Genomic DNA, 48,615 nt, shown 5'->3' with positions numbered 1-48,615 from the left:
GTCGAGCGGTCGTAGATCCAGGTGTCGGGTCCCGGCTGCGGCAGCCCGGCGGCCTGGACCGCCGCGGCCGAGGGCCGGAAACTCGGGCTGCGCGGGATGTCGTCGACCACGTAGACCAGATCCGGTCGCTGATCGAGCTCGAGCGCCCGCATCGCCTCGGTGACGTCACCCGGTTCGATCCGGTGCCCGGTGCGCACGCTCAGCGCGGCCGCGGCCAGGGTGCCCGCCGCGGTGGGCAGCGCGAAGGCCACCTCCATGTCGACGGCGGTGATGTCGTTGAGCACGTCGACGATCGGCTGGGTGAACACCGGACCGCGCCCGGTGCGGATGACGGTGTCGCGGCGGTCCAGCAGCCAGTAGTCGCCGTCGCTGTCGCGGCGGAACAGGTTCTCCGTCGGCCACCAGGCGTCACCGGCCTTGAACACCCCGCGCAGCCCACCGTCGGAGATGTCGCCACCGTCGACGGCCTTGCCCAGCAGCAGGCCGGGCTCGTTGTCGGCGCAGCGCCGCGCGAAACCGCTGTCGCCCACCAGGATCTGCTCGCTGAGCGGGTCGTAGGCCACCAGCTCCACGCGCGCGGTGCCCGGCACCGGCCTGCCCTTGGACCCGATCTTGGCGCCGTCGACATTGGCCAGCACCACGTCGCCGTCGATGGAGGCGTAGAACTCGAGCACCCGGGCCGGGTCGAACTGCTCGACCGTGCGCCGCCACAGCCCGGCGGGCATGCCGGAGCCGATGAACAGCCGGATCGGGTGGTTGTGCCCGGCCGGGAACACCTGCGCGTCGAGCAGATCGCGCAGCATCGTCCAGGTGTAGGTGACCACGGTGACGCCGTAGCGGTGCACCTCGGCGGCGAAGCGCCCCGGGTCCATGTCCATCGGCCGGGCCAGCGCGATCCGGCTGCCACCGGCGATGGCACCGCCGAGGCTCACCAGCAGTCCCGAGGAGTGGTGCAGCGGGGCCAGGCAGTAGACGGTGTCGCGGCGGTCGAGGTCGGCTGCGGTGGCGGTGCCGAAGGCCGACAGGGCCCAGCGGTGGTTGGTGATGTACTTGGCCTCGAGCCGGTCACCGGAACCGAGCACCAGCACGAACGCGAGTTCGCGGGCCAGGCCCGGGTTGGGGCGGTACCAGGCGGGCACGCGCACGCGTGCCGGGTCGATCTGCTCGAGGTCGATCACCCGCTCGCCGGTCGGCACCGGCAGCTGCCGGGTCGCGCCGCCGCCGAGCACCAGCACCCTGGCGCCGGTCGCCGCGGCCGCGCGCAGGTTCTCCGGATCGGTGATCAGCGTCTGCACGCCGGTGAGCTCGATGGCCCGGTCCAGTTCGGCGCCGGGGGCCAGCAGCACCGCGACAGCGCCGAGGCGCGAGAGCGCGGCCACCGAGGCCAGCGCGCTGGGCCGGGTCTCCATCATGATGCCGACGCGGGTCGCGGGCCGGATGCCCACCGAGATCAGCCCGCGCACGATGTTGTCGACGCGTTCCTCCACCGCCGCGTTGGTGTGCACACGGTCGTCGAAGAGCACCAGGTCCTTGTGCGGGGCGCGGCGCGCGTGCTCGGTGAGCAGCTTGCCAAGCGAGATGCGGGTGTGCGGCTGGATCATGCCCAGGCGGGTCAGCCGGGGCAGCGCGCGGGCGGCCTCCCCCGCGATCTCGAACGACCCGCGCAGGGTGCTGCTGGCGATACCCTCCAGCGCCTTGCCGACACCCGCGCCCGCCTCGGCCAGCGAGGCGGCGGTGTGCACCATCCGGGTGGCCGCGGTGCGCGGGGCATTGCTCGGCACGTGTTCGCGCATGGGGACGATCGCCTCGGGCAGGGTGCCGTTGCCGTCCATCCAGCCGATCCAGTCCCGCACCAGCGGCCAGGTGTGGTTGGTCGCCATCGAACCGGCCACCAGCCCGAAGTGCCCTGCCACCAGGCTGGCCTCGTAGACCTCGGCGTTCGGCGCGGCGCGCACGATGCCGCGCACCGCCGCGGGCTGACCGATGTCGTCGACCTCGCCGACGAAGGCCAGGATCGGGCACTTGAGCTCGGCCAGCGACACCGGGTGATCACGGATCACGAAGCCGCCCAGCATCATCCGGTTGTGCGCCACGAACTGCTTGAGCAGATCGGCCACCGCCGGACCCGAATACCCCACCCAGCCGTCGCTGTTGAGGAACCGGCGCTGACGTTCCTTGGGCAGCAGCGCTTCCCGGTCGTGCAGTTGCAGCAGGAAGTCGATGCGCGACTTCGCGGTCTTCACCGGGTCGAGCATCTGGAATCCGACGCGCACCATCGATTCGGTGATCGGCAGCCGGTGCATCACGTGGTCGGCCAGGAAGTCGGCCACCTCCGAGACCAGCCCGTAGGGCAGCCCGAACGGCATGCCCGCGACGATGTCGACCGGGCTGCCGAAGGTGACGATGGAGGCCACGCCCTTGCCGTAGCGGTAGGCCGTGGTCTGGTAGGCGAACATGCCGCCCTGCGAGTACCCCATCAGGTGCACCTGTGCGCCGGTGGCCTCGCACACGGTGTCGATCGCGGAGTTCACCGCGAGCACGTGATCGGCCAGATCACGTTCCCAGCCGCCCTCCTCGGTGGCCGGCGAGCCGAAATCGATGACCCAGCAGTCGATTCCGCTCGCGTGCAGGATCCCGACCGCACCGCCCGCCGCGTTGACGTCCCAGATGTCGGCATTGACCATCAGCGGCGGCACCAGCAGCGCCACCGGACGGCCCGACGTCGTGTCGTCCGGGAAGTAGTGCCGCAGCCGGTACATCCGCCTGCGCTCGACCACCTCGAACGGCGAGGACTCCACATCGTGCGCCAACCCGCCGAAACGGATGACCTCCAGCCCGTTCTGCGCGGTAGCCAGCAACCGCTGCACCGAACCGACTACACCCTTTGGACTGATATCCACTGTTCCCACCTGGCCTACCCTGCTGAAAGTGACACACCTCACACACCCCGATGTGCTCATATGAGCTAACCACACCGGACCTCCATTATGTGTCGGCTGTGACAGGCCGCATGTTCCGGCGATTCGCATCACAACCGCTGCACAGCGCACCGGGGCTCCCCGCTCCCCAGCGTCTTCGGTGACGGCCGGGACGAGCGTGTGGACCGATGGCGACACATCCGATAGATGCGCATATCTACATCTTCCGATGCTTCACAGTTCCTTGGCCAAATCACAGGATCGCCACAGTCGGCGACCAGGCCACCCACCCATCCTGGACAGGGAAAGTTTTCCGCAGAGGTGAGTGAGGTAGAGCGATGGTCGAGGTCGAGGTTCACGACGACACGGTGACGGTCCATGTACTCGGCGGGCACCGCCTCCTCGCCCTGCGCCAGCAGGTCGTGATCGACCGGGCCGCGATCACCGAGATCACCACCGCGGAGGTGGACCTGCGCCCGCCGTGGGTGCGCGCACCGGGCACCTTCATCCCCGGGGTGATCGCCGCGGGCGTCTACCGCGGCAAGGGCCGGAAAGAGTTCTGGGACACCACGTTCGGCGGCAGTGCGGTGCGTATCGATCTCGACGGGCCCGACTTCACCCGGCTCGTCGTCGACGTCGACGATCTCGACGCGGTCCTGGACGCGCTGACCGCCGAATCCGTCGGCGCCTGACCCGCGCGCGGCAGGCTCACCGGACGGCCGGTCCCCCACCGGTGGTGGCATGCTCGGCTCATGGGATTTTCGACAGCGCAGTCGGTGGATCGACGTTTCGTCCGTGTGGTGGCCATTTTCGATCGGTTGTTCCGCACCCCGGCGCACGGCGGGGGCGCCCTGTGCGTGTACCTGCACGGTGAGCCGGTGGTCGACGTCTGGGCGGGCTACGCCGCGCCCGGGGTGCCGTGGACGGCGGACTCGGTCGCGTTGGGGTTCTCCACCGGAAAAGGCGTGGCCTCCACGGTGATCCATCAGCTCGCCGAACGCGGGCAGATCGACTACGACACCGCGGTGGCCGAGTACTGGCCGGAGTTCGCCGCAGCAGGCAAGTCTCACATCACCGTGCGCGATGTGCTCACCCACCGGGCAGGCCTGCACCGGCTGCGCGGCCTGCTGCCCGGCCCGGTGGAGTCCTTCTTCGACGACAGCGCCGTCACCGCCGCGCTCGCCGCCGCCACGCCCGATCCCCGGCACCGCGTCACCAGCGGCTACCACGGCATCAGCTACGGCCATCTGGCCGCCGAGCTGGTGCGGCGGGTGACCGGGCGCGAGTTCACCGAGGTGGTGCGCACCGAGCTGGCCGAACCGCTGGGTGCCGAGGAACTGTGGTTCCGGGTGCCCGCCGACCAGCGCCACCGCATCGCCACCACCTTCCCGCGCCTGCGCGCCGCGGGCATGGACTGGGACCGGGGCTCGGATCTGCTCACCCGTACCAGGTTCGCGGCCGCCGCCGAGACCACGCCGCGGGGTTTCGCCGAGCTCATCGTCGATCCGCGGGTGCACGATTCGGTGATGCCCGGTGTCAACGGTGTCTTCTCCGCGCGCGCTCTGGCCCGCCTCTACGCCGCGCTGGCCAACGGCGGCGAACTCGACGGCACCCGCGTCCTCGACCCGGACTCGATCCGCCGGTTCAGCGCGCGGCAGGTCTTCACCCCGGACTACGTGCTGGCCTTCCGGATTCCGTGGGCGCTGGGCTACCACGGTGTCCCGATGAAACCCTCCAAGGCCGACCCGATCTCGGCGTTCGGCCATTTCGGGCTGGGCGGCTCGGGCGCCTTCGCCGATCCGGAAACGGGGCTGTCGCTGGCCTTCGTCACCAACCGGCTCGGCGGCAAGCTCACCCCACTCGGCGACGCGCGCCTCACCCGCCTGGGCACGGTCGCCCACAACATCGCGAAAGCCACCGCCGCGGCCCGGTGAAACGACACGGGCACGCGCCGTCGCGTTCGGCCGTGCCCGTCCTGGCACGATGTGGCGCATGGAGACGGTCGGGCTCGAGCGGATCGAAGCTGCGGCGGTGCTGCTGGCGCCGGTCATCCGGCGGACACCCACCGTGGCGTCCCGGGTGCTGTCGGACCGGGTGGGTTCGCCGGTGCTGCTCAAGTGCGAGAACCTGCAGCGCACCGGCTCGTTCAAGCCGCGCGGCGCCTACAACCGGATCGCGCACCTGCCCGACGCCGAGCGGGCGCGCGGGGTGGTGGCCGCCTCGGCGGGCAATCACGCGCAGGGAGTGGCGTGGGCGGCGGCGGAACTGGGCATCACCTCGACGGTGTTCATGCCGGTCGGGGCCTCCCTGCCGAAGCTGATGGCCACGCGCGCCTACGGGGCCGAGGTGCATCAGATCGGCGACACCATCGACGAGTCCCTGCTCGCCGCCCAGGAATTCGCCGAGCGCACCGGGGCGACGCTGATCCATCCGTTCGACCATCCCGACATCGTCGCCGGGCAGGCCACCGTCGCACTCGAGATGCTCGAGCAGGTGCCCGAGGTCGGCACGGTGGTCGTGCCGACCGGCGGCGGCGGGCTGCTGGCCGGGGTGGCGGTGGCCCTGCACGCGCTGGCGCCCCGGGTGCGGGTCGTCGGGGTGCAGGCGGCCGAGGCGGCGGCGTGGCCGGATTCGCTGGCCGCGGGCACCCCGGTGCGGGCGGCGCGGATGGCGACGATGGCCGACGGCATCGCCGTCGGCCTGCCGGGTGCGGTGCCGTTCGCCCATGTCGCCGAGCTGGTGACCGAGATCGTCACCGTCGACGACGACGCGTTGTCCAAGGCACTGCTGCTGTGTCTGGAGCGCGCCAAGCTCATCGTCGAGCCCGCGGGCGCGGCGGGTGTGGCCGCCCTGCTCTCCCCCGCCCTGCGCGCGCTGCCGGGCCCGGTGGTGGCGATCCTGTCCGGTGGCAATATCGATCCGCTGCTGCTCACCCGCGTGATCGGTCACGGGCTCAGCGCGGCGGGCCGCTACCTGGCGATGCGGGTGACCATCGCCGACCGGCCCGGGGCGCTGTCGGCGCTGCTCGGTGTCGTCGGGCGCGCGGGCGCGAGCGTGGTCGACATCGTCCACTCCCGCACCGGCATGTGGCTGGCGGTCGACGAGGTCGAGGTCTCGCTGACGGCCGAGACCCGCGGTCCCGCCCACCGCGACGAGGTCCTGGACGCCCTGCGCGATGCCGGGTTCCGGGTGCGGGCGGAGCTGTGAACGCCCATATCCACGCGCTGAGGTCGGCAGTCCACCCCTCACCGACGACGCTGGGATCACCGTGACGACCGGACAGCACCACCCCACCATCCGCCCCGCGACCGGGCCGGATCTCGATGCTCTCCAGGCGCTCGCGCGCCGCACGATCGACACCTGCTACCGCGGGTTCCTCGGCGACGAGGCCGTGGACTGGTTCGTCGGCAGCGGCGCCTCCGACGAGCACGTGCGCGGCCACCTCGAGCAGGGTCACGTGCACTGCCTCGATCTGGAGACCTTCCCGGACAATGTCACGGCCAGGTCGTTCTACGACTCGTGCGGCTGGGTCCTCGGGGATCGGCTGGAGGGCGAGGGGCCCGCCAAGCTCGAATACACCAAGAGCGCCGGCGACTGAAAGCTAGTGGGCGCCGCCGAGTTCCAGGGCCAGGACGCCGAGGATCACCAGGCCGATACCGCCGACCTGCACCAGCGTGAGCCGCTCCCCCAGGAACAGCACGCCGATTCCGGCGATGGCGGCCACCCCGACCGCCGACCAGATGCCGTAGGCGACGCCGATCGCCATGCCCCGCTTCAATGCCTGGGACAGGAAGAAGAAGGCGGTGGCGTAGCCGATCACCACCACGATCGAGGGCACCAGTTTGGTGAATCCCTCCGAGAGTTTCAGCGAGACGGTCGCGGTCACCTCGGTGGCGATGGCCAGTGCCAGGAAGAGCAGGGTCATGGCAGGGGTGTCAGCGCAGCCAGGCGCGGGCGTCGGCGGCCGACGCGGCGACCTCGGCCAGCTGCTCGGCCACCCGCACCCCGGCGGTGCCGCCACGGGCATTGCGGGAGGCGATGGAGCCCTCGACGGTGAGGACCTCGCGCACGCCCCCGGTCAGCGCCGGGTCGACGGCGGCGAACTCCTCGTCGGTGAGCTCGTCCAGGCCGACACCACGGGCCTCGGCGGCACGCACGCAGGCACCGGCGGCCTCGTGCGCCACCCGGAACGGAACGCCCTGGCGCACCATCCATTCGGCGATGTCGGTGGCGAGGGTGAACCCGGCCGGGGCCAGCTCGGCCATCCGGTCGGTGTGGAAGGTGAGGGTGCCGACCAGACCCGCGATGGCGGGCAGCAGCAGTTCCAGCTGGGCGACCGAGTCGAACAGGGGTTCCTTGTCCTCCTGCAGATCCCGGTTGTAGGCCAGCGGCTGAGCCTTGAGGGTGGCCAGCAGCCCGGTCAGGTTGCCGATCAGGCGGCCCGCCTTGCCGCGGGTCAGTTCGGAGACGTCCGGGTTCTTCTTCTGCGGCATGATCGAGGAGCCGGTGGACCAGGCGTCGGCGAGGGTGATGTAGCCGAATTCCGGTGTGCTCCAGAGGATGATCTCCTCGGCCATCCGGCTCAGATCGACACCGATCATGGCCAGCACGAACGCGGCCTCGGCGGCGAAGTCGCGCGAGGAGGTGGCGTCGATGGAGTTGGCCGCCGAGGCGGTGAAGTCCAGTTCGGCGGCGATCTGCTCGGGGTCGAGGCCCAGCGAGGAACCGGCCAGCGCGCCCGAACCGTAGGGCGAGACGGCGGCGCGCTTGTCGAAGTCGCGCAGGCGTTCCAGATCGCGCAGCAGCGGGTGCGCGTGGGCCAGCAGGTGGTGGGCGAGCAGGACCGGCTGGGCGGCCTGCAGATGGGTCTTGCCCGGCATCACGGCGTCGGGGTGCGCGGCGGCCTGGGCCACGAGCGCGTCGACCACGTCCAGGACTCCGGCCGCGACCCGGCGCACACCGTCGCGCAACCACATGCGGAACAGGGTGGCCACCTGGTCGTTGCGCGAGCGGCCCGCCCGCAACCGGCCACCGAGCTCGGTGCCGACCCGGTCGATCAGGCCGCGCTCGAGCGCGCCGTGCACGTCCTCGTCGGACTCGGCGGGCCCGAAGGCACCCGAGGCCACGTCGGCGGCGAGCGCGTCCAGCCCGGCGAGCATGCCGGACAGGTCGGACTCGGAGAGCAGGCCGGCCTTGTGCAGCACGCGGGCGTGCGCCTTGGAGGCGCGGATGTCGTAGGGCGCCAGCGCCCAGTCGAAGTGGGTCGACTTGCTCAGCGCCGCCATCGCCTCGGCCGGACCGGACGCGAATCGCCCACCCCAGAGGGCACCTTCGTTGGTTCCGCTGTGGGTCATCGGGTTCTCCTCCGGTCGGGTTGGCGGGCAGGGCTGGGCACGGCACCGGCCGGTCCGTGACGGGACCGGCCGGTGTCGAGACTACGACGTGCTGGTTGTTACTTCTGGTTCAGGTCGCGGCGCGCGGCGACCTTGGACGACAGGCCGTGGATCTGCACGAAGCCCTTGGCCAGGGACTGGTCGAAGGTGTCGCCCTCGTCGTAGGTGGCCAGGTTGAAGTCGTAGAGCGACTGCTCGGAGCGGCGGCCGTTGACCACGGCGGAACCACCGTGCAGCACCATCCGGATGTCGCCGGTGACGTGCTGCTGGGTGTCCTGCACGAACGCGTCGAGGGCGCGCTTGAGCGGGGAGAACCACAGGCCGTCGTAGGCCAGCTCGCCCCAGCGCTGCTCGACCTGGCGCTTGTAGCGGCCCAGCTCGCGCTCGATGGTGACGTTCTCCAGGGCCTGGTGCGCGGTGATCAGCGCGATGGCGCCCGGCGCCTCGTAGATCTCGCGGCTCTTGATGCCGACGAGGCGGTCCTCGACCATGTCGAGGCGGCCGACGCCCTGGCGACCGGCGCGGGTGTTCATCTCCTCGATGGCCTGCAGCACGGTGACCTGGCGGCCGTCGATGGCGACCGGCACACCCTTGTCGAAGGTGATGATGACCTCGTCGGGCGCCTCGAAGTTCACCGTCGGGTCGGCGGTGTAGTCGTAGACGTCCTTGGTCGGGGCGTTCCACAGGTCCTCGAGGAACCCGGTCTCGACCGCGCGGCCCCACACGTTCTGGTCGATGGAGAACGGCGACTTCTTGGTGACGTTGATCGGCAGCTTGTTCTGCTCGGCGAAGGCGATGGCCTTCTCGCGGGTCCAGGCGTAGTCGCGGACCGGGGCGATCACGTTCAGGTCGGGCGCCAGGGCGCCGATGCCGACCTCGAAGCGGACCTGGTCGTTGCCCTTGCCGGTGCAGCCGTGCGAGACGGTGGTGGCGTTGTGGAACTTGGCGGCCTCGACGAGGTGCTTGACGATCAGCGGGCGGCTGATGGCCGATACGAGGGGGTACTGGCCCATGTACATGGCGTTGGCCTGGATGGTGGGCAGGCAGTACTCGTCGGCGAACTCGTCGCGCGCGTCGACCACGGTGGCCTCCACGGCGCCGCAGTCCAGCGCGCGCTGGCGCACCACGTTCATGTCCTCGCCGCCCTGGCCGAGGTCGATGGCCACGGCCACCACCTCCGAACCTGTCTCCTTCGCGATCCAGCTGATGGCGACGGAGGTGTCCAGCCCACCGGAGTAGGCGAGTACGACGCGATCGGACATGTCTGTTGTGCTCCTCGAGGTCTGGGACGTACATCTGCACGGGCTGCCGTGAGCAGTATGGATGCTCCGGCCGCCGGTCGGCTCGCGCCGCTGCTGCAAATGATTATGCACGATGATGCAATCTCATACATACCCGGGGGTAGCCACCCTGCCGTGATCCTTGGCGGCACCCCTTCGATGTGAGACGCTGGTCACATCAGCTACCAATCGGTCGGGGTCGAGGGAGTGGTCACCATGCATGAACTGCAGCAGTTCGCCCAGGACAACTACGAGCTGATCAGCACGGTCGTCGTCGGGCTCGGCAATCTCAGCCTGACCGTCGCCAAGGTCGTCATCGAGATGGGCGCACCGATCCTGCGCGACCTCCTCTACTGACCTTCCGAGACCGAGAGGCAGCACCATGAACGAAGACAAGATCCTGGGCGTCCTGTCCGACAACTACGAGGCGCTGGCCACCACCGGCCTGGCCCTGGGCCGGATGGGCTTCGACATCGCCGCGCCGCTGCTGCTGGCCATCCTGAACTTCCTCGGCACCGCCTGACCCGTCACCGGGCGCCCGCGCGCCGCTGCACCAGTCGTGCCCGCACGCGCGGCCAGTCCTCGGCGACGATCGAGAACAGCACACTGTCGCGCACGGTGCCGTCCCCGCGCCGGAAATGCCTGCGCAGCGTGCCCTCGTAGACCGCGCCGAGCCGGGCGATCGCGCGCTGCGAGCGGTGATTGCGGACATCGGTCTTCAACTGCACGCGGCCCACCCGCAACGTCTCGAACGCGTACTCGAGCACCAGCAGTTTCGCGTCGGGGTTGACCGCGCTCCCCCACACCGACGGCGCGTAGGCGGTGAAGCCGATCTCCAGCGACGCGTCACGCGGCCGGGCGTCGAGATAGCAGGTGAGGCCGAGCACGGAGCCGGCCGGACCTTCGCCGATGCCGTTGCGGGAGCGCACGATCCACACGTGCCAGTCCGAGGTGGCGGCGAGATCACGCAGTAGCTGCCCCAATTCGGCGGCGTCGGTGGGACGCCAGGGCAGGTGTTGCCACACGGCGTCGGAGTCGAGTGCCGCGAAGAGTTCGGCGGTGTCGGCCGGGTCGAACGTCGTCAGCGTCACGACTTCGCCGGTCAGCCGGGTTCCGGCCGGGACGGGCCAGGTCATCTCGGGCCAGGCCGTGTCGGCGGGACGGGGATCGGGGATCGGCTCGAACGTGGTGTCGTGTCGCACCAGGACGAATGTACGGACCGTGTCGGTGGTCTATGGCACCCTGGGAGTGCACTATTCGGCTCCACGAACGTGAGGACGAACGAGATGCTCCACTACATCGCGCAGGAATTCTCCACTCTCGGCAACGGCGTGCTCGATGTCGGCCGGGCGGTGGTCCAGCTCGTCCAGGACATCATCGATGTCGCGACACCGGATCAGCGCGGCGGCGGAGGCGGCGGCGGGCAGTATCCGTTCAACTGACCCGGCGTGGGAGGTGCCCGGCGGCGGCACGCGCCGATAGTCTCCGGACATGGCAGCCCAGGATGATGTGCGCCTCCACGCCGGCGACGCGGCACTGATCATCGCTCCCGGTGACGGTGGCGCCCTGCACAGCCTGACCGTCGCGGGCGCCGAACTGCTGCGACAGGACCCAGGCACCGGGTGTTTCGTCATGGCCCCGTGGGCGGGCAGGCTGGGCTACGGTCGGTTCACCGTGGGTGCGCACACCTACACGATGCCGATCGACAATCCGCCGCACGCGATCCACGGCACCGCCCGGCACGGCGCCTGGGAGGTGGTCGACGCCACCGCGAGCACGGTGACCCTGCGGCACCGGCTGACCGACCCGTGGCCGTTCGCGGGCACCGTCACCCAGACGTTCGCCCTCACCGCGACCGGCCTGACCCTGACGATGCGCATCGCCACCGACCACGACCCGTTCCCCGCCCAGGGCGGCTGGCATCCGTGGTTCCTGCGCGAGCTCGCCCCGGCGCACGGACCGCTGGAACTCGACTTCCAGCCCGCGTGGCAGTACGAACGCGGCGAGAACTACCTGCCCACCGGCAGGCACATGCCGCCCACCCCGCCGCCGTGGGACGACTGCTTCGGCATGCCCGACGGCGTGCACGCGCGGCTGAGCTGGCCCGGCTTCCTCGAATTCACCATCACCAGCCCGGTCCACGACGTCGTCGTCTGGACCCTGCCGACCGAATCGCTCTCGGTCGAAGCCCAATCCGGCCCACCCGACGGGCTCAACACCGAACCCCGGATGGTCACCGTCGACCACCCGCTCGAGGTGCGGGTCGACTGGACGTGGCGGCGCCTTCCGCCCGGCTGACACGCGATTCGCCACTGCGGCACCACTTCTCACACCCGACACGACGGCCCGCCCGGTTCCGCGGGCATCTTCCCGAATCGATGACAGTCACCGCCGTGCTTGCTACTGTCTCAGACAGTTCGCTACACGCGTGTAGATTCACCGAGCACGCGCCGCGGCACGACAGCCACTTCCGACCGCCGGCCACCGGCGACCGGACCGCATCCCGGGGTGATCACCATCGTCGCGACCATCGAGAAACCGTCCACACCAGGCGATCGTGAGCTCGTCGTCGAGTTCGCGAAACGCTGGTGGCGCGCACACCCGCAGCGGTCCGTCGAGACCGCGGGCAGGCAGGTCACCATGGCGGGGCGGGCGATCACCGAGCTCGTCCTCGCGCTGGTCCGCCGTCGGTTCCCGCTCACCGAGTTCCTCCGGCAGTGCTCGTTCATGGCAGGTGTCTCAGCCACTCCAACCCTGCTGGTCGCCATCCCGGTCGCCGTGGTGGTCTCGATCCAGATCGGTTCACTGGTCGGGCAGGTCGGCGCGACCACCTTCATCGGCGCGGTCAACGGCCTGGGGATCATCCGGCAGGGGGCGCCGCTGGTCACCTCGCTGATGATCGCCGGGGCGGTCGGGTCCTCGATCTGCGCCGATCTGGGCTCACGGACCATTCGCGAGGAGATCGATGCCATGCGGGTGATGGGCGTGGACCCGGTCCGCAGGCTGGTCGCGCCACGACTGCTGGCGGCGGTCTCGGTGAGCATGCTGCTGTGCGGGTTCGTGGTGTTCATCGGCTTCGCCACCGGTTACGCGTTCAACGTGTTCGTCCAGGACGGCACCCCCGGGTCCTACATCAGCACATTCGCCTCGTTCGCCGTCGCCGCCGATCTGGTGGTCGCGATCGTGAAGGCGGCGGTCTTCGGCGCGCTCACCGCGATCATCGCCTGCGACGCGGGCCTGCACACCCAGGGCGGTCCCGGCGGGGTCGCGAACGCGGTGAACTCGGCGGTGGTGAGTTCGGCGATCGTGCTGTTCGCGGCCAATATCGCGCTGACCCAGATCTACAACACCGTCTTCCCGTCGAAGGTGCTCTGAGATGGCGAGCTATCTGCCGCCCGCCCTGCGTCCGTGGCGGGCACTGAGCGCGGCGACACGGCCGCTGGCCGACGCGAATATCCGTCTGGGACACCAGGGCGTGGTGTTCGTGGAGTCGCTGCTGGCGATTCCGTTCGTGCTGCGGCACTACCGCAAGGAACTGGTCCGGCTGATCGTCGACGTCACCTGGGGCAACGGTGCCCTGGTGGTCGGCGGCGGCACCGTGGGCGTGGTGCTGATCCTGTGCGGTTTCGGCGGTGTCACCGTCGGTATGGAATCGCACACCGCCCTGGACCTGCTGACGATGAGCCCGCTGACCGGCGCGATCTCCGGCTTCGCGACCACCCGCGAGCTGGCCCCGCTGCTGGCGACCATCGCCTTCGCCGCGCAGGCGGGCTGCCGCTTCACCGCCCAGATCGGGTCGATGCGGATCGCCGAGGAGATCGACGCGCTCGAGGCCATGGCGATCCGGCCGCTGCCCTACCTGATCACCACCCGCATGCTGGCCGCCGCGGTCGCGATCCTGCCGCTCTACGCCATCGCCATGGCCACCGCCTACCTCAGTACGAAGGTGACGGTGTTCTTCCTGGGCGGCACCGGCATCGGCACCTACGACCACTACTTCCACCAGTTCCTCGATCCCGGCGACATCGGCTGGTCGGTCGTCAAAGCCGTGGCGTTCGTGCTGGTGGCCACCTTCATCCAGTGCCACTACGGCTATGTCGCCGCGGGCGGGCCGGAGGGGGTCGGGGTGGCGGCGGGCCGCGCGATCAAGATGACGATCATCGTGGTGGTCTTCCTGAATCTGCTGCTCACGCTGGCGATCTGGGGCGTCGACCCCGGCATCCGGATCTCGGGTTAGGGGTCGGCATGTCGGTGGATTCCAGTGGCCGCGGCTGGTCGCGGCGGCGGCTCGGCCTGGCCGGGGTGGCGATGACGGCGGTGCTGTCGGGGGTGGTCGCGCTGCTCGGGTTGCGCTCGGCGGGCCGGTTCGAGGACACGGTGACGGTGACGGCGGTGCTGACCGGTACCGGTGACGGCCTGCCCGCTCGCGCCGATGTCCGTTTCCGCGGGCTGCTGGTCGGCACGGTGTCGGCGGTGGAGATCGCCGGGAAAGGGGTGCGCCAGCGCGTCGAGCTGCGGCTGGAACCCGCTGCCGCCGCGGCGATTCCGTCGACGGTCACCGCGCGGGTGGTCCCCGCCAACATCTTCGGTGTCACCGCGATCGAACTGGTCGACAACGGCGCGGCACCGGCCGGTCTGCGCGCGGGCGCCGAGATCGCCCAGGACACCGGCGGTGCCACGGTCGCGCTCCAGACGACACTGACCACTCTGCGCGACGTACTCGACCGCATCCAGCCCGAGAAGCTGGCCCGCGTGCTGGCCACCCTCGCCGATGCTCTCGACGGTGACGCGCGGCTGCCCGGTTCCACGGTGGAGCGGCTCGACCGGTGGATCACCGAGGTCCGCGCGATTCCCGGGATCGGTGATCTGCTCGGCGATCTCGGCGCGGCGACGGCGGCGGTGAACCGGTCGGCGCCGGAACTGGTCGACGCGCTCGGCCGCTCGGTGCGGACCGCACGCACCATCACCGACCGCCGCGCGCAGCTCATCGACCTGCTGACGAACGCGAGCGCCGCCACCGACGCGACACAGGCCCTGTTCGCCCGCAATCCCGACGCGGGCAAGGAGCTCGTCGTCGGCCTGGACCAGACCTTCGGCGCGCTGGCGGCCGATCCGGCCGCGCTCACCGACACCGTGCGCGAGCTCAACACCTCCCTGGCCCGGCTCGGCTCGGTGTTCAACTGGGGTCCGAGCAGGCAGATGCGCTGGGAGATCACCGTCTCGCTCACCCCGTTCCAGCAGTACACGGCGGCCGACTGCCCGCGCTACGGCAGCCTGGCCGGTCCGCGGTGCGGGGGCGCCACCGTGCCGGAGGTCCCTGCGCCGCAGGAATATCCGGCCCGGCTGATCCCCGGCTGGCTCGAGTCGGCGGGGCCCGCCCCTGGCCCCGCGCTCCCCGCGCTGCCCGAACTGTCACTACCGGCGGTCCCCGGTCTGTCGCTGCCGACGATCCCAGGGCTGGTGATCCCGGGCATCACCGCTCCCGCGCCGACTGTCCCGATCGCCCTGACCGGCCCGGACGCCGTCACCGCCCTCACCGGCGGCCGCCCGGATCTCACCCAGCTCATGCTGCTGGGCGCGATCCTGTCCGGCACCACGCTCACCGCCGTCCCGACGGGAGAACACTGACATGCGTTCGCGCACCACCTATGCCGGCCTGGCCGTCTTCGTCGTGCTCTCGGTGCTGGCGACGGCCACCATCTGGTCGACCCTGCAACGGTCGGTGCCCGGCGAGACCCACCGCTACCGCGCCACGTTCGCCGATGTCCTCGGGCTGCGCGAGGGTGACGACGTGCGGATCGCGGGCGTGCGGGTCGGCCGGGTCGATGCCATCGAGCTGGTGGACCGCCGCCACGCCCGGGTCACCCTGTCCGTGCAGGCGCGTCAGCACCTCACCACCACCACGACCGCGCTGATCCGCTACCAGAATCTGATCGGCCAGCGCTATGTCGCCCTGGCCGCGGGCGAGTCCCCCGGTCTGCCGCTGGCTCCGGACGACGCGATTCCGCTGGAGCGCACCGAATCCTCCTTCGACGTGTCCACCATGCTCTCCGGTTTCGAGCCGCTGTTCAGCCTGTTGCGGCCGGAGGAGGTGAATTCGCTGTCGGAGACGCTGGTACAGGCCCTACAGGGTGACGGTGTCTCGTTGTCGGCGCTGATCACGCAGGCCGCGGCGCTGGCGGCGACCTTCGGGGAGCGCGATCAGATCCTCGGCGCGGTGATCGGCAATCTCAGCGATGTGATCGCGAGCCTGGCCCATCGCAGCGGCGAACTGGAGACCCTGATCACGCAGTCGCGCGCACTGGTCACCGGACTCTACGACCAGGGCTCGGTGCTCAGCGGCGCGGTCACCGGGATCGCGACGTCGACCACGAAGCTCACCGAGCTGATCGGGCAGGTCGCGCCAGGGATGGCGCTGGCCCAGCAGCAGGCGAGCGCGGGCGTGGATCTGTTGCTGGCCAACGGTGAACGCCTGGACCGCTCGGCGATCGAGCTCCCGCTGGTGCTGGCCGGGCTGGCCCGGATCAGCGGCAACGGCACCTACATCAATGCTCACATCTGCAGCCTGGATGTCTCGCTGTGGGGTGTGTTGTTCCCGCGCGGGCTGCTGCCGCAGGTGGGTGGCACCGCGCACACGGAGGTCTGTCGATGATCACGTCCCTGTCCACCCGGGCGGTGGCCGCGCTGCGCGGCTCGTTCGGCAATCGGCCGCTGTGGCTCGGGCTGGCCGCCGGGGCGGTGGTGGTCGCGCTGGTCCTCGGTTCCGGGGTGCTCTCCCGCGCGGAGCTGGGCAAGGCGACCCTGTCCGCGGAGTTCGCCCAGGCCGCCGGACTGCGCGTGGGCGACAGTGTCGACATCGCGGGCATCGAGGTCGGCACCGTGAAATCCGTGCGGCTCGAACGCGACCGGGTGGTGGTGGCGATGAGCCTGCGCTCGCAGGTCGTCCTGGGTGCCGGCGCGAAGGCCGCGATCGAGATGTCGACGATTCTCGGCAAGATGCACGTCGAACTCGATCCCGGCGAGCGCACCGATCTCGGCGCGGCGCGGATTCCGCTGTCGGCCACCACGGTTCCCTACAACCTGGCCAAGGTGGTGAACGACCCCACCTACCGCAACTCCTTCGAGCATCTCGAACGCCTCGACCCGGAGGCGTTGCGGGCGAGCCTCGACGCGGTGAGCAGGCAGATGGGCGACTCACCGCAGCTGACCGCGCAGGCCCTCGACAGCGTCGGTGCGCTGGCGAAGGTGGTGGCGACCCGCCGCGACGAAGTGCATCAACTACTCGACAGCATGGACCAGGTCTCGGGTCTGATCGCCGACAACCAGAACAGTGTGCTGCTGTTGCTGACCAGGGGCCAGGCCATCGGTGACGCGGTATCGCGCCGCCGTGATCTGGTGCGTGAACTGCTCGGCAATGTGGCCGCCGCCTCGAAGATCCTGCAGGACATGGGTGTCGAGAACGGCGGCAGGCTGGGCCCGCTCATCCAGAGCCTGAACACCATGTCCGAGGGGTTGGAGAAGAACCGCGACAATCTCGACGCGCTGTATCAGGTGATGCCGGTGACGGTGCGCCAGTTCACCAACGGGCTCGGGCAGGGCCCGTACGGCGAGGTCTACATGCCGTGGCTGTTCCCGGACAACTGGCTGTGTCTGGCCCAGGCCGTGCCGGGGTGCCGGTGATGCGCGCGGTGGTTCAGGCGCTGGCGCTGCTGGCCGTGGCGGTGTTCGGGGTGGGCTGTTCGTCGATTCCGGTGTCGCTGCGCCCGGACGCGCTGCGGATCAGCGCCGATTTCGAGAGCGCGGCCGGGCTTTTCGTCGGCAACGAGGTCGCGGTGCTCGGCGTCCCGGTCGGCCGGGTCGACGCCATCGAGCAGCGCGCCACCTTCGTCGAGGTCAGGATGACCATCGACGGCGGCACCGAACTGCCCGCCGACGCCATGGCCGCCCTGGTCTCCCCGCAGCTCATCACCAACCGGCACGTGGAACTCACCCCCGCCTACTCCGGCGCGGGCGCCCGGCTGACCGACGGCACCCATATCCCGTTGGCGCGCACGAGAACTCCGGTGGAACTCGACCGCATCCTGCGCAACTTCCAGCAGCTCGGCGCCGCCCTGCGCGGCGACGACACCGAGGGCCCGATGGCCAGTCGCGTGCTGTTCCCACTGCTCGACGGCAACGGCGACCGCATCCGCGCCACCCTGGACGCTCTCGCGGGTGCCCTCGAGGTGACCCTCGCCGACCGCGACCAGATCTCGAACACCATCATCGCCCTCAACGACCTCACCGCGGTCGTGGCGGGCAACGACCGGACCGTGCGCGATTTCAGCGCCCGCCTCACCGAACTGATCACCCTGCTGGCCGAGCAGGCGCCCGGCCTGGCGGCGGTGCTCGCCCAGATCGACGACTTCGTCGCCAACACCTCGGCCGTGCTCGCCGAGAACAAGGCGCCGCTGACCGATGCGGTGCGCCGTCTGGTCGGCATCACCGGTCAGATGCGCGAGCACGCGCGCGGGCTCACCGAGATCGTCGATGTCACCCCGATGCTGTTCGAGAATCTCGCGCGCTCGGTGAGCACCGAGCACCGGGCGCTGCGCCTGCACCTGCTCACCGACAAGACCCTGCTCGACAACGAGATCCTCGCGACGCTGTGCGAGCGGCTCGCCCTGCGCGCCGACGGCTGCCGCACCGGCAAGCTCCAGGATTTCGGCCCGGATTTCGGCCTGACCGCCGCGCTGTTGGGACTCACCGCATGAACCGTCACCTCCTGCGCCTGGCCGTCGCGCTGCTGACCACGGCCGGGCTCACCGCCTGCACCGTCGAGACGATGCCGCTGCCGCGCCCCGGCGTCGACGGGCCGTCCTACCGGCTGCACGCGGTGTTCGACAACGCGCTCAACCTGCCCGAACGGGCGAGGGTGAAGATCGGCGGCACCGATATCGGGGTGGTGACCGGGATCGACACCACCGACTTCCGCGCCGAGGTCGAGCTCGCGGTGCGCCGCGATATCGCGCTGCCCCTGGGCACCCGGGCCGAACTGCGCCAGGCGACACCGCTGGGCGACATCCATATCGCGGTCACGTTGCCCGAACCCCGGCCCGGCACCCCGCTGCTCGGCGACGGCGACACCATCGACCGCGAACACACCTCGGCCGGTGCCTCGGTGGAGGAGCTGATGACGGCGATGTCGCTGCTGCTCGACGGCGGCGCGATGAACCAGGTCGCCCGGATCACCTCGGAGCTCGACGCCATCGTCGGCGGACGCGGGCCTCAACTCGCCCATCTGATCACCGAGCTCACCGCCGTGCTCGGCGCGCTGAATCAGCGCACCGGGCAGATCGACTCGGTCCTGTACGGGCTGAACGAGCTCACCGGTACGCTGCGCGCCCGCAAGTCCGAACTCGGGCAGACCGCCGAGACCTTCCCCGATCTGATCGCGGTGATCGCCGAGAACAACCGCGCCATCACCGATCTCACGGCGAAGGTCGCGACGGTCACCGCCGCGCTCGGCGACTTCACCACCACCACCGGCCCCGCCTTCCTCGGCCTGTTCGACAGCGTGCAGGCGCTGATGTCGGGATTCACCCGGATGGAGGACGACCTGGCGGGCGCCCTCGACCAGTTCACCGCGCTGGCACCGGCGGTCCGGGCGAGCACTCAGGGCACGACGCTCGCGGTGGCGGCGACGGTGTCGTTCCTCGACATCGGCGCGCTGACCGATCCGGCGGGCAGCAGACTGCCCGACGGCACCGATGTGACCGCCTTCATCGGCAGCCTCACCCAGGTGCTGGCCCGGGTGCTGGGCCGCGTGCAGGGAGGACACCGATGATCGACCGTGCCGCCGGATGGGTGGTCGCCGCCGCGCGCCGGGCGCACCGGCACCGGATCGTCTTCGCCGTGCTCGGGATGGCCGGGCTGCTGGTGGTGGGTTCGGGATATCTGGCGATCGATGTCGTCGGGGTGCGGCCGCTGCGGTCCACCTACACCGTGCAGGTACAGCTCGATCGCAGCGGCGGACTGCTCCCCCGCAGCGACGTCACCGTGCGCGGGGTGCCGGTCGGGTCGGTACGGACCGTGCGCATCGACGGCGACGGCATCCGTGCCGAGCTCGAGATCGACAGTGCGGCAAGGATTCCGGCGGATTCGGTGGCGGCGGTGGGCCGGTTGTCGGCGGCGGGCGAGCAGTACCTGGATTTCCGGCCGGAGACCGACACCGGGCCGTTCCTCACCGAGGGCGCCGTCGTTCCCGCCGGACGGGTGAGCACGCCGGTGACCATCGACGCCTTCCTGGCCGACACCGGTGCGCTGATCGGCGGCATGAATCCGCAGCGGCTCACGGTGATCGTCGACGAGCTGGATCGCGCGCTCGGCGGCGGGCCCGACACCTTGCGGGCGGTCATCAGCGGGCTCAGCCAGGCCATGACCGGGCTCACCGGGCTGCTGCCGCAGACCACCGAACTCATCCGCAATCTCCAGGTCGTCGCGGCCACCACCGCACTGGCCCAACCCGATCTGGGCACCCTGGTGCGCGGGTCGGGGGAACTGTTCGATCAGCTCAACGCGGCCGATCAGGAGGTCCGCGACCTGCTCGAACACACGCCGGGACGGTTGGCGGCACTGGGCGGAATCCTCACCGAGACCACCGATCCGCTGACGGATCTGGTCACCAATGTCGTGGCCATCACCCGCGCGGCCCGGCTGCGCACACCCGCCATGGCGGCCCTGTTCCCCGCCCTGCGCGACGGTGTGGCCGCGATCGGCGTCCCCGCGCACGACGGCGCCTTCTACACGCTGGCCGAGGCATGGCCGCGCCCCACCTGCGAATACGAGACGGTGCCGGTCTCGCCCGCGCTGGTCTCCGACGGGCGCAGCCGCCTCTACAACTACTGCGTCACCACCGATCCCGCGCTCCAGATCCGCGGCGCCGCCAACGCGCCCCGGCCACCCGGGCCCGACAACGGGTCGGGTCCGCCACCGGGTGTCACCGGTGACGAGCTCTCCGTCCCCCTGCCCACGAAATGATCCCGAGGACTCCGATGACCAGCGACGACACCGCTCCCCTCGACGAAGAACGTGGCGAAGAGTCACCAATCCCGCTGTACCGCAGGCTGGTTCCCCGATCAGGCGTTCCGGCCCGACGCAGTGTGATGGCACTCCTGACCGTCGCGGCCGTGGCCGCCTCGGGAGCGGCGGCCTGGTTCGCCGTCGACAACCACCACCTGCGGTCCCTGGAGGACGCCCGCACCGCCGCGCACCAGGCCGCCTGCGCGTACGCGCCGACCCTGGCCCGCTACGACGCCAAGGATCTCGACACCTACTTCGCGACCGTACTGGCGGGCGCGACCGGCGAGTGGAGGACCGAATTCGACGCCACCAGCAAGGATCTGCGCGATGTGCTCGTGCAGGGACAGGTGGTCTCCACCGTCGGCACCGTCGAGAGCGCGCTCACCGCGGCCGACGAGTCCAGCGCCGAAGCCGTCGCCGTCATCCACCAGACCATCACCAGCCTCGGCACCCAGGGCACCCCCACCCCCGGCCAGCTCGCGGTGACGATGTCGCTGCGCAAGGACGCCGACCGCTGGCTGATCAGCAAGGTCAGCTCCCCACTGCTCACCCACTGACAGGACACCTGATGACCACCCGCCCCGATCTCGACACCCTCCTGCGCACGCCCGCGGCCCGCCGGGCCCGCCGCCACGCCACCCGCCTGGCCGCCACCCTGGCCGGCCACGCCCGGCTCGCACTCCTGGCGACCCTGGCCCTCGCCGTCGCCGCGATCACCGGCCTGACCGCGGCCGTATTCGCCCTGGCCGCCCTGGTCCGCGGCTTGGAGCAACTGCTCCCCCGCTGGGCCGCCTACGCCACCACCGCCGCCCTGCTCCTGCTCTGCGCGGGCACGGCCGCGATCGTGTGCGCCTGGGCGCTGCTGCGCACCCGCCGCCCGGCCCGCTGACCGCCACTTCCGAGGCCGGGGTGGTCGGCCTACGGTGAGCCGGTGCCGATCACGCTCGCCCACCCGATCGCGGTGCTGCCCTTCACCCGATACCTCCCGGTGCCCGCGCTCGTCGCCGGCGCGATCGCCCCGGATGTCGTCTACTACCTGCCGTTGCCGCTCGACGGCAGCGCGACGCATTCCCCGCTCGGACTGCTGAGCTGGAATCTGCTGCTCGGCCTCGCGCTGCTGGCGGCCTTCCGGCTGTCGGCCCCGCCCGCGCTCGCGCTGTCGCCCTACCGCGTGTCGCGGTCCACACCGGCACCGCCCCGGCCCGGCGGGCAGCCGATGGCGACGATCCTCGCGCTCGCGGTCGGGGCGATGACGCATCTACTGTGGGATTCCGCCACGCAGACAGCCGGTTTCGCGGTCCGGCACTGGGAGCTGTTGCGTGCCCCGGTGCTCGAACCGCACCGGGTCTACAACGTGATCGGCTACCTCTCCTCGCTGGTCGGCACCGCACTGGTCGCCGTCCTGCTGGTCCGCAACGCGCACCGGCACACACCGGGCATGGCGAGACCGTGGCGGCGGGTGATCCTGACGGTGCTCGTCGCCGCGCCGGTGCTGGGTGCCGTGCTCGCCGTGGACGATCCGGTTACGCGCACCAGTGGGTACGACCTGGTGCGGCACGTGATCGTCGGCGCGGCCCAGGGTCTGGGCTGCGCCTGGACGGTCTATGCGCTCGGCTGGTGGATCACGGACCGCTGGTCACCCGGTCGCGCGGCCGCCACGGAAGGTGAGGGCGACCGCGACGGTGAGCGCCGCGATGACAGCGGCCGCGGCGAAGGCGGCGGTCATGCCGCCGACCAGGGCGTGGGTGGGTGAGCCGCCTGCCGCGCGGGCGGCGGTGCCGAAGACCGTCACCAGAACGGCCAGGCCGAGCGCGCCACCGGTCTGCTGGAGGGTCTGCAACGCGCCGCCCGCCGCGCCCGCCTCCTCCGCGGAGACCGTGGACATGATGATCACGTTCAGCGGCGAGAAGGCCAGGCCCAGACCGCAACCCATGGCGACCATGGCCACGAACAGCAGCGGGAAGTAGCCGGTGTCGGCCGACAGGCGGGTGAGCAGGACCAGGCCGGTGACCATGGCGACGGTGCCGGTCAGGGTCACCGGTTTCGGGCCGAAGCGGGCCAGCAGCCGGGGGATGAAGCGGATCATGGTGAACATCAGCACCGCCGTCGGCAGGAACGCGAAACCCGTTGCCAGCGAACTCATTCCCAGCACATCCTGCAGATACTGGGTCAGGAAGAAGAACATCGACATGCCCGCCATCGGCCCGAGGAACATGTTCAGATAGGCGGCGGCGCGATTGCGGTCGGCGAACAGCCCCAGCGGCAGCAAGGGCTGCGGCGCCCGCGATTCGACCGCGAGGAACGCCGCCAGCAGCACCACGCCGAGCGCGAGGAAGATATCGGTCCCGGCCGCGCCCCACCCGTCGGAGGCGGCGCTGATGAATCCGTAGACCAGCGCGGCGACACCCGCCGTCGCCGTCACCGCGCCCGGCAGGTCCAGCCGCGCGGGCCGCCGCGGCGCCTCGGGCAGATACCGCCCTGCGAGCACCGCGATGACCAATCCGAACGGCACATTGATGAACAGCACCGAGCGCCAGCCGAACCACTCGGTGAGCAGCCCGCCCACGATCAGCCCGATCGCGAAACCGGCACTGGACATCCCGGAGAACAACGCGAGCACCCGGATGCGGGCCTTCGGCTCGGCGAACGTGGTCGTGAGCAGCGCGAGGGTATTGGGCGCGGCCATGGCACCGCCGATGCCCTGCAGCACCCGCGCCGCGAGCAGCCAGCCCGCCGAGGGCGCCAGACCACCGGCCAGCGAGGCGAGGGTGAACAGTGCGGTGCCCCAGAGGAACAGCCTGCGGCGGCCGAACAGATCACCGGCGCGGCCGCCGAGCAGCAGCAGCCCACCGAAGACGAGGGTGTAGGAGTTCATCACCCAGGACAGCCCGGTGGGACTGAAGTCCAGATCCGTCCGGATGTGCGGCAGCGCCACATTCATCACGGTGACATCGAGAATGATCATGAGCTGACAGGTCAGCAGGGTGAACAGGACGAGGCCCGGCCGGGTGCGATCGACCCGGGATTTCTGCACAAGTGTGGTGGTCACCGACGCTCCATCGAGAGTGGAAGCAAACGGAGAGAGTCTCCGTTTAAGACAGAGCTAGCATAGGGAGAAAGCCTCCGGTTCCGCAAGACTAAACGGAGACTTCATCCGTTTCCAGTGGAGGATTCTCGTGGACGCACCGTCGCGGCCGATGCGCGCCGACGCACGCCGCAACTACGAGCGCATCATCGCCTGCGCGCGTGACGCTTTCGCCGAACACGGCACCGACGCTCCACTCGACGACATCGCCCGCCGCGCGGGCGTGGGCGCGGGCACCCTGTACCGGCACTTCCCGCATCGCACCGCGCTGATGGAGGCGGTCTACCGCGCCAATATCGAAGCGCTCGCCGCCCGCGCGGAGGAACTGCGCCGATCCGAGCCGCCGCTGGCCGCGTTCGAGACGTGGTTCGGCGAACTCGTCACCTACATCCTCGAACGCCACGGCCTGGCGAACACCCTCAAGGCCGCGATCGACCGCACCTCCGAGACCTTCTCGGCCTGCTCGACGCTGCTGGGCGAGGCCGCGGGCAGCGTGCTGGTACCGGTGCAGGAGGCGGGCATCATCCGCCCCGAGGTCGGCCCGCGCGACATCCTGCGCCTGGGCCACGGCATCGGCGCGGGCTGTCAGGCCGCGGCCGAGTCGGCGCCGCTGCTCACCGAGATCACCCTCGCGGGCCTGCGCGTTCCGCCGCCCGCGTCCTGAGACCGGTCAGGCCAGGCGTTCGATCTCGGCGGCCAGTTCGGCGCCGGTGAGGGGTTCGCGGGCGATCACGGCGATCGTGTCGTCACCGGCGATGGTGCCGACGATGAAGGGCAGCGCGGCCCGGTCCAGCGCACTGGCCAGGAAATGCGCAGCGCCGGGCGGGGTGCGCAGCACGGCGAGATTGCCGCTGGCGTCGGTGGAGACCAGCAGGTCACCGAGCAGTTTGGACAACCGGCCGGTGCCACCGGTGACCCCGCGCACGGGGCTGCCGTCCTCGGGCACCACGTAGACGCCCGCGCCGCCGTCGGCCGCGCGCAGCTTCACCGCGCCGAGTTCGTCGAGATCCCGCGAGAGGGTGGCCTGGGTGATCTCGATGCCCTCGGCGGCCAGCAGCGCGGCCAGCTCGGTCTGGCTGCGCACCGAATGCGCGCTGAGCAGCTCCACGATCCGCGACTGGCGGCCGGCGCGGGTGCGCGCGATGGCGGGCGACCCCTTCTCGGGCGCGCTCATCGTCTGCTCCCCACGCCGGCCCCGGTTCGCGGTCTCACGCGGCGGCTTTCGCCAGCAGCCAGACCAGCAGCGCCTTCTGGGCGTGCAGGCGGTTCTCGGCCTCGTCCCAGACCACACTGTGCGCGCCGTCGAGCACCTCGTCGGTGATCTCCTCGCCGCGATGCGCCGGAAGGCAGTGCAGCACAATGGCTTCCGGGGCGGCGTGGCCGAGCAGTTCGGTGTTGAGCTGGAACGGACGGAACGGGCCGACGCGGTCGAGGCCGTCGTTCTCCTGGCCCATCGAGGTCCAGGTGTCGGTGACGAGCACATCGGCGCCGCGCGCGCCCGCCACCGGATCACCGGTGACCGACACCGTCGCGCCGGTCTCGGCGGCGCGCTTGGCGGCGGCCTCGAGAATCCACGGCAGCGGCTCGAATCCGGCCGGGGCCGCCACGGTGACGTTCATGCCCGCGGTGACCCCACCCAGCAGCAGCGAGTGCGCCATATTGTTGGCGCCGTCGCCGAAGTAGGTGAGGTTCAGCCCCGCCAGGGTGCCCTTGCGCTCGGCGATGGTCTGCAGATCGGCGAGCACCTGGCACGGATGGAACTCGTTGGACAGCGCGTTCACCACGGGAACCGTCGCGGTGACGGCCATCTCGTCCAGGCGCGCCTGTTCGAAGGTGCGCCACACGATGGCGTCGACGTAGCGCGAGAGCACGCTGCCGGTGTCGCCGAGAGTCTCCTCGCGGCCGAGCTGGGTGTCGCGGCCGTCGACCACCACCGCGTGCCCGCCGAGCTGGGCGATGCCCAGTTCGAAGGAGAAGCGGGTGCGGGTGGAGTTCTTCTCGAAGATCACCCCGACCCCGCGCGGGCCGTCCAGCGGCCGGTGCGCGAACGGGTTCTGCTTCAATTCCGCGGCGATGGCGAGGATTTCGGCCTGTTCGGCCTGGGTCACGTCGTCGTCGCGCAGAAAGTGGCGCAGGGTCACTGGGGCGCTCCCTTCGCATCGGCAGCGGCCTGGTCGAGAATTCCCGGCAGGTCGGCGATGAAGTTGTCGGCCTGGGTTTCGGTGAGCACCAGTGGCGGCGCCAGCCGGATCACGTTCGGCTTGGCGGGGTTGATCAGGTAGCCCGCCTCCCGCGCCCGCTCGTCCACGTGCGCGGAGATGTTGTCGCGCAACACGATACCGATGAGCAGGCCCGCGCCACGCACGTGATCGATCTCGGGATGCTTGAGCAGGGCGATGCCGTCGCTGAGCTTCTTGCCGACCCATTCCACATGGGAGAGCAGGTCTTCGGCGTCGATCGTGCGCAGCACCGCCAGCGCGGCGGCGGCGCAGACGGGGTTGCCGCCGAAGGTGGTGCCGTGCAGGCCGGGCGTGAGCAACTCGGCGGCGCGGCCCTGGGCCAGCACGGCGCCGATCGGCAGGCCACCGCCCAGGCCCTTGGCCAGCGTGATGGCGTCGGGCACGATGCCCGCGGCCTGGTGCGCGAAGAATGTTCCGGTGCGGCCGATTCCGGTCTGCACCTCGTCGAGGATGAGCAGCGCGCCGGCCCGGGAGGTGATCTCGCGGGCCTTGGCCAGGTAGTCGAACGGCGGGACGACCACGCCGCTCTCCCCCATCATCGGCTCCAGGAACACCGCGGCGGTGTCGGTGTCGACGACGGCCTCCAGCGCGGCGGCGTCACCGTAGGGCACGTGCACGACACCGGGCGGCATCGGCTCGAACGGCTCGCGCTTGGACGGCTGACCGGTGAGCGCGAGCGCGCCCATGGTGCGGCCGTGGAAGGCCTCCTCGGCGGCGACGATCTTGGCCCGGCCGGTGAGCCGGGCGATCTTGAACGCGGCCTCGTTGGCCTCGGTGCCGGAGTTGCAGAAGAACGCCCGGCCCTCGCCGTCACCGAAGTGCGCCAGCAGCTTCTCGGCCAGCTCGATCACCGGCTCGTTGGCGTAGATGTTCGACACGTGGCCGAGGGTGCCCAGCTGCTGGGTGACCGCTTCCAGGATGGCCGGATGCGCGTGGCCGAGGCTGTTGACCGCGATGCCGCCGAGGAAGTCGACGTAGCGCTTGCCGTCGGCGTCGTAGACCACCGCGCCCGCGCCGCGCACCAGCGCGACCTTCGGGGTGCCGTAGTTGTTCATCATCGCGGCCGACCACCGCTGCTGGATCTTCGCTACTTCGCTCATGAGGTCACCATCGTTCCGATTCCTTCTCCGGTGAACAGCTCCAGCAGGACCGAATGCGGCACGCGGCCGTCGATCACGTGGGCGCTGGGCACCCCGCCCTGCACAGCGCGCAGGCAGGCTTCCATCTTGGGCACCATGCCCGCATCCAGGCGCGGCAGCAACTCCGCCAGGGCCGCGGCGTCGATCTCGCTGGTCAGCGAGGACCGGTCGGGCCAGTCGGTGTAGAGGCCCTCGACATCGGTGAGGACGACGAGTTTCTCCGCGCCGATGCCCTCGGCCAGGGCGGCCGCGGCGGTGTCGGCGTTGATGTTGTGCACCACGCCGTCGGCGTCGGGGGCGATGGTGGAGACCACCGGGATGCGCCCCGCGTCGATCAGGTCGAGCACCGCACCGGGATTGACCTCGGTGACATCGCCGACCAGGCCGATATCGGTGGCCGCGCCGTCGACGGTGACGGTGCGGCGGGTCGCGGTGAACAGGTGCGCGTCCTCGCCGGAGATGCCGACCGCGTAGGGGCCGTGCGCGTTGATCAGGCCGACGAGCTCGCGCCCGACCTGCCCGAACAGCACCATCCGCACCACGTCCATCACCTCGGGCGTGGTGACCCGGAAACCGCCGCGGAACTCGCCTTCCATGCCGAGCCGCTTCAGCATGGCGTTGATCTGCGGGCCACCGCCGTGCACCACCACCGGGTGCACCCCGACGGTGCGCAGGAACGCCATGTCGGCGGCGAAGGCCGCCTTGAGCTCGGCGTCGATCATGGCGTTGCCGCCGTACTTGACCACGACGATCTTGTCGCGGAACTTCTGCAGCCACGGCAGCGCGTCGGCGAGCACGTGGGCCTTGTCCAGGGCCGAAAGGCTGTGCACCACACTGCTCATGAGCTGTAGGCCGAGTTCTCTTCGACGTAGGCGTGCGAGAGGTCGGTGGTGCGCACCATGGCGGTGCCCTCGCCGACATGGAGCTCGATCAGCACCTCGATGTCCTCGCCCGACAGGTCGACCTCGCGCGCGCCCGGGGCGCCGACGCTGTCGACACAGACCGGATTGCCGTTGAACGACACCGCGATCCGGTTCGGGTCCAGCGTCACCGGGGCGATGCCGACCGCGGCCAGCACCCGGCCCCAGTTGGGGTCGGAGCCGAACAGGGCGGTCTTGACCAGGCTGTCGCGGGCCACGGCACGGGCGACGGTGAGTGCCTCGTCCTCGGTGGCGGCGCCGGTGACGGTGACCCGCACCCGCTTGGTGACGCCCTCGGCGTCGGCCATGAGCTGGGCGGCGAGGTCGTCGCAGACGGTGAACACGGCCGCGTCGAGGTCGTCCTGGGACGGGGTGACACCGCTGGCGCCGTTGGCCAGCAGCAGCACGGTGTCGTTGGTGGAGCAGGAGCCGTCGACGTCGAGCCGGTCGAAGGTGTACTTGGTGGCCTTGCGCAGCGCCGCGTCGAGCTGTTCAGGGGTGGCCACCGCGTCGGTGGTGAGCACGACGAGCATGGTGGCCAGCGAGGGGGCGAGCATGCCCGCGCCCTTGGCCATGCCGCCGACATTCCACTTGTCCTCGTGGTGGAAGGCCGATTCCTTGGGCACGGTGTCGGTGGTCATGATGGCGTGGGCGGCCTCGGTGCCGCCCGACATGCCGCCACCCATCTCGTGCACGATCTCGGTGACCGCGGGGATGAGTTTGTCCATCGGCAGCCGGTCGCCGATCAGCCCGGTGGAGCAGACCGCGATCTCGCCCGCGCCGGTCTCGGTGCCCCAATTGCTCAGTGCCGCGGCGAGTTCCTCGGCGGTGCGGTGGGTGTCCTGGAAACCACCGGGGCCGGTGCAGGCGTTGGCGCCGCCGGAGTTGAGGATCACCGCGCGCAGCCGCCCGGTCTTGAGCACCTGCTGCGACCACAGCACCGGCGCCGCCTTGACCTGGTTGCTGGTGAACACCCCGGCCGCCGCGTACTCGGGCCCCTCGTTGAGCACCAGCGCGAGGTCGGGCTTGCCGCTGGCCTTGATCCCGGCCGCGATACCCGCCGCCCGGAAACCGAGCGGGGCGGTGACGCCCTGGGTGTGGATCAGTTTGCTGGTCACGGTGCCACTCCTACGGTGGAAAGTCCTGCGGTCTCGTCGAAGCCGACGGCCAGATTCATCGATTGCACGGCGGCGCCCGCGGTGCCCTTGGCCAGGTTGTCGACCGCGCCGATCACCACCAGCAGGCCCGCGTCGGCGTCGACGGTGACCTGCAGGGTGATGGCGTTGGAGCCGATCACCGAACCGGTCTGCGGGAGCAGACCTTCGGGCAGCACGTGCACGAACGGCTCGTCGGCGTAGGCCTTCTCGTAGACCGCGCGCGCCTGGGCCGCGTCGACCTTCACCGGGGCGGTGCAGGTGGCCAGGATGCCGCGCGGCATGGGCGCGAGCACCGGGGTGAACGACACCGAGACGTCCACACCGCCCGCGGCTTTCAGGTTCTGCGCGATCTCGGGGGTGTGCCGGTGCGCGCCGGCGATGCTGTAGGCGCGCACGCTGCCCATCACCTCCGAGCCCAGCAGGCCGACGTCGAGCTTGCGGCCCGCGCCCGAGGTGCCGCTCACGGCGACGACGTTGACGGTGGGTTCGATGATCCCGGCGGCGATGGCCGGGGCCAGCGCGACGCTGGCGACGGTCGGGTAGCAGCCGGGCACCGCGATGCGCTTGGCGCCGATCAGCCGTTCGCGCCCGCCGGGTAGTTCGGGCAGGCCGTAGGGCCAGCTGCCCGCGTGGGCGCTGCCGTAGTACTTCTCCCAGGCCGCGGCGTCGGTGAGCCGGAAATCGGCGCCGCAGTCGATGATGACGGTGGACTCGGGCAGGGCCTGCGCGATGGCGGCCGACTGGCCGTGCGGGAGGCCGAGGAAGACCACGTCGTGGCCCGCCAGGGTGTCGGGGGTGGTCGCTTCCAGGATCCGGCCCGCCAGCGGCAGCAGGTGCGGCTGGAGTTCACCCAGCGGGGTGCCCGCGTTGGATCCACCGGTCAGCGCCCCGATCTCGAGGCGCCCGGCTCGGTACTCCGGGTGGTTCAGCAGCAGACGCAACACTTCGCCACCGGCGTATCCACTCGCACCGGCAACCGCCACCCGCAACACGGGTCCTCCCGACGAATCAACCATGTGATGATTATGCACGACTGTGCAAGCTCATTCATGAGCAGGTGTGACCGACGTGGGTGCGCTGCGCCCGATCAGGCGCGCGACCAGCGGAAACAACAATACCGTCGTGGCGCCCGCGGCGATCAGGACCGAGGCGGTCTCGGCGGTCATCATGTCCGTCGACACCGCCACCTGGGTGACCGCGACGATGATCGGCAGGCCCGTCGCGGCGAACAGGGCGAGCTGGACGCGCTCGCGCGGGGTCTCGAGGTTGCGCCCGTGCGGGACGAACCGTTCGCTGAACCAGACCGGCAACCCGCGCGCCACCGCGATGGCGAGCACGAATCCGGCCCACAGCAGGGGTTCGTCCGCCACCGCGGCCATGTCGATACCCATGCCCGAGACCACGAAGAACACCGGGATCAGCAGGCCGTAGCCGATGGTCTCGAGCTGCTCGTCCACGCGCGGATGCCCCGCCGCGATGAGGCGGCGCAGCACCATCCCGGCGGCGAAGGCGCCCAGCACCACGTCCAGGTCGAAACGCTCGGCGACCACCATCAGCACGAGCAGCAGCAGGATCGCGCCGCGCACCGGCAGCTGGGAGGTGCCGCCGTCCATCCGGGCCAGCGCCGCCCCGAGATCGGGGATACGGGTGAACAGGCGCAGCGGGACGATGCCCGCCAGCAGCGTGGCCACCACGAACAGGCCCAGCACCACCAGCGCCGCGCCCACGCTGTGGCTGCTCAGCAACACCGACATGGCCACGATCGGGCCCAGCTCCCCGACCGCGCCGTGCGCGAGCACCGCCCGGCCGAGCGGGGTGTCCAGCAGCCCCGCCTGCTTGACGATCGGCAGCAGCGTGCCCAGCGCGGTGGAGGTCATGGCGATGGCCACGGCGATGTGGTTCGTCGTGGGCTCCCCGCTCGCCAGCACCGTCACCAGCCCGAACCCGAACACCAGCCCCGCCAGCCACACCAGCCAGGCCACCCGCCCCGACCGCCCGCGCAGCAACCGCGGATCCAGCTCGTACCCGGCCAGCAGGAACAGCATCCCGAGCCCGAGCTCCTCTATCAGATCCACACCCCCGTCCCCGGACGCCCACCCGAGCGCGAACGGCCCGAGCACCGTCCCCGCCACCAGCAGGATCACCACATCCGGCACATACCCCCGCAACACCCGCGACAGCAACGGCGCCCCCACCGCCACCACCGCCACCCAGAACAGCGACACGATCGCCGACGGCCCCCCGACCTCCCCGGAAGCAAGCAGCTCCATGCCGTCATCGTGACACAACCCCCACCCCACCCCACGTCACCTCGCGGGCGCCCAGAAAAGAATCGACATGACCGCGACGACGGCGATACGGTCACGCCCGTGCCATCGAACCTTGCCGCGGACGATCCAATTTTCGTGAACTTCCGCGGCTATCCGTTCAATCACGCCTACCGGTGGGTCCACATTTCGCGTTTCGGACTCGTTACCGATGCCGCCGACACCGCGGTGATCTCGGCGGTCATCGACGCGGAGTCGTACCGCGACGGGTATATAGGCGCCGGAGCCGACCCGAAGGGCACGATCCACGGCCCGTTCCGGATCGAGTGCATCGGAACAGCCGACTACAGCCGGGTGCCCGCAGAAGCGGCCGCCGCACGATTCGATCGCTGGGCGGCGGCCTACGGCGCCGTACCGGCCGAACTCGCGGCGGTCCTCGACGAGCAGGTCCACCGGCGGTTCGCGGCCGCCGACACCATCCATGTCCTGCGGGATCTCGGTGACGACGCCGTCTGCGAGTACGGCCGGATCCACACCGAATTCAACGAATTCCTCACCATCGATCGCCGTCGGGGTGAGGTGGCGCTGATCGTCGCCGCCGACGATTGAGAATCGCCGGGACACGGTCAGTCCTTGCGGATCACTCGTTCGCCTGCGCCGGGCTTCCAGACGGTGATGTCGAGGTGGTCGTCGGCTACCTCGACGGTGGAGGCGCCGGTGAGGTCGGCGACGAAGAAGTGGTCGAATTTCTCTTCGCGGATGTCGAAGCCGGAGTCGTCGAAGAGTTTCTGGGCGAAGCGGCGGTGGACGGATTCGTCGGTGATGTCGGTGACGGTGCCGAAGAGTTTGGCGTCGCCGTCGGTGACCTTGGTGTCGACGGTGGCGGTGTGCAGGCAGAAGCGAGGGTCGCGGGCGAGGTCGTCGAATTTCCGGGTGTCGGGCATGCCTGCGAGGACGAGCATGCCGTCGAAGATCATCGGTTCGATGGGGCTGATGCGGGGTGATCCGTCGGCGCGAACGGTGCCGAGCATGCACAGGTTCCCGGTGGCCTTGTGCCTGCGCAGGAACAGCGCGGCGATGCTCGGTGCTTCCTGGGTGAACTGGCTCCACGTGGTCATATCTCGTACGGTACGACGCAAACCGGACATCTCCTGTCAGGTTTACCGGCTAGTCTCGGCGATATGCGCGCGAGCAGATTGGTGCGGCTGCTGCTGTCGCTCCAGGCCTCCGGCGGGTCGACCGCGGGCGCGCTGGCACGCGAGCTGGAGGTGTCGACCCGGACGGTCTATCGCGATGTGGAGGCACTGTCGGAGGCCGGGGTGCCGGTGTACTGCGAGCCAGGGCGCGGCGGTGGGGTGCGCCTGATCGACGGCTACCGCACCCGCCTGACCGGGCTCACCTCCGACGAGGCCGACGCGGTGCTGCTGGCGGGTTTGCCGGGCGCGGCCGCCGACCTCGGGCTCGGCACCGTGCTCGCGACCGCCCAGCTGAAGATGCTCGCCGCCCTGCCCCCGGAACTGCGCGGCCGGGCGACGCGCATCGCCGACCGCGTCCACATCGATATGCCCGGCTGGTTCCACCGCCCCGACGACACCCCCGCACTCGCCACGGTCGCCGACGCGCTCTGGCACGACCGCAGGCTGGCGCTGAGCTACCGGCGCCCCGACCGCGTGGTGGACCGGACCGTCGACCCGCTCGGCCTGGTGCTGAAGGCGGGCACCTGGTATCTGGTGGCACGCGAGTCCGCCGATATCCGGTCCTACCGGGCGAGCCGGATCGTCACCGCCGAGCCGACCGGCGAAACCTTCATCCGCCCAGCCGATTTCGACCTGTCCGCGCACTGGCGGGCAGCCGCCGACGACTTCGCCCGCTCCATCCTGCGCGTACGCGCCCACTGCCGCATCGTCACCGCCCACCTCGGCCTGCTGCGCCTGATGAACGACCCGGCCGCCGTCACCGAGGCCCTCGCCTCCCTGGGCCCACCCGATGCCGACGGCTGGGCCGAGATCACGATCCCCGGCGAATCCGTCGACATCCTCACCCACGCACTACTCCCCCTCGGCCAGCACCTCGAGGTCCTCGCCCCCGAACAACTCCGCACCGGCCTGGCCGCCATCGCCGACGCCATGGCCGCCCGCTATCGCCCGCCCGGCTGATCGCGTCCGCAGGGTCGGCTCGCATTCCGACTGCTCAGCAGGTCCAGTCGAGGATCGGGGCCATGGAACGGAGTTGGGCCGAGGACGGGGTCAGGCGCAGGGCGGTGTCGCGGAGGGCCACCAGTGGGGCGGCGGAGAGCTGGCCGAGGGTGCCGAGCTGGGCGGAGCGGCGGGTGATCATCCGGGTGCGGGGGCGGCGTTCGTGGTCGTAGCGGGTCAGGCCGTCGGGGTCGGCGGCGTGGCGGGCCAGGACGACGGCGTCTTCGAGGGCCTGGCAGCCGCCCTGGCCGAGGTTGGGGGTCATGGCGTGGGCGGCGTCGCCGAGCAGGGCGATGCGGCCGGCGGTGAAGGTGGGCAGGGCGGGCAGGTCGTAGATGTCGTTGTGCAGCACCGTGTCCGGGTCGGCGGCGGCGAGCAGGGCCGGGATCGGGTCGTGCCAGTCACCGAAGCGGGCGCGGACCGCGTCGAGCCCGCCGGGTGCGTGTTCGGCGGCATTGTCGACGGCGAACCAGTAGAGCCGTCCGTCCTTCAGCGGCGCGATGCCGAAACGCGCGCCGCGGCCCCAGGTTTCGCCGAAATCGGCGGGTGGGTCGGCGAGCTCGACGACGGCGCGCCAGGCGGTGTACCCGGCGTAGCGGGGCTCGACGTCACCGCAGACCGCGCGGCGCACCACACTGCGCAACCCGTCCGCACCGACGACCAGATCGGCGGTCGAGGTCCCCGCCGAGTGCACGACGGTGCCGTCGGTCCGCGCCTCGCGCACCGAGATCCCGGTGCGCAGCACACCGGCGGGCAGGGCGGCGCGCAGGATGTCGAGCAGGTCCGCGCGGTGCAGGATCACCGGTGTGCCGAAGCGCTCGCGCAGCGCGGCGATATCGGTGCGCGAGAGCCATCGCCCCCGGGTGTCGCGGATGCCCGCCGAGGTCCCGTCGATCGACTGCCCCCGCACCGCGGCACCCACACCCAGCGCGTCGAGGGCACGTAAAGCGTTGCTCCACAGCGAGATTCCCGCGCCGACGGCGGTGATCTCCGGCGCCCGCTCGAGCACCTCCACCGACCACCCCCGGCCGTGCAGGGCCAGCGCCGCGGCCATTCCCCCGATACCGCCGCCGACGACGATCGCTGTAGCCATCCGGTCTCTCCTCGCTTCAGGTCTGCCGCCACGCTACTACTGCTGTAGTGCCGCACACTACGACTGTAGTGATCGTCACTACGGGCGTAGTATCGCCGCGTGGTGTCGAAACGGGAGCAGGTCCTCGACGCGGCCATCGAGGTGCTGGGCACCCGGGGTTCGCGCGCGCTGACCCATCGCGCGGTGGACGAGGCGGCGGGCCTGCCCACGGGCTCGGCGTCGAACTACTTCCGCACCAGGGCGGCCTTGCTGTCGGGGCTCGCCGAACGGCTCGAGCAGCACGATCACGCCGACTGGGCCGCCCTGGATCAGGTACTGACCCTGTCCACCCTCGACGATCTGGTGGAGGGCCTGGCCCGGTTCGCCGTGCACGCCACCACCGAGGGCCGCGTCCGCACCCAGGCGCGCCTGGCCCTGTTCGGGGAGGCACAGACGATGCCCGCGCTGCACGAATCCGTGCGGCGCGGGCATCGGCGCCTGCGGGCCATGGCGATCGAGCTGACGGCCCTGGCCGGGGTCGGCGCGGCCGAGGCGGGCATCCTGGTCGACTATCTCGACGGGGTCATCATGCACCGCCTCACCGGCGCCGACTCCGATCCGCGCCCGGCGCTGGCCCGGCTGGTCCGCGCGCTGACCTGAGCTCAGACGATCGCGAACAGCAGCGCCGCGACCGCGAAACTCACCACCGACAGGATGGTCTCGAGCACCGTCCAGGTCTGCAGGGTCTGTTTGACGGTCATGTTGAAGTACTTCGCGATGATCCAGAACCCGCCGTCGTTGACGTGGCTGAGGATGATCGACCCGGCCGCGATGGCCATGGCGATCAGCGCGATCGACATCTGCGAGTACCCCTGCCCGGTCACCAGCGGCGCGACGATGCCGCCGGTGGTGACGATGGCGACCGTCGCCGAGCCCTGCGCGATCCGCAGCCCACAGCTGATCAGGTAGGCCAGCACGATCACCGGCAGCCCGGCCGCGGACATGGTGTCGGCCAGCGCGGTACCGATCCCGGTGGCCGAGATGACCTTGCCGAAGAAGGCGCCCGCGCCGACGACCAGCAGCACCATGCCGACCGGCTTGAGCGATTCGGCGGTGATGGTGCTCAGTTCCTGCACGGTGGACCCGCGCCGGATACCGAGCACATAGAAGGCCACCAGCACCGTGATGAGCAGCGCGACCGCGGGCGTGCCGAAGAAGGTGAGCACCTGCAGCAGCGCCGAATCCTGTTCCAGCAGTTGGTATCCGAAGGTGGCTCCCAGGATCAGCACCAGCGGGATCGCGATGATCGCGCCGATCAGGGCCACCGAGGGCGGCGACTTGGTGAGCACGGCGGTGCCACCGGCCCCCTCGGCACCGTCGGGGTCGGCCTCGGGTTCGAGCGGCACGAATTCGGTCGGCACGGCCACCTGCACGCGCTTGCCGATCCAGGTTCCCCAGACGATGCCCGCGGCGACGAAACCCGGGATGCCGCAGACGAATCCCATGATGATCAGCCAGCCCAGACTCACCCCGAGCAGACCGCCCAGGGCGACCGGGCCGGGGTGTGGCGGCAGGAAGGCGTGGGTCATCGAGAGCCCGGCCAGCATGGGCATGGCGTAGAGGACCAGGGACCGGCCGCCGCGTTTGGCCGCGACGTAGACCAGCGGCGCGAGCACGAAGATGCCGATGTCGAAGAACACCGGGATGCCGAAGATGAGACCGAGCAGCCCCATCGCGACCGGCGCGCCCTTCTCGCCGAACATCCTCAGCAGCCGGTCGGTGAGCACGTCGGCGCCGCCGGAGCGTTCCAGGATGGCGCCGAGCACGGTGCCCAGACCGATGATCACCGCGATGTGCCCGAGGATGGCGCCGAAGCCCGTCTCCAGTAGGGACTCACCGGCTTTGAGCGGTGTGCCGACGATCTGCTCGACCGGTAGCCCGGCCGCGAGTGCCAGCAGCAGGCCGGTCAGCAGCAGCGCGACGAACGGCTCCAGTTTGATCTTGATGATGGCGAACAGCAGTACGGCGATGGCCAGACCGCACAGAACCAGCAACCCGGGGGTGGTGGTGCGCAACCAGTCGACAGTGGCGCCCATGGGATACCTCTCAATCAAGCGAATGGACGAAGCGTGCGGCCCGGGAGCCGATCCGGGACCAGTGCGCGTTCGCGACGTCCGCGGGGGCCACCACTTCGGTGCCCGCGGTGACGGCGATCGCGCCCGCCTGGAGGAAATCCCGTGCGTTGTGGGAGTTCACGCCACCGGACGGGATGAGGAAGATGTCGGGGAAAGGCCCGAGCAGGTCCTTCAGGTAGGCCGGGCCGAGGGCGCGGGCCGGGAAGATCTTCACCGCCGCGGCCCCCAGCTCGACCGCGGCCAGCACCTCGGTCGGGGTGAAGGCGCCCATGATCACCGGAATGCCGTGTTCCACCGCCACTTCGGCGACTTTCGGGCGCAGCGCGGGGGTGACCAGGAAGCGCGCGCCCACCTCGATGGCGGCCTCGGCCTGGGCCGGGGTGGTCACAGTGCCTACGCCGATCACCGCGTCGGTGACCGCCGCGGCCTTGCCGACGGCGTCGAGCACGCCGAGCGTGGTGAAGGTGAGTTCGACCGCGCGCAGCCCGGCGCCTGCCAGGGCCGTGGCCAGTGCCGCCGGGTCCGGGATCTCGGGGGCGCGGACCACGGTGAGGGCCCGGTCGGCCCGGATCACGGCCAGGGCGGGCGAGGACGAGCTGAGCAGCGGGTTCATCGGGTTTCCTTTCGCCGGGCGTCCGCGCGCAGGGCCCGCCCGGCGCGCACGCCGGTCGGGATGCCGTCACGCAGCGCGAATTCACCGTTGACCAGGACGTGCTGGATGCCGCGCGCCTGCCGGCGGGGGTTGTCGAAAGTGGCGGTGTCGTGGATGGTCGCCGGGTCGAACACGACCAGGTCGGCCGCGTGCCCCGCGCGCACGAGGCCGCGATCGGCCAGCCGCAACCGCGCGGCGGGCCTGCCGGTGAGGTGGTGCACGCACTCCTCGAGGCCGAGCACGCCCAGCTCGCGGACGTAGCGGGACAGGTAGCGCGGGAAGGTGCCCCAGGCGCGCGGATGCGGGCGGGCGCCGACGAGCAGGCCGTCGCTGCCGCCCATGTGCCCGGGGTCGGTCATGATCGCGCGCACGTTCTCCTCGTGGCCGACGTGCTGGAGGATGGTGGTGGCCAGCTGGTCGCGGCGCAGCAGGTCGAAGAACACCTCGACCGGCGCGACCCCGCGTTCGGTGGCGATCTCGGCGACGGTGCGCCCGACGTGGGCGGACAGCGCGTCGTCGGCCACGCCGCTGATCTGGATGGTCTCCCATTCGACGGTGACGCCGTGACACCCGTCGGACCCGGTGACATCGACGTCGACGGCGATGTGGGCCCGCGCGTGCGGGTCGTCGAGCCGGGCCAGCGCGGCATCGGGTCCACCGGACATCGCCCAGCTCGGCAGCAGCGCCGAGAGCGTGGTCGAGCCGGGGAGATACGGGTAGGTGTCGAGGGTGATGTCGCAGCCCTCGGCCCTGGCCAGCGCGAGCAGGGCGAGGAATTCCGGTGCGCGGCCGCGGTTCACGCCGAAGTTGAGGGTGGCGTGGGTGAGGTGCAGCGCGCAGCCGGTGGCGCGGGCCAGCCCGATCATCTCCGCATAGGCTTCGAGCGCGCCCGCGCCGTAGGAGCGGGTGTGCGGCGCGTAGAAGCCCCCGGCGGCGGCGACCACCGCGCACAGGGCGGCGAGTTCGCCGGTGTCGGCGTACATTCCGGGCGTGTAGGTGAGCCCGCTGGACATGCCGACCGCGCCTTCCGCCAGCCCCTGCGCGAGCAGCGCGCACATGCGGTCGATCTCGGCGGTGGTGGCCGGGCGTTGCTCGGTGCCCACGACCAGCAGGCGCAGCGTGCCCTGCGGCACCAGGTAGGCGGCGTTGGGGGTGATGCCCTCGTCGAGCCGGTCCAGGTATTCGCCGACGGTGCGCCAGGTGAAGTCCAGGCCGGTGGGGTTGCCGTTCCAGCCGGCGATCTGCTTGCGCACCACCGCGAGGGCGGCGTCGTCGATCGGGGCGTAGGACAGGCCGTCCTGCCCGCTCACCTCGGTGGTGACGCCCTGGGTGATCTTCGGGATGTGACCGGGATCGGTGAGCAGGTGCAGGTCGGAATGCGCGTGCATGTCGACGAACCCGGGCGTCAGCACCGAACCGGGCTCCGTGGCAACGGGTTCCACGGCAGCACCCAGTGAGTGGGACGGGCCGATCGCGGCGATGCGGCCGTCGCGGATCAGGACATCCGCGGGCGTGCGCGGGGCGCCGGTGCCGTCGATGACGGCGATGTCGCGAAAGAGCAGTTCTGTCATGGTCGTCCGTCAGAAGTAGGTGCGGATCAGCTCGCGCACGCGGGGCCGCTCGGCGTCGGCGTCGTCGATCACCGGGATGAGCCGCCACTTGTCGAAGGCCGTGCACGGATGTGACAGGCCGAGGCGCACCACGGTGCCCACGGGCAGGTCGGCCGCGCTCGCGCCGGGCAGGTGCAGGAAGGTGTGCTGGTCGTTGAGGGCGGTCACCTCGGCGCCGGATGGCAGTGCGGGCCCGCCGACGACGAGCTGCGGAACCGGCAGACCCTCGTCGAACGGGAAGTCGCGCTTGCCGCCGTCGAGCAGGGCCAGTTCCGGCTCGGGGCGCGAGACCACGCGCGCCCAGCCGTGCATGGCGGCGCGCAGGCCGGGTGCCATCGCGGGCGCGGCGAGCGGGGAGATGCTCGCGTAGAAGCCGTCGTCGTGGACGAGGTAGGCGCCGCTGCGCAGCACCACGGTGGTCGATCCGTCGGCGGTGGCCAGGCCCGCGAGCGCGTCGACGACCAGTTCCGGATAGGCGCTGCCGCCCGCGGTGACGATCGCCGGGCCGGAGTAGGCGCCCGCGGCGAGCAGTTCGGTGTGCAGGGTGGCGAGTTCGGTCAGGTAACCGCGCACGGCGTCCAGACCCGCCGGGCTGCGGTCGTGGGCCAGCGCTCCCTCGTACCCGGCGACCCCGGCGAGGGTGAGCCGCTCGCTCGCCCGGATGGCCGATGCCACCGCGTGCGCCTCGGCCCTGGTCCGCGCGCCGGTTCGGCCGTGCGGGCCACCGAGTTCGACCAGCACCCGTACCGGCGGGCCGGGCGGTGAGGTGCGCAGGATCGCCGACATCGCCTCGACGGTGGCGACGCTGTCGGCCCAGCAGGAGAAGGCGAACTCGTTGTCGCGCGCGGATTCGGCGGCGGCCCAGGACAATCCGACCGGATCGACCAGCGAGTTGGCCAGCATGATCCGTCCGACGCCGAACGCGCGCGCCAGCTGCGCCTGCCAGCCGGTGGCCAGGGTGATCGCCCAGGACCCGGCCATGAGCTGCTCGCGCCACAGCTGGGGAGCCATCGTGGTCTTGCCGTGCGGGGCCAGCGCGACACCGGCGATGGCCGTCCACTCGGCCATCAGCGCGAGATTGGCGTCGAGTCTGCCGCGATCGAGGGTGAGCAGCGGGGTCTGCCACTGCCACAGTTCCGGCGCGGTACCGAGATACTCGCGCACGTGCTGACCCCAGGCGGCGGGCGGGACGCTCTTGTCCTGCGGACCCAGCATCCGATCGGCCAGCCCGTCCACCGCGTCGTCGTCGATGATCACAGCGTCCCTTCGGTCATACCGTCTGAGCATTGCATAATTCGCAACGCGAGTTGCACTGAATGTTTCTGCTCGTTATTGTGCATCGAGAGCACTGTGACCGCAACCACGAAAGGGCGACAGAGGTGACGCAGGCCATATCGGCACCACCGCGGGCGGTCACCGTCGGCGAGGGGCTGGCGGTGCTGATCGCCCGGCCGGGACCGCTGGAGCTGTCGGATCTGTTCGAGCGCGGAGCGGGCGGCGCGGAGGCGAACGTGGCCGTGGTGCTGGCCCAGCTCGGGGTCGCGGCGGCGTGGCTGTCGCGGGTCGGTGACGACGGATTCGGGCGCTACCTGGTGGCCCAGCTGGCGGCGAGCGGGGTGGATATCGGCGCCGTCGCGATGGACACCGAACGCCCCACCGGCCTCTATCTCAAGGAGCGCGGCAGCGGCTCGGACGCGGCGCACGACCTCTCCGCCCTGGCCAGCCGCATGCACTACTACCGCGCCGGGTCGGCGGCCAGTGCCCTGTCCCCCGCCGACCTCGCGACCCCGGCCGCCCGGTCCCTGCTCGACCACGCCGACCTGGTGCACTTCACCGGCATCACCCCCGCCCTGTCCGACTCGGCGAGCGCCCTCACCCACGCCCTGCTGAGGACGCCGCGCCGCTCGCTGGTCAGCTTCGACCTCAATTACCGCCCGGCCCTGTGGGGTTCGCGCCTGGACACGGCCGCCGACGAACTCGCCGCCCACATCCGCGGCGCCGACGTGGTGCTGCTCGGCGCCGACGAGGCCGCCGAACTGTTCGGCACCGACGACCCGGCCGCCCTGCGCGCCACCTTCCCCGAACCCGCCCAGCTGATCGTCAAGAACGACCGGCACAGCGTCACCGGATTCGACGGCGACACCGCCGTCGAGGTACCGGCCCTCACCCTGGAGATCACCGAGCGGATCGGCGCCGGTGACGCTTTCGCCGGCGGCTACCTGGCCGCCCTGCTGCACGGCGCCGACCTGCGCACCCGCCTGCGCTACGGCCATCTGTGCGCCGCCGCGGCCCTCACCGCGCCCGGCGACGCGGCGAAACTGCCACCGGCACAGGAACTCCGGCACCTGGCGTCGCTGCCGGAGCCGGCGTGGGCGGCCCTGCGCTACCCGCGGGTAATGGATGGGACGATCGGGTCATGAGCCAAAGCGTGTCGCGCGCCCTGACCATTCTCATCGCCCTCGGCGAGAACGCGCAGTCCCTCGACGAGCTGGCCGGGCGGCTCGGCGTCCACAAGTCCACGGTGCTGCGCCTGTTGCAGACCATGCAGGCCGAACGGTTCGTGGTGCGCGACGCGGCGCACCGGTACTCGCTGGGCACCCGGATGTTCGAATTGGCCAGTCACGCACTGGAGAACCGCGATGTCCGCACGGTGGCGCGCCCGCATCTGAGCGCGCTGGGCGCTGCCACCGGGCAGACCGTGCACCTGGCCGCCTACGAATCCGGCGACGCCGTCTACATCGACAAGGTCGACGCCGAACAGGCCGTGCGGATGTACTCGCGCATCGGCAGACCCGCGCCGCTGCACTGCACCGCGGTCGGCAAGGTCCTCGTCGCCGCGCTGCCCCGGGCCGAATGGTCCACCGTCGCCGCGCGATTGGACTATCACCCGTTCACCACCCGGACCCTGCGCACGCCCGAGCAGTACCTGGCCGAACTCGAGCGGGTCGCCGCGCAGGGCTTCGCCGAGGACCACGAGGAGCACGAGAGCTTCGTCAACTGCGTCGGTGTGCCGGTGCGCGACGGCATCGGCGAGGTCGTCGCCGCGGTCTCGGTCTCGGTGCCCGATGTGCTGCTCGACCACGATCAGGTGCTCGCGCTGTTGCCCCAGCTCCGGGCGACCGCCGACGCCATCTCCGCCGAACTCGGCTGGGCCCCCCGCCGAGACGTCCCCGCGAGGAAAGGCTGACCCCCATGTCCGACAAGATCGCCGTGCGCACCACCGACGCGCCCGCTCCCGCGCACACCTTCTCCCAGGGCGTGCGCAAGGGCCCGTTCGTCCAGGTCTCCGGGCAGGGCCCGGTCGACCCGGCCACCAGCGAGTATCTGCACCCCGGCGATGTCGCCGCGCAGACCACCCGCACGCTGCGCAATGTGCTGGCGATCGTCGAGGCCGCGGGCGCCACCTTCGACGATGTGGTGATGCTGCGTGTCTATCTCACCGAGCGCGAGGATTTCGCGCTGATGAACGACGCCTACGGCGCCTTCGTCACCGAGCACACCACCGGCGACGTGCTGCCCGCGCGCACCACCGTGTTCACCGGTCTGCCGCGCGCGGAGATGCTCGTGGAGATCGACGCGCTCGCGGTGGTCACGGATCGGTAGCGGCCGGAATTCGCCGTAATCGGGGCGTCCGAGCGGCGGGGATATGCTTCTATGGGCAATCCCCCAGCCCGGGGTACCGCACTATCGAGGACGTACCTATGTTTGCCAAGACCGCTCGCCCACTCGCCATCGCCGCGCTCGCCCTGTCGGCCACCGCGCTCGGCGCCGGAACCGCCTCGGCCGCCACCGCGCAGCCCGTCGTCGGCTCGGTCGCCATCTGCGCCGGTATCCCGGTGGGACCGATCACCGTCAGCGTGTGCCTGTAGCGCGCTAGCCCGAGTTGCGCAGGGCGGTGGCCAGGCCGTTCATGGTGAGCAGGATCCCGCGCTTCACCAGTTCGGAGTCGTCACCGCCGCGCAGCCTGCGCAGCAGATCCACCTGGAGCTGATTCAGCGGCTCCAGGTAGGGGAAACGATTGTGGATCGACTCGGCCAGCGACGGGTTGTCGCTGAGCAGTTCGGCGTGCCCGGTGACCGCCTCGTACATGCGGATGGTGCGGGCGTGTTCGTCGCGGATCATGCCGAAGATCTCCGCGCGCAGCTCCGGGTCCTCGACCAGCCCCGCGTACCGGGCGGCGATGTCGAGATCGCTCTTGGCCATCACCTGCGCGAGGTTCGACAGCACCGTGCGGAAGAACGGCCAGCGGTGGTAGAGCTCGGTGAGCCGGGCCAGGCGGCCGGGATCGCCGTCGACCCAGTCCTCGAGCGCGGTGCCGGTGCCGTACCAGCCCGGCAGCATGACGCGGGCCTGGCTCCAGGCCATCACCCACGGAATGGCGCGCAGGTCCGAGACCGAGTTGGTGGGTTTGCGCGAGGCGGGGCGGCTGCCGATATTGAGATCGCCGACCTCGGCCACCGGGGTGGACTGGCGGAAGTACTCGACGAAGCCCGGGGTGTCGTGCACCAGGCGCGCGTAGGCGGCGCGGGCGCGGGCGGCGAGGTCGTCGAGCAGTTCGTAGGCCGGTTCGGCGTCATCGCCCAGACCCTCCACGTCCAGCAGGGTCGATTCCAGGGTGCCCGCGATCAGTGATTCCAGATTGCGGTGCGCCGCACCCTGTTCGGAGTACTTGGCGGCGATCACCTCGCCCTGTTCGGTGAGCCGCAGCGCCCCGTGCACCGCGCCCGCGGGCTGGGCGAGGATGGCGTCGTAGCTGCGCCCGCCGCCGCGACCGACGGTGCCGCCGCGACCGTGGAACAGCCGCAACCGGATGCCGGTCTCGCGGGCGACCTCCACCAGGTCCAGTTCGGCCCGGTACAGCGCCCAGTTCGCGGCCAGGTACCCGCCGTCCTTGTTGGAATCGGAGTAGCCCAGCATCACCTCCTGGCGCATGCCCGCCGCGGCGACGAGTTCGCGGTACACCGGCACGTCGAGCACCGCCGACAGTGTCGCCGCCCCCGCGCGCAGGTCCTCGATCGTCTCGAACAGCGGCACGATCCCGACCGGGCAGCTCGGCGCGCCCTCGGCCGTCCCCGGGTCGAGGATGCCCGCCTCTTTCAGCAGCAGCGCGGCCTCGAGCATGTCGCTGACCGAGGTGCACATGCTGATGATGTAGTTCGGCACGGCCGCGGCGCCGAAGGTGTCGATCACGTCCTTGGCCGCGCGCAGCACCCCCAGCTCCTTGACTGCCAGCTCGCTGAGCTGCGCGCGCGGGCCCAGCAGCGGCCTGCGCGTGCGCAGTTCCCCGGCCAGCAGCGCGACCCGCTCGGCCTCGGGCAGTCCCACGTAGTCGGCGTGCACCCCGGACCAGGCGAGCAGCTCGGCGACGACCTGCTCGTGGACCTCGGAGTTCTGCCGCATGTCCAGGCCCTGCAGGTGGAAACCGAAGGTCTCGATCGCGTGGCGCAGGGCGGCGAGCCGGTCGTCGGCGAGCAGGCCGTCGCCGCTGGCGCGCAGGGACGCGTCGACGGCGTCGAGGTCGTCGAGGACGGCCTGCGGGGTCGGATACGGTTCGGCCCCGGTGTCCAGCCCGCTCTCCGGCAGCACCCCGAGCGCGCGCCGGGCGGTGGCGCTGAGCCGGGCCCGGATCGCGTGCAGCGCACGGCGATACGGTTCGTCGGCGAAGAACGCCGGGTCCTCGTACCCGGCCTGCGCGAGCGCGGCGACCGCGTCGGTGACCGGCACCAGCCTGCCCGACTGCGACAGCGACTTCTCCAGTTCGACCAGTTCGCCGAGATAGCGGCCGAAGGCGAAGGCGGCGGCCTGCTCGGCGGCGGTGTGCACCACCTCGGCGGTCACGAACGGGTTGCCGTCGCGGTCGCCGCCGATCCAGGAACCGGGGCGCAGGATGGGCCGGGCCAGCAGGTCGGCCTCGGGCCAGCGGTAGCGCAGCGCGGCCCGCACCTGGGCGTTGATCGCGGGGATCACGTCGTAGAGGGTCAGGTCGTAGTAGCGCAGGCCGACGGCGATCTCGTCCTGGATGCGCAAGCGCGCCAACCGGATCAGCGCGGTGCGCCACAGCGTCAGCACGGCACGGCGGATGCGCAGTTCGCTCTCGTCGTAGCCGGGCTCACCGGGGCCGAGCCTGCGGCGCAGCCGCATCAGCTGGGTGATCTCGGACTGCACGTCGAAGACGGTGCGCCTGCGGGTCTCGGTGGGATGGGCGGTGATCACCGGCGAGACCAGCGCGTCGGCCAGCAACTCGCCCACCGTCTCGCCGTCGAGCTCGGCGGCGTCGAGTTTGGCGTAGGTGGCCGCCAGCGAGGAGTCCTGCGGCGGCTCCCCGGCCGCGACGTGCACGGCGCGGCGACGGTCGCGCTGGAGGTCCTCGGCGAGATTGGCCAGCAGCACGAAATAGCTGAACGCCCGGATCAGCGGGATGGCGACCTCGGTGGGTGTGCCGTCGAGCATGTCCGCGACCGCGCTGCGCTCGACCTCCTCGCGACGCACCCGAAACGCCTCGATCCGCACCCGTTCGATGAGGTCGAACACCTCGGGGCCCTCGTGGTCACGAATGGTGTCGCCCAGGATGCCGCCGAGAAACCGGATGTCCTCGCGCAGCGGCCGGGTCGCTTCCTGCTCCGTCTCGATCCGCGCTTCGCCCATGGACAGACAGTATTGCCGCGCGGCCCCGGGCGCGACCCGGCGACGCGCTAGAGGGCGCGGATCACCCGGGCGGGGTTCCCGGCGGCGAAGACGCGGTCGGGCAGGTCGCGGGTCACCACGCTGCCCGCGCCGACCACCACGTCGTCACCGATGCTCACCCCGGGACACACGATCACCCCGCCGCCGAACCAGGCGTTGTTCCCGATCCGGATGGGCGCGGCCGATTCCCAGCGCTGCCTGCGCTTGTCGTGGTCGTCCATCGGATGCAGGGCCGTCAGCAGCTGACAGCGCGGGCCGATCGAACAGTCGTCACCGATGACGATGGGCGCGCAGTCGAGCAGGATGGCGTCGTAGTTGAGGAAGCTGTTGGCGCCGATCTCGATGAGATAGCCGTAGTCGCACTGGAATCGCGGCATGATCCACGAGCCCTCGCCGAGCTTGCCCAGCAGGTCGCCGAGCAGCGCGGTGCGCCGGTCGGTCTCGTCGGGTCCGGTGCGGTTGAACTCGTCGCAGAGCCGTTGCGCCTGTTGCCTTTCGGCCACCAGCTCCGGATCGTTGTCCCGGTACAGCTCCCCCGCCAGCATCCGCTGCTTCTGCTCACCCATGCGGCCGAGTCTAGGGCGCGAGCGGGCGGGCTCGGCGTCGCCGCGGGTGTCTGGGCCAGTCCGTCCGGGACGACGGTCAGTAGGGTCGAGGAGTGAAACCGGCTCGGACTCGACACAACTACACCGGAACCTCGGTCGCCGAACGGCAGGTCGAGCGGCGGGCGCTGTTCATCGAGGCGGGGCTGAGCGTGTTCGCGGAGAAGTCCTACGCCAACAGTTCGCTGACCGATGTCTGCGCGGCGGCGGGACTGTCGCGACGGCAGTTCTACGAGCTGTTCGCCGACCGCGAGGAACTGCTCGTCGCGGTGTACGACAGCGTGCAGGGCCGGGCCCGCGCGGCGGTCGCCGAGGCGCTGGCAGCGAGCGGGTCGAGCGATCTGCGCGAGCTGGTCGACGTGGCCATCCGCGCCTACACCCAGGCCATCACCGCCGATATCCGCGGCGCCACCGTGGCCTTCGTGGAGATCGTTGGGGTGAGCCCGGCGGTCGAGGCACATCGCGCGGGCATCCGGGATCAGTGGGGCGAGGTGGTGCAGGCGATCGCGGCGGAGGTGCCGGACGCGCGCACGCCCCCCGGCGGCTGGCGGGTGGCCATGGCGGCCTTCATCGGCGCGGTCAACGGCGCCGTGCACCAGTGGAGCCTCGACGACCCGCGCCCACCCGTCGACGTGCTGGTGGAGGTCTTCTCCACCCTGCTCAACGCGCTGACCTCGGACGTCGCCCCCCGCTGATTGCGATCTACGCCACACCCGTGCGATAGTAGCCCTCATTGAGACGACGCCGTCTCAAATCATGTGAGGACAGAGCACGAATGACATCTCCTACCGTTGCGCGGTGGCTCGCCCTGGTCACCGGCGTGATCGCGGTGAGTTCGGCCATCGTGGCAGGCCCCGTCGCGGCCGAACCGGCGGGCATCGCTCCCGCGCCGGTGATCCCGCTGCCGCCCGAGCTGGACCCCGGCTTCTATCTCCCACCCGCCGAGGTGGTCGCCGCGACCGTGCCGGGGCAGATCATCGCCGCCCGCCAGGTCACCGTCGCCGACTTCGGCCTGCTGCCGATCGACGTGGACGCCTGGCAGGTGTCCTACCGCTCGAACAACAGCCGCGACGAGGCCATCCCCGCGGTGGCCACGCTGATCAAGCCGCGCGGCACGGCGGTGGCGCCGCGCAAGCTGCTCTCGGTGCAGCTGGCCGAGGACTCGACCGCGGGCTATTGCGCGCCGTCGTATGCGCTGCAACACCTCTCGGTGGCACCGGTCGCCGGGCAGATCGTCGTCCCGGCCGAATTCCTGTTCGCCCAGGCGGCCCTCGCGCAGGGCTGGGCGGTGGTCGTCCCGGATCACCAGGGCCCGAACTCGGCCTACGCCGCCGGTCCGCTGGCGGGCCGGATCACCCTCGACGGCATCCGCGCCGCGACGAATTTCGCCCCGCTCGAGGCCGGACCGGACGCGCGGGTGGGCCTCTACGGCTACTCCGGCGGCTCGATCGCGACCGGGCACGCCGCCGAACTGCACGCCTCCTACGCGCCCGAACTGAACATCGTCGGGGCCACCGAAGGTGGGGTCGGCGCCGATCTGGGTGCCGCGCTGCGGATGGCGAACAATCAGGCCACCTCGGGCCTGGTCTTCGCGGCCGTGCTCGGCCTCACCCGCGAATACCCCGATTTCGCCGCCTATCTCGACCAGCGGCTCGATCCCCTCGGCAAGACTCTGCTGACGGTGAAGTCACCGCTGTGCGTGCAGTACCAGTCCGCGCTGCTGCCGTTCCTGAACCTGACCGGCATGATCGGCTCCGACGGCGACCCGCTCGACGACGCGCCCGTCGCCGCCATGCTCGCCGACACCAAGATGGGCAAGACGGTGCCCGACATGCCGCTGTTCGTCTGGCATTCGGCCTGGGACGAGATCCTGCCCCTGCCCGCCGCCGACGCCCTCGTCGACACCTACTGCCGCGACCCGGACACCTCGCTGACCTACACCCGCGACCACGCCAGTGAGCACATCGTCGCCGAGGTCGTCGGCGGCCCGGCCGCCCTGCTCTGGCTGCGCGACCGCCTCGACGGCATCCCCGCCACCCCCGGCTGCACCGTCAGCGACGCGGGCACCATGGCCGCCACCCCCGGCGCACTCGGCTTCCTCGGCGACACCCTCGCCGCCAAGTTCGCCACCCTCTTCGGCACCCCCCTCGGCTCCCACTGAGCCACCCCGCGAATCCCCTGGCCGCTCCCTCGTCGCCGCCAGGG

At 70.9% G+C, this 48,615-nt stretch carries 50 protein-coding genes; 29 read left to right on the top strand and 21 right to left on the bottom strand.

The window, feature by feature from the left end; all coding sequences use genetic code 11:
• A partial coding sequence (locus tag ACWEMY_RS21115) for an AMP-binding protein (RefSeq protein ID WP_452391381.1) occupies positions 1-2,960 on the bottom strand: 2,960 nt, incomplete at its 3' end.
• 296 nt (positions 2,961-3,256) lie between these two features.
• On the opposite strand from ACWEMY_RS21115, the gene ACWEMY_RS21110 reads away from it, so the two are divergent.
• The 4 genes from ACWEMY_RS21110 to ACWEMY_RS21095 all read left to right on the top strand — a co-directional run bounded on the left by ACWEMY_RS21110 (position 3,257) and on the right by ACWEMY_RS21095 (position 6,516).
• Complete coding sequence (locus ACWEMY_RS21110) at positions 3,257-3,610, top strand: hypothetical protein (protein WP_375938441.1); 354 nt, start codon at positions 3,257-3,259, stop codon at positions 3,608-3,610.
• Positions 3,611-3,718: 108 nt separating this feature from the next.
• Positions 3,719-4,852, top strand: coding sequence for a serine hydrolase domain-containing protein (locus ACWEMY_RS21105; RefSeq protein WP_452391380.1), 1,134 nt, complete (start codon positions 3,719-3,721; stop codon positions 4,850-4,852).
• Positions 4,853-4,901: 49 nt separating this feature from the next.
• Positions 4,902-6,125 carry a threonine ammonia-lyase gene (gene ilvA / locus ACWEMY_RS21100; RefSeq protein ID WP_452391379.1) on the top strand — a complete coding sequence of 408 codons (1,224 nt, stop codon included), beginning with the start codon at positions 4,902-4,904 and terminating at the stop codon, positions 6,123-6,125.
• Between the two features lie 61 nt (positions 6,126-6,186).
• Positions 6,187-6,516, top strand: coding sequence for a hypothetical protein (locus tag ACWEMY_RS21095; RefSeq protein ID WP_452391378.1), 330 nt, complete (start codon positions 6,187-6,189; stop codon positions 6,514-6,516).
• A gap of 3 nt (positions 6,517-6,519) precedes the next feature.
• Here the strand turns inward: ACWEMY_RS21095 and ACWEMY_RS21090 are convergent, their stop codons facing one another.
• From ACWEMY_RS21090 to ACWEMY_RS21080, 3 genes are all read right to left on the bottom strand, one after another.
• Positions 6,520-6,843: a DMT family transporter gene (locus ACWEMY_RS21090; protein ID WP_278265845.1), complete on the bottom strand. Its 324-nt coding sequence runs from the start codon at positions 6,841-6,843 to the stop codon at positions 6,520-6,522.
• 10 nt (positions 6,844-6,853) lie between these two features.
• Positions 6,854-8,272, bottom strand: a complete 1,419-nt coding sequence (gene argH, locus ACWEMY_RS21085) for an argininosuccinate lyase (protein ID WP_375938428.1) — start codon at positions 8,270-8,272, stop codon at positions 6,854-6,856.
• 98 nt (positions 8,273-8,370) lie between these two features.
• Positions 8,371-9,573 (bottom strand): argininosuccinate synthase, encoded by a 1,203-nt coding sequence (locus ACWEMY_RS21080; RefSeq protein WP_452391377.1) that lies wholly within the window; start codon positions 9,571-9,573, stop codon positions 8,371-8,373.
• 234 nt (positions 9,574-9,807) lie between these two features.
• Between ACWEMY_RS21080 and ACWEMY_RS21075 the strand changes: the two genes are divergently transcribed.
• Positions 9,808-9,948, top strand: coding sequence for a hypothetical protein (locus ACWEMY_RS21075; protein WP_278265848.1), 141 nt, complete (start codon positions 9,808-9,810; stop codon positions 9,946-9,948).
• A 25-nt stretch (positions 9,949-9,973) separates the two neighbouring features.
• Complete coding sequence (locus tag ACWEMY_RS21070; protein WP_336086752.1) at positions 9,974-10,114, top strand: hypothetical protein; 141 nt, start codon at positions 9,974-9,976, stop codon at positions 10,112-10,114.
• A gap of 4 nt (positions 10,115-10,118) precedes the next feature.
• Here the strand turns inward: ACWEMY_RS21070 and ACWEMY_RS21065 are convergent, their stop codons facing one another.
• Positions 10,119-10,793 carry a GNAT family N-acetyltransferase gene (locus tag ACWEMY_RS21065; protein WP_452391376.1) on the bottom strand — a complete coding sequence of 225 codons (675 nt, stop codon included), beginning with the start codon at positions 10,791-10,793 and terminating at the stop codon, positions 10,119-10,121.
• An 84-nt stretch (positions 10,794-10,877) separates the two neighbouring features.
• Here ACWEMY_RS21065 and ACWEMY_RS21060 point away from each other — a divergent pair, with 84 nt between their 5' ends.
• The 13 genes from ACWEMY_RS21060 to ACWEMY_RS21000 all read left to right on the top strand — a co-directional run bounded on the left by ACWEMY_RS21060 (position 10,878) and on the right by ACWEMY_RS21000 (position 22,405).
• Entirely contained in the window at positions 10,878-11,033 is a 156-nt protein-coding gene (locus tag ACWEMY_RS21060) for a hypothetical protein (RefSeq protein WP_375938420.1), read from the top strand.
• A 49-nt stretch (positions 11,034-11,082) separates the two neighbouring features.
• A complete protein-coding gene (locus tag ACWEMY_RS21055; RefSeq protein ID WP_452391375.1) occupies positions 11,083-11,889 on the top strand; it encodes an aldose epimerase family protein in 807 nt (268 codons plus the stop codon).
• Between the two features lie 231 nt (positions 11,890-12,120).
• Positions 12,121-12,966 carry an MlaE family ABC transporter permease gene (locus ACWEMY_RS21050; RefSeq protein ID WP_452391382.1) on the top strand — a complete coding sequence of 282 codons (846 nt, stop codon included), beginning with the start codon at positions 12,121-12,123 and terminating at the stop codon, positions 12,964-12,966.
• Between the two features lies 1 nt (position 12,967).
• Positions 12,968-13,828, top strand: coding sequence for an ABC transporter permease (locus tag ACWEMY_RS21045; protein ID WP_452391374.1), 861 nt, complete (start codon positions 12,968-12,970; stop codon positions 13,826-13,828).
• 8 nt (positions 13,829-13,836) lie between these two features.
• Positions 13,837-15,219 carry an MlaD family protein gene (locus ACWEMY_RS21040; RefSeq protein WP_452391373.1) on the top strand — a complete coding sequence of 461 codons (1,383 nt, stop codon included), beginning with the start codon at positions 13,837-13,839 and terminating at the stop codon, positions 15,217-15,219.
• Position 15,220: 1 nt separating this feature from the next.
• A complete protein-coding gene (locus ACWEMY_RS21035; RefSeq protein ID WP_452391372.1) occupies positions 15,221-16,243 on the top strand; it encodes an MlaD family protein in 1,023 nt (340 codons plus the stop codon).
• The gene (locus tag ACWEMY_RS21030) at positions 16,240-17,271 is read left to right on the top strand and encodes an MlaD family protein (protein ID WP_452391371.1); all 1,032 of its coding nucleotides are present in this window, start codon (positions 16,240-16,242) and stop codon (positions 17,269-17,271) included. Before ACWEMY_RS21035 ends, ACWEMY_RS21030 begins: the two co-directional genes overlap by 4 nt.
• Complete coding sequence (locus tag ACWEMY_RS21025) at positions 17,271-18,344, top strand: MCE family protein (RefSeq protein ID WP_452391370.1); 1,074 nt, start codon at positions 17,271-17,273, stop codon at positions 18,342-18,344. The genes ACWEMY_RS21030 and ACWEMY_RS21025 overlap by 1 nt, the downstream gene beginning before the upstream one ends.
• The gene (locus tag ACWEMY_RS21020) at positions 18,341-19,417 is read left to right on the top strand and encodes an MCE family protein (RefSeq protein ID WP_452391369.1); all 1,077 of its coding nucleotides are present in this window, start codon (positions 18,341-18,343) and stop codon (positions 19,415-19,417) included. Before ACWEMY_RS21025 ends, ACWEMY_RS21020 begins: the two co-directional genes overlap by 4 nt.
• Positions 19,414-20,610, top strand: coding sequence for an MCE family protein (locus tag ACWEMY_RS21015; RefSeq protein WP_452391368.1), 1,197 nt, complete (start codon positions 19,414-19,416; stop codon positions 20,608-20,610). Before ACWEMY_RS21020 ends, ACWEMY_RS21015 begins: the two co-directional genes overlap by 4 nt.
• Positions 20,611-20,735: 125 nt before the next feature.
• Positions 20,736-21,209: a hypothetical protein gene (locus ACWEMY_RS21010; protein ID WP_452391367.1), complete on the top strand. Its 474-nt coding sequence runs from the start codon at positions 20,736-20,738 to the stop codon at positions 21,207-21,209.
• 11 nt (positions 21,210-21,220) lie between these two features.
• A complete protein-coding gene (locus ACWEMY_RS21005; protein WP_375938391.1) occupies positions 21,221-21,541 on the top strand; it encodes a hypothetical protein in 321 nt (106 codons plus the stop codon).
• Positions 21,542-21,583: 42 nt separating this feature from the next.
• Positions 21,584-22,405, top strand: coding sequence for a DUF4184 family protein (locus tag ACWEMY_RS21000; RefSeq protein WP_452391366.1), 822 nt, complete (start codon positions 21,584-21,586; stop codon positions 22,403-22,405).
• On the opposite strand, the gene ACWEMY_RS20995 is transcribed toward ACWEMY_RS21000, so the two are convergent.
• On the bottom strand, positions 22,289-23,701 hold the full coding sequence (locus tag ACWEMY_RS20995) for an MFS transporter (protein ID WP_452391365.1): 1,413 nt from the start codon (positions 23,699-23,701) through the stop codon (positions 22,289-22,291). The two genes, ACWEMY_RS21000 and ACWEMY_RS20995, sit on opposite strands and share 117 nt — an antisense overlap.
• Before the next feature lie 127 nt (positions 23,702-23,828).
• On the opposite strand from ACWEMY_RS20995, the gene ACWEMY_RS20990 reads away from it, so the two are divergent.
• The gene (locus tag ACWEMY_RS20990) at positions 23,829-24,401 is read left to right on the top strand and encodes a TetR/AcrR family transcriptional regulator (RefSeq protein WP_375938382.1); all 573 of its coding nucleotides are present in this window, start codon (positions 23,829-23,831) and stop codon (positions 24,399-24,401) included.
• 6 nt (positions 24,402-24,407) lie between these two features.
• Here ACWEMY_RS20990 and ACWEMY_RS20985 read toward each other — a convergent pair whose 3' ends face one another.
• Genes ACWEMY_RS20985 through ACWEMY_RS20955 form a run of 7 tightly spaced genes read right to left on the bottom strand, consistent with a single transcriptional unit; the run spans position 24,408 to position 31,463 of the window.
• Positions 24,408-24,911 carry an arginine repressor gene (locus tag ACWEMY_RS20985; RefSeq protein ID WP_375938379.1) on the bottom strand — a complete coding sequence of 168 codons (504 nt, stop codon included), beginning with the start codon at positions 24,909-24,911 and terminating at the stop codon, positions 24,408-24,410.
• 34 nt (positions 24,912-24,945) lie between these two features.
• The gene (gene argF, locus ACWEMY_RS20980; RefSeq protein WP_375938376.1) at positions 24,946-25,878 is read right to left on the bottom strand and encodes an ornithine carbamoyltransferase; all 933 of its coding nucleotides are present in this window, start codon (positions 25,876-25,878) and stop codon (positions 24,946-24,948) included.
• The gene (locus ACWEMY_RS20975; RefSeq protein ID WP_452391364.1) at positions 25,875-27,077 is read right to left on the bottom strand and encodes an acetylornithine transaminase; all 1,203 of its coding nucleotides are present in this window, start codon (positions 27,075-27,077) and stop codon (positions 25,875-25,877) included. Before ACWEMY_RS20975 ends, argF begins: the two co-directional genes overlap by 4 nt.
• Positions 27,074-27,958 carry an acetylglutamate kinase gene (gene argB, locus ACWEMY_RS20970; protein ID WP_375938370.1) on the bottom strand — a complete coding sequence of 295 codons (885 nt, stop codon included), beginning with the start codon at positions 27,956-27,958 and terminating at the stop codon, positions 27,074-27,076. Before argB ends, ACWEMY_RS20975 begins: the two co-directional genes overlap by 4 nt.
• Complete coding sequence (gene argJ, locus ACWEMY_RS20965; RefSeq protein WP_375938367.1) at positions 27,955-29,154, bottom strand: bifunctional glutamate N-acetyltransferase/amino-acid acetyltransferase ArgJ; 1,200 nt, start codon at positions 29,152-29,154, stop codon at positions 27,955-27,957. Before argJ ends, argB begins: the two co-directional genes overlap by 4 nt.
• A complete protein-coding gene (argC, locus tag ACWEMY_RS20960; RefSeq protein WP_375938363.1) occupies positions 29,151-30,209 on the bottom strand; it encodes an N-acetyl-gamma-glutamyl-phosphate reductase in 1,059 nt (352 codons plus the stop codon). The genes argJ and argC overlap by 4 nt, the downstream gene beginning before the upstream one ends.
• 27 nt (positions 30,210-30,236) lie before the next feature.
• Positions 30,237-31,463, bottom strand: coding sequence for a cation:proton antiporter (locus tag ACWEMY_RS20955; RefSeq protein WP_452391363.1), 1,227 nt, complete (start codon positions 31,461-31,463; stop codon positions 30,237-30,239).
• 99 nt (positions 31,464-31,562) lie between these two features.
• Between ACWEMY_RS20955 and ACWEMY_RS20950 the strand changes: the two genes are divergently transcribed.
• A complete protein-coding gene (locus ACWEMY_RS20950) occupies positions 31,563-32,069 on the top strand; it encodes a hypothetical protein (RefSeq protein WP_452391362.1) in 507 nt (168 codons plus the stop codon).
• 17 nt (positions 32,070-32,086) lie between these two features.
• On the opposite strand, the gene ACWEMY_RS20945 is transcribed toward ACWEMY_RS20950, so the two are convergent.
• Entirely contained in the window at positions 32,087-32,578 is a 492-nt protein-coding gene (locus tag ACWEMY_RS20945) for a pyridoxamine 5'-phosphate oxidase family protein (RefSeq protein ID WP_452391361.1), read from the bottom strand.
• A gap of 63 nt (positions 32,579-32,641) precedes the next feature.
• Between ACWEMY_RS20945 and ACWEMY_RS20940 the strand changes: the two genes are divergently transcribed.
• Positions 32,642-33,616 carry a helix-turn-helix transcriptional regulator gene (locus ACWEMY_RS20940; protein ID WP_452391360.1) on the top strand — a complete coding sequence of 325 codons (975 nt, stop codon included), beginning with the start codon at positions 32,642-32,644 and terminating at the stop codon, positions 33,614-33,616.
• A gap of 34 nt (positions 33,617-33,650) precedes the next feature.
• Here the strand turns inward: ACWEMY_RS20940 and ACWEMY_RS20935 are convergent, their stop codons facing one another.
• Positions 33,651-34,748, bottom strand: coding sequence for an FAD-dependent monooxygenase (locus tag ACWEMY_RS20935; protein ID WP_452391359.1), 1,098 nt, complete (start codon positions 34,746-34,748; stop codon positions 33,651-33,653).
• Positions 34,749-34,847: 99 nt separating this feature from the next.
• On the opposite strand from ACWEMY_RS20935, the gene ACWEMY_RS20930 reads away from it, so the two are divergent.
• Entirely contained in the window at positions 34,848-35,387 is a 540-nt protein-coding gene (locus ACWEMY_RS20930; RefSeq protein WP_452391358.1) for a TetR/AcrR family transcriptional regulator, read from the top strand.
• Between the two features lie 2 nt (positions 35,388-35,389).
• Here ACWEMY_RS20930 and ACWEMY_RS20925 read toward each other — a convergent pair whose 3' ends face one another.
• The 4 genes from ACWEMY_RS20925 to ACWEMY_RS20910 are packed head-to-tail and all read right to left on the bottom strand — an operon-like array spanning position 35,390 to position 40,411.
• The gene (locus ACWEMY_RS20925) at positions 35,390-36,823 is read right to left on the bottom strand and encodes a GntP family permease (RefSeq protein ID WP_452391357.1); all 1,434 of its coding nucleotides are present in this window, start codon (positions 36,821-36,823) and stop codon (positions 35,390-35,392) included.
• A 10-nt stretch (positions 36,824-36,833) separates the two neighbouring features.
• Positions 36,834-37,475, bottom strand: a complete 642-nt coding sequence (locus ACWEMY_RS20920) for a bifunctional 4-hydroxy-2-oxoglutarate aldolase/2-dehydro-3-deoxy-phosphogluconate aldolase (protein WP_452391356.1) — start codon at positions 37,473-37,475, stop codon at positions 36,834-36,836.
• Entirely contained in the window at positions 37,472-39,085 is a 1,614-nt protein-coding gene (locus ACWEMY_RS20915) for an N-acyl-D-amino-acid deacylase family protein (RefSeq protein ID WP_452391355.1), read from the bottom strand. The genes ACWEMY_RS20920 and ACWEMY_RS20915 overlap by 4 nt, the downstream gene beginning before the upstream one ends.
• Before the next feature lie 9 nt (positions 39,086-39,094).
• The gene (locus ACWEMY_RS20910; RefSeq protein WP_452391354.1) at positions 39,095-40,411 is read right to left on the bottom strand and encodes an amino acid deaminase; all 1,317 of its coding nucleotides are present in this window, start codon (positions 40,409-40,411) and stop codon (positions 39,095-39,097) included.
• A gap of 92 nt (positions 40,412-40,503) precedes the next feature.
• Between ACWEMY_RS20910 and ACWEMY_RS20905 the strand changes: the two genes are divergently transcribed.
• From ACWEMY_RS20905 to ACWEMY_RS20890, 4 genes are all read left to right on the top strand, one after another.
• Positions 40,504-41,544 (top strand): sugar kinase, encoded by a 1,041-nt coding sequence (locus tag ACWEMY_RS20905; RefSeq protein ID WP_452391353.1) that lies wholly within the window; start codon positions 40,504-40,506, stop codon positions 41,542-41,544.
• Positions 41,541-42,311: an IclR family transcriptional regulator gene (locus ACWEMY_RS20900; RefSeq protein WP_452391352.1), complete on the top strand. Its 771-nt coding sequence runs from the start codon at positions 41,541-41,543 to the stop codon at positions 42,309-42,311. Before ACWEMY_RS20905 ends, ACWEMY_RS20900 begins: the two co-directional genes overlap by 4 nt.
• 5 nt (positions 42,312-42,316) lie before the next feature.
• Positions 42,317-42,727 carry a RidA family protein gene (locus ACWEMY_RS20895; protein ID WP_452391351.1) on the top strand — a complete coding sequence of 137 codons (411 nt, stop codon included), beginning with the start codon at positions 42,317-42,319 and terminating at the stop codon, positions 42,725-42,727.
• A gap of 98 nt (positions 42,728-42,825) precedes the next feature.
• Positions 42,826-42,993, top strand: coding sequence for a hypothetical protein (locus ACWEMY_RS20890; RefSeq protein WP_278265880.1), 168 nt, complete (start codon positions 42,826-42,828; stop codon positions 42,991-42,993).
• 4 nt (positions 42,994-42,997) lie between these two features.
• Here ACWEMY_RS20890 and ppc read toward each other — a convergent pair whose 3' ends face one another.
• Positions 42,998-45,769 (bottom strand): phosphoenolpyruvate carboxylase, encoded by a 2,772-nt coding sequence (gene ppc / locus ACWEMY_RS20885; RefSeq protein ID WP_452391350.1) that lies wholly within the window; start codon positions 45,767-45,769, stop codon positions 42,998-43,000.
• Between the two features lie 47 nt (positions 45,770-45,816).
• A complete protein-coding gene (locus tag ACWEMY_RS20880) occupies positions 45,817-46,374 on the bottom strand; it encodes a sugar O-acetyltransferase (protein WP_452391349.1) in 558 nt (185 codons plus the stop codon).
• Between the two features lie 92 nt (positions 46,375-46,466).
• On the opposite strand from ACWEMY_RS20880, the gene ACWEMY_RS20875 reads away from it, so the two are divergent.
• Together ACWEMY_RS20875 and ACWEMY_RS20870 are read left to right on the top strand one after the other, a co-directional pair.
• A complete protein-coding gene (locus ACWEMY_RS20875; RefSeq protein ID WP_375938323.1) occupies positions 46,467-47,105 on the top strand; it encodes a TetR/AcrR family transcriptional regulator in 639 nt (212 codons plus the stop codon).
• 80 nt (positions 47,106-47,185) lie between these two features.
• Entirely contained in the window at positions 47,186-48,571 is a 1,386-nt protein-coding gene (locus ACWEMY_RS20870; protein ID WP_452391348.1) for a lipase family protein, read from the top strand.
• Positions 48,572-48,615: the final 44 nt, after the last annotated feature.

It is taken from the genome of Nocardia sp. NPDC004415 (assembly GCF_053602435.1).
Note: the sequence above shows the minus strand (reverse complement) of the source record. Positions and strands in the feature narration are given on the sequence as shown.

What these genes read in the sequence shown, in the direction of transcription:
- ACWEMY_RS21110 (WP_375938441.1), top strand. Translation starts at nt 3,257, where the DNA reads ATGGTCGAGGTCGAGGTTCACGACGACACGGTGACGGTCCATGTACTC.
- ilvA (WP_452391379.1), top strand. Translation starts at nt 4,902, where the DNA reads ATGTGGCGCATGGAGACGGTCGGGCTCGAGCGGATCGAAGCTGCGGCG.
- ACWEMY_RS21090 (WP_278265845.1), bottom strand. Translation starts at nt 6,843, where the DNA reads ATGACCCTGCTCTTCCTGGCACTGGCCATCGCCACCGAGGTGACCGCG.
- argH (WP_375938428.1), bottom strand. Translation starts at nt 8,272, where the DNA reads ATGACCCACAGCGGAACCAACGAAGGTGCCCTCTGGGGTGGGCGATTC.
- ACWEMY_RS21080 (WP_452391377.1), bottom strand. Translation starts at nt 9,573, where the DNA reads ATGTCCGATCGCGTCGTACTCGCCTACTCCGGTGGGCTGGACACCTCC.
- ACWEMY_RS21075 (WP_278265848.1), top strand. Translation starts at nt 9,808, where the DNA reads ATGCATGAACTGCAGCAGTTCGCCCAGGACAACTACGAGCTGATCAGC.
- ACWEMY_RS21070 (WP_336086752.1), top strand. Translation starts at nt 9,974, where the DNA reads ATGAACGAAGACAAGATCCTGGGCGTCCTGTCCGACAACTACGAGGCG.
- ACWEMY_RS21060 (WP_375938420.1), top strand. Translation starts at nt 10,878, where the DNA reads ATGCTCCACTACATCGCGCAGGAATTCTCCACTCTCGGCAACGGCGTG.
- ACWEMY_RS21055 (WP_452391375.1), top strand. Translation starts at nt 11,083, where the DNA reads ATGGCAGCCCAGGATGATGTGCGCCTCCACGCCGGCGACGCGGCACTG.
- ACWEMY_RS21045 (WP_452391374.1), top strand. Translation starts at nt 12,968, where the DNA reads ATGGCGAGCTATCTGCCGCCCGCCCTGCGTCCGTGGCGGGCACTGAGC.
- ACWEMY_RS21040 (WP_452391373.1), top strand. Translation starts at nt 13,837, where the DNA reads ATGTCGGTGGATTCCAGTGGCCGCGGCTGGTCGCGGCGGCGGCTCGGC.
- ACWEMY_RS21035 (WP_452391372.1), top strand. Translation starts at nt 15,221, where the DNA reads ATGCGTTCGCGCACCACCTATGCCGGCCTGGCCGTCTTCGTCGTGCTC.
- ACWEMY_RS21030 (WP_452391371.1), top strand. Translation starts at nt 16,240, where the DNA reads ATGATCACGTCCCTGTCCACCCGGGCGGTGGCCGCGCTGCGCGGCTCG.
- ACWEMY_RS21025 (WP_452391370.1), top strand. Translation starts at nt 17,271, where the DNA reads ATGCGCGCGGTGGTTCAGGCGCTGGCGCTGCTGGCCGTGGCGGTGTTC.
- ACWEMY_RS21020 (WP_452391369.1), top strand. Translation starts at nt 18,341, where the DNA reads ATGAACCGTCACCTCCTGCGCCTGGCCGTCGCGCTGCTGACCACGGCC.
- ACWEMY_RS21015 (WP_452391368.1), top strand. Translation starts at nt 19,414, where the DNA reads ATGATCGACCGTGCCGCCGGATGGGTGGTCGCCGCCGCGCGCCGGGCG.
- ACWEMY_RS21010 (WP_452391367.1), top strand. Translation starts at nt 20,736, where the DNA reads ATGGCACTCCTGACCGTCGCGGCCGTGGCCGCCTCGGGAGCGGCGGCC.
- ACWEMY_RS21005 (WP_375938391.1), top strand. Translation starts at nt 21,221, where the DNA reads ATGACCACCCGCCCCGATCTCGACACCCTCCTGCGCACGCCCGCGGCC.
- ACWEMY_RS20985 (WP_375938379.1), bottom strand. Translation starts at nt 24,911, where the DNA reads ATGAGCGCGCCCGAGAAGGGGTCGCCCGCCATCGCGCGCACCCGCGCC.
- ACWEMY_RS20975 (WP_452391364.1), bottom strand. Translation starts at nt 27,077, where the DNA reads ATGAGCGAAGTAGCGAAGATCCAGCAGCGGTGGTCGGCCGCGATGATG.
- argB (WP_375938370.1), bottom strand. Translation starts at nt 27,958, where the DNA reads ATGAGCAGTGTGGTGCACAGCCTTTCGGCCCTGGACAAGGCCCACGTG.
- argC (WP_375938363.1), bottom strand. Translation starts at nt 30,209, where the DNA reads ATGGTTGATTCGTCGGGAGGACCCGTGTTGCGGGTGGCGGTTGCCGGT.
- ACWEMY_RS20955 (WP_452391363.1), bottom strand. Translation starts at nt 31,463, where the DNA reads ATGGAGCTGCTTGCTTCCGGGGAGGTCGGGGGGCCGTCGGCGATCGTG.
- ACWEMY_RS20945 (WP_452391361.1), bottom strand. Translation starts at nt 32,578, where the DNA reads ATGACCACGTGGAGCCAGTTCACCCAGGAAGCACCGAGCATCGCCGCG.
- ACWEMY_RS20940 (WP_452391360.1), top strand. Translation starts at nt 32,642, where the DNA reads ATGCGCGCGAGCAGATTGGTGCGGCTGCTGCTGTCGCTCCAGGCCTCC.
- ACWEMY_RS20935 (WP_452391359.1), bottom strand. Translation starts at nt 34,748, where the DNA reads ATGGCTACAGCGATCGTCGTCGGCGGCGGTATCGGGGGAATGGCCGCG.
- ACWEMY_RS20925 (WP_452391357.1), bottom strand. Translation starts at nt 36,823, where the DNA reads ATGGGCGCCACTGTCGACTGGTTGCGCACCACCACCCCCGGGTTGCTG.
- ACWEMY_RS20920 (WP_452391356.1), bottom strand. Translation starts at nt 37,475, where the DNA reads ATGAACCCGCTGCTCAGCTCGTCCTCGCCCGCCCTGGCCGTGATCCGG.
- ACWEMY_RS20915 (WP_452391355.1), bottom strand. Translation starts at nt 39,085, where the DNA reads ATGACAGAACTGCTCTTTCGCGACATCGCCGTCATCGACGGCACCGGC.
- ACWEMY_RS20910 (WP_452391354.1), bottom strand. Translation starts at nt 40,411, where the DNA reads ATGCTCAGACGGTATGACCGAAGGGACGCTGTGATCATCGACGACGAC.
- ACWEMY_RS20900 (WP_452391352.1), top strand. Translation starts at nt 41,541, where the DNA reads ATGAGCCAAAGCGTGTCGCGCGCCCTGACCATTCTCATCGCCCTCGGC.
- ACWEMY_RS20895 (WP_452391351.1), top strand. Translation starts at nt 42,317, where the DNA reads ATGTCCGACAAGATCGCCGTGCGCACCACCGACGCGCCCGCTCCCGCG.
- ACWEMY_RS20890 (WP_278265880.1), top strand. Translation starts at nt 42,826, where the DNA reads ATGTTTGCCAAGACCGCTCGCCCACTCGCCATCGCCGCGCTCGCCCTG.
- ppc (WP_452391350.1), bottom strand. Translation starts at nt 45,769, where the DNA reads ATGGGCGAAGCGCGGATCGAGACGGAGCAGGAAGCGACCCGGCCGCTG.
- ACWEMY_RS20880 (WP_452391349.1), bottom strand. Translation starts at nt 46,374, where the DNA reads ATGGGTGAGCAGAAGCAGCGGATGCTGGCGGGGGAGCTGTACCGGGAC.
- ACWEMY_RS20870 (WP_452391348.1), top strand. Translation starts at nt 47,186, where the DNA reads ATGACATCTCCTACCGTTGCGCGGTGGCTCGCCCTGGTCACCGGCGTG.